Origin of the sequence: Campylobacter volucris, assembly GCF_008011665.1 — a bacterium.
GTDB classification, from domain to species: domain Bacteria; phylum Campylobacterota; class Campylobacteria; order Campylobacterales; family Campylobacteraceae; genus Campylobacter_D; species Campylobacter_D volucris_A.
Genome location: NZ_VOWJ01000013.1, coordinates 115343 through 173013, shown reverse-complemented (window position 1 = coordinate 173013; position 57671 = coordinate 115343). Strand labels below are relative to the sequence as shown.

Annotated in this window: 65 protein-coding genes and 3 pseudogenes (2 of these 68 running past the window's edge); 17 read left to right on the top strand and 51 right to left on the bottom strand. The window is 27.3% G+C overall.

Annotation, left to right across the window (positions count from 1 at the left end):
• The 3 genes in view from dnaK to FPD38_RS01670 are tightly spaced (at most 20 nt apart) and all read right to left on the bottom strand, a layout consistent with a single transcriptional unit that may run on beyond the window.
• A protein-coding gene (gene dnaK, locus FPD38_RS01680; RefSeq protein WP_147555062.1) for a molecular chaperone DnaK crosses the window boundary here: on the bottom strand, positions 1 to 1079 show its 5' portion. The gene continues 790 nt to the left of window position 1, outside the view; 1079 of the gene's 1869 nt are visible here — the first part of the coding sequence; it begins with the start codon at positions 1077 to 1079; its stop codon lies beyond the left edge, outside the window.
• A gap of 20 nt (positions 1080 to 1099) precedes the next feature.
• On the bottom strand, positions 1100 to 1609 hold the full coding sequence (gene grpE, locus FPD38_RS01675; RefSeq protein ID WP_039665656.1) for a nucleotide exchange factor GrpE: 510 nt from the start codon (positions 1607 to 1609) through the stop codon (positions 1100 to 1102).
• Complete coding sequence (locus FPD38_RS01670) at positions 1606 to 2388, bottom strand: HrcA family transcriptional regulator (protein WP_147555061.1); 783 nt, start codon at positions 2386 to 2388, stop codon at positions 1606 to 1608. The genes grpE and FPD38_RS01670 overlap by 4 nt, the downstream gene beginning before the upstream one ends.
• A 239-nt stretch (positions 2389 to 2627) precedes the next feature.
• On the opposite strand from FPD38_RS01670, the gene FPD38_RS08240 reads away from it, so the two are divergent.
• On the top strand, positions 2628 to 2759 hold the full coding sequence (locus tag FPD38_RS08240; protein ID WP_261798262.1) for a hypothetical protein: 132 nt from the start codon (positions 2628 to 2630) through the stop codon (positions 2757 to 2759).
• Here FPD38_RS08240 and FPD38_RS01665 read toward each other — a convergent pair.
• From FPD38_RS01665 to FPD38_RS01645, 5 genes are read right to left on the bottom strand one after another with little or no spacing between them, the layout of a single operon-like run.
• Entirely contained in the window at positions 2748 to 3377 is a 630-nt protein-coding gene (locus FPD38_RS01665) for a hypothetical protein (protein ID WP_147555060.1), read from the bottom strand. The genes FPD38_RS08240 and FPD38_RS01665 overlap by 12 nt on opposite strands.
• A complete protein-coding gene (locus FPD38_RS01660) occupies positions 3374 to 3610 on the bottom strand; it encodes a hypothetical protein (protein ID WP_147555059.1) in 237 nt (78 codons plus the stop codon). Before FPD38_RS01660 ends, FPD38_RS01665 begins: the two co-directional genes overlap by 4 nt.
• Positions 3594 to 4646: a DHH family phosphoesterase gene (locus FPD38_RS01655; RefSeq protein ID WP_147555058.1), complete on the bottom strand. Its 1053-nt coding sequence runs from the start codon at positions 4644 to 4646 to the stop codon at positions 3594 to 3596. The genes FPD38_RS01660 and FPD38_RS01655 overlap by 17 nt, the downstream gene beginning before the upstream one ends.
• A 9-nt stretch (positions 4647 to 4655) precedes the next feature.
• Positions 4656 to 6815 carry a flagellar biosynthesis protein FlhA gene (flhA, locus tag FPD38_RS01650; protein WP_147555057.1) on the bottom strand — a complete coding sequence of 720 codons (2160 nt, stop codon included), beginning with the start codon at positions 6813 to 6815 and terminating at the stop codon, positions 4656 to 4658.
• Positions 6808 to 7212, bottom strand: coding sequence for an Rrf2 family transcriptional regulator (locus FPD38_RS01645; RefSeq protein ID WP_147555056.1), 405 nt, complete (start codon positions 7210 to 7212; stop codon positions 6808 to 6810). Before FPD38_RS01645 ends, flhA begins: the two co-directional genes overlap by 8 nt.
• A 212-nt stretch (positions 7213 to 7424) precedes the next feature.
• Here FPD38_RS01645 and rpsO point away from each other — a divergent pair, with 212 nt between their 5' ends.
• Entirely contained in the window at positions 7425 to 7697 is a 273-nt protein-coding gene (rpsO, locus tag FPD38_RS01640) for a 30S ribosomal protein S15 (protein ID WP_147555055.1), read from the top strand.
• 195 nt (positions 7698 to 7892) lie between these two features.
• Here the strand turns inward: rpsO and FPD38_RS01635 are convergent, their stop codons facing one another.
• From FPD38_RS01635 to FPD38_RS01620, 4 genes are read right to left on the bottom strand one after another with little or no spacing between them, the layout of a single operon-like run.
• Entirely contained in the window at positions 7893 to 8786 is an 894-nt protein-coding gene (locus tag FPD38_RS01635; RefSeq protein WP_147555054.1) for an RsmB/NOP family class I SAM-dependent RNA methyltransferase, read from the bottom strand.
• The gene (ruvX, locus tag FPD38_RS01630) at positions 8773 to 9159 is read right to left on the bottom strand and encodes a Holliday junction resolvase RuvX (protein ID WP_147555053.1); all 387 of its coding nucleotides are present in this window, start codon (positions 9157 to 9159) and stop codon (positions 8773 to 8775) included. Before ruvX ends, FPD38_RS01635 begins: the two co-directional genes overlap by 14 nt.
• On the bottom strand, positions 9156 to 9923 hold the full coding sequence (locus FPD38_RS01625) for a DNA-processing protein DprA (protein ID WP_147555052.1): 768 nt from the start codon (positions 9921 to 9923) through the stop codon (positions 9156 to 9158). The genes ruvX and FPD38_RS01625 overlap by 4 nt, the downstream gene beginning before the upstream one ends.
• Positions 9907 to 11013, bottom strand: coding sequence for a divergent polysaccharide deacetylase family protein (locus FPD38_RS01620; RefSeq protein ID WP_147555051.1), 1107 nt, complete (start codon positions 11011 to 11013; stop codon positions 9907 to 9909). Before FPD38_RS01620 ends, FPD38_RS01625 begins: the two co-directional genes overlap by 17 nt.
• Before the next feature lie 699 nt (positions 11014 to 11712).
• Here FPD38_RS01620 and FPD38_RS01615 point away from each other — a divergent pair.
• From FPD38_RS01615 to rpsR, 5 genes are all read left to right on the top strand, one after another.
• Positions 11713 to 13653 (top strand): RNB domain-containing ribonuclease, encoded by a 1941-nt coding sequence (locus tag FPD38_RS01615; protein WP_147555050.1) that lies wholly within the window; start codon positions 11713 to 11715, stop codon positions 13651 to 13653.
• Entirely contained in the window at positions 13646 to 14611 is a 966-nt protein-coding gene (gene holA, locus FPD38_RS01610) for a DNA polymerase III subunit delta (protein ID WP_147555049.1), read from the top strand. Before FPD38_RS01615 ends, holA begins: the two co-directional genes overlap by 8 nt.
• Positions 14612 to 14703: 92 nt before the next feature.
• Positions 14704 to 15078, top strand: coding sequence for a 30S ribosomal protein S6 (gene rpsF, locus FPD38_RS01605; protein WP_147555048.1), 375 nt, complete (start codon positions 14704 to 14706; stop codon positions 15076 to 15078).
• 3 nt (positions 15079 to 15081) lie between these two features.
• Positions 15082 to 15603: a single-stranded DNA-binding protein gene (locus FPD38_RS01600; protein WP_039665670.1), complete on the top strand. Its 522-nt coding sequence runs from the start codon at positions 15082 to 15084 to the stop codon at positions 15601 to 15603.
• 10 nt (positions 15604 to 15613) lie between these two features.
• The gene (gene rpsR, locus FPD38_RS01595; protein ID WP_039665671.1) at positions 15614 to 15874 is read left to right on the top strand and encodes a 30S ribosomal protein S18; all 261 of its coding nucleotides are present in this window, start codon (positions 15614 to 15616) and stop codon (positions 15872 to 15874) included.
• 630 nt (positions 15875 to 16504) lie between these two features.
• Here rpsR and FPD38_RS01590 read toward each other — a convergent pair.
• From FPD38_RS01590 to fliW, 6 genes are read right to left on the bottom strand one after another with little or no spacing between them, the layout of a single operon-like run.
• Positions 16505 to 16948, bottom strand: a complete 444-nt coding sequence (locus FPD38_RS01590) for a hypothetical protein (protein WP_147555047.1) — start codon at positions 16946 to 16948, stop codon at positions 16505 to 16507.
• Positions 16945 to 17511 (bottom strand): hypothetical protein, encoded by a 567-nt coding sequence (locus FPD38_RS01585; protein WP_147555046.1) that lies wholly within the window; start codon positions 17509 to 17511, stop codon positions 16945 to 16947. The genes FPD38_RS01590 and FPD38_RS01585 overlap by 4 nt, the downstream gene beginning before the upstream one ends.
• 13 nt (positions 17512 to 17524) lie before the next feature.
• Entirely contained in the window at positions 17525 to 17665 is a 141-nt protein-coding gene (locus tag FPD38_RS08415) for a type II secretion system protein (protein WP_147555045.1), read from the bottom strand.
• Positions 17649 to 17942 carry a prepilin-type N-terminal cleavage/methylation domain-containing protein gene (locus tag FPD38_RS01575; protein ID WP_147555044.1) on the bottom strand — a complete coding sequence of 98 codons (294 nt, stop codon included), beginning with the start codon at positions 17940 to 17942 and terminating at the stop codon, positions 17649 to 17651. Before FPD38_RS01575 ends, FPD38_RS08415 begins: the two co-directional genes overlap by 17 nt.
• A complete protein-coding gene (locus tag FPD38_RS01570) occupies positions 17939 to 18676 on the bottom strand; it encodes a pyrroline-5-carboxylate reductase (RefSeq protein ID WP_147555043.1) in 738 nt (245 codons plus the stop codon). The genes FPD38_RS01575 and FPD38_RS01570 overlap by 4 nt, the downstream gene beginning before the upstream one ends.
• Positions 18673 to 19068, bottom strand: a complete 396-nt coding sequence (gene fliW, locus FPD38_RS01565; RefSeq protein WP_147555042.1) for a flagellar assembly protein FliW — start codon at positions 19066 to 19068, stop codon at positions 18673 to 18675. The genes FPD38_RS01570 and fliW overlap by 4 nt, the downstream gene beginning before the upstream one ends.
• 174 nt (positions 19069 to 19242) lie before the next feature.
• Here fliW and FPD38_RS01560 point away from each other — a divergent pair, with 174 nt between their 5' ends.
• Both FPD38_RS01560 and lon read left to right on the top strand, forming a co-directional pair.
• Positions 19243 to 19899 carry an outer membrane protein assembly factor BamD gene (locus FPD38_RS01560; RefSeq protein WP_147555041.1) on the top strand — a complete coding sequence of 219 codons (657 nt, stop codon included), beginning with the start codon at positions 19243 to 19245 and terminating at the stop codon, positions 19897 to 19899.
• Complete coding sequence (gene lon, locus FPD38_RS01555) at positions 19899 to 22277, top strand: endopeptidase La (RefSeq protein ID WP_147555040.1); 2379 nt, start codon at positions 19899 to 19901, stop codon at positions 22275 to 22277. The genes FPD38_RS01560 and lon overlap by 1 nt, the downstream gene beginning before the upstream one ends.
• Positions 22278 to 22291: 14 nt before the next feature.
• Here lon and FPD38_RS08410 read toward each other — a convergent pair.
• From FPD38_RS08410 to FPD38_RS01510, 8 genes and pseudogenes are all read right to left on the bottom strand, one after another.
• Positions 22292 to 22969 (bottom strand): annotated as a pseudogene (locus FPD38_RS08410) (methyl-accepting chemotaxis protein); the annotation flags it as partial.
• Positions 22970 to 23684: 715 nt separating this feature from the next.
• Positions 23685 to 24176 (bottom strand): PAS domain-containing protein, encoded by a 492-nt coding sequence (locus tag FPD38_RS01545; RefSeq protein WP_147555039.1) that lies wholly within the window; start codon positions 24174 to 24176, stop codon positions 23685 to 23687.
• A gap of 92 nt (positions 24177 to 24268) precedes the next feature.
• Positions 24269 to 24766: a PAS domain-containing protein gene (locus tag FPD38_RS01540; protein WP_147555038.1), complete on the bottom strand. Its 498-nt coding sequence runs from the start codon at positions 24764 to 24766 to the stop codon at positions 24269 to 24271.
• 215 nt (positions 24767 to 24981) lie between these two features.
• Positions 24982 to 25380 carry a CoA-binding protein gene (locus FPD38_RS01535; RefSeq protein WP_147555037.1) on the bottom strand — a complete coding sequence of 133 codons (399 nt, stop codon included), beginning with the start codon at positions 25378 to 25380 and terminating at the stop codon, positions 24982 to 24984.
• Positions 25381 to 25834: 454 nt separating this feature from the next.
• Complete coding sequence (gene trmA / locus FPD38_RS01525; protein ID WP_147555035.1) at positions 25835 to 26887, bottom strand: tRNA (uridine(54)-C5)-methyltransferase TrmA; 1053 nt, start codon at positions 26885 to 26887, stop codon at positions 25835 to 25837.
• Positions 26887 to 28599, bottom strand: coding sequence for a Na+/H+ antiporter NhaC family protein (locus FPD38_RS01520; protein ID WP_147555034.1), 1713 nt, complete (start codon positions 28597 to 28599; stop codon positions 26887 to 26889). Before FPD38_RS01520 ends, trmA begins: the two co-directional genes overlap by 1 nt.
• Positions 28600 to 28615: 16 nt before the next feature.
• Positions 28616 to 29362 carry an SDR family NAD(P)-dependent oxidoreductase gene (locus tag FPD38_RS01515; RefSeq protein ID WP_147555033.1) on the bottom strand — a complete coding sequence of 249 codons (747 nt, stop codon included), beginning with the start codon at positions 29360 to 29362 and terminating at the stop codon, positions 28616 to 28618.
• On the bottom strand, positions 29359 to 30606 hold the full coding sequence (locus tag FPD38_RS01510) for an ankyrin repeat domain-containing protein (protein ID WP_147555032.1): 1248 nt from the start codon (positions 30604 to 30606) through the stop codon (positions 29359 to 29361). Before FPD38_RS01510 ends, FPD38_RS01515 begins: the two co-directional genes overlap by 4 nt.
• Before the next feature lie 89 nt (positions 30607 to 30695).
• Between FPD38_RS01510 and FPD38_RS01505 the strand changes: the two genes are divergently transcribed.
• Positions 30696 to 31151 carry a methylated-DNA--[protein]-cysteine S-methyltransferase gene (locus FPD38_RS01505; protein ID WP_147555031.1) on the top strand — a complete coding sequence of 152 codons (456 nt, stop codon included), beginning with the start codon at positions 30696 to 30698 and terminating at the stop codon, positions 31149 to 31151.
• On the opposite strand, the gene truA is transcribed toward FPD38_RS01505, so the two are convergent.
• From truA to glmU, 7 genes are read right to left on the bottom strand one after another with little or no spacing between them, the layout of a single operon-like run.
• Entirely contained in the window at positions 31141 to 31863 is a 723-nt protein-coding gene (gene truA / locus FPD38_RS01500; protein ID WP_147555030.1) for a tRNA pseudouridine(38-40) synthase TruA, read from the bottom strand. The genes FPD38_RS01505 and truA overlap by 11 nt on opposite strands.
• Positions 31863 to 32888: an LptF/LptG family permease gene (locus tag FPD38_RS01495; protein WP_147555029.1), complete on the bottom strand. Its 1026-nt coding sequence runs from the start codon at positions 32886 to 32888 to the stop codon at positions 31863 to 31865. The genes truA and FPD38_RS01495 overlap by 1 nt, the downstream gene beginning before the upstream one ends.
• The gene (locus FPD38_RS01490) at positions 32885 to 33631 is read right to left on the bottom strand and encodes a prepilin peptidase (RefSeq protein ID WP_147555028.1); all 747 of its coding nucleotides are present in this window, start codon (positions 33629 to 33631) and stop codon (positions 32885 to 32887) included. Before FPD38_RS01490 ends, FPD38_RS01495 begins: the two co-directional genes overlap by 4 nt.
• Positions 33628 to 34296, bottom strand: coding sequence for a polyprenyl diphosphate synthase (uppS, locus tag FPD38_RS01485; RefSeq protein ID WP_147555027.1), 669 nt, complete (start codon positions 34294 to 34296; stop codon positions 33628 to 33630). Before uppS ends, FPD38_RS01490 begins: the two co-directional genes overlap by 4 nt.
• A gap of 2 nt (positions 34297 to 34298) precedes the next feature.
• A complete protein-coding gene (locus FPD38_RS01480) occupies positions 34299 to 34919 on the bottom strand; it encodes a hypothetical protein (protein WP_187153073.1) in 621 nt (206 codons plus the stop codon).
• Complete coding sequence (coaBC, locus tag FPD38_RS01475) at positions 34916 to 36079, bottom strand: bifunctional phosphopantothenoylcysteine decarboxylase/phosphopantothenate--cysteine ligase CoaBC (RefSeq protein ID WP_147555025.1); 1164 nt, start codon at positions 36077 to 36079, stop codon at positions 34916 to 34918. The genes FPD38_RS01480 and coaBC overlap by 4 nt, the downstream gene beginning before the upstream one ends.
• Entirely contained in the window at positions 36076 to 37368 is a 1293-nt protein-coding gene (gene glmU, locus FPD38_RS01470) for a bifunctional UDP-N-acetylglucosamine diphosphorylase/glucosamine-1-phosphate N-acetyltransferase GlmU (protein WP_147555024.1), read from the bottom strand. Before glmU ends, coaBC begins: the two co-directional genes overlap by 4 nt.
• Before the next feature lie 175 nt (positions 37369 to 37543).
• On the opposite strand from glmU, the pseudogene fliP reads away from it, so the two are divergent.
• The 6 genes and pseudogenes from fliP (at position 37544) to FPD38_RS01445 (ending at position 43958) form a co-directional block, all read left to right on the top strand.
• Positions 37544 to 38277: pseudogene (fliP, locus tag FPD38_RS01465) on the top strand (flagellar type III secretion system pore protein FliP).
• Entirely contained in the window at positions 38278 to 39186 is a 909-nt protein-coding gene (locus FPD38_RS01460; RefSeq protein WP_147555023.1) for an AEC family transporter, read from the top strand.
• Between the two features lie 4 nt (positions 39187 to 39190).
• Positions 39191 to 40936, top strand: a complete 1746-nt coding sequence (locus FPD38_RS01455; protein WP_147555022.1) for a bifunctional chorismate-binding protein/class IV aminotransferase — start codon at positions 39191 to 39193, stop codon at positions 40934 to 40936.
• A complete protein-coding gene (locus FPD38_RS01450; RefSeq protein ID WP_147555021.1) occupies positions 40933 to 41499 on the top strand; it encodes an anthranilate synthase component II in 567 nt (188 codons plus the stop codon). The genes FPD38_RS01455 and FPD38_RS01450 overlap by 4 nt, the downstream gene beginning before the upstream one ends.
• Before the next feature lie 125 nt (positions 41500 to 41624).
• Complete coding sequence (locus tag FPD38_RS08115; RefSeq protein ID WP_187153072.1) at positions 41625 to 41762, top strand: hypothetical protein; 138 nt, start codon at positions 41625 to 41627, stop codon at positions 41760 to 41762.
• Positions 41763 to 42146: 384 nt separating this feature from the next.
• Positions 42147 to 43958: an autotransporter domain-containing protein gene (locus tag FPD38_RS01445; protein WP_147555020.1), complete on the top strand. Its 1812-nt coding sequence runs from the start codon at positions 42147 to 42149 to the stop codon at positions 43956 to 43958.
• A 35-nt stretch (positions 43959 to 43993) separates the two neighbouring features.
• Here the strand turns inward: FPD38_RS01445 and FPD38_RS01440 are convergent, their stop codons facing one another.
• From FPD38_RS01440 to FPD38_RS01355, 18 genes and pseudogenes are all read right to left on the bottom strand, one after another.
• A complete protein-coding gene (locus tag FPD38_RS01440; RefSeq protein ID WP_187153080.1) occupies positions 43994 to 44320 on the bottom strand; it encodes an arsenate reductase family protein in 327 nt (108 codons plus the stop codon).
• A gap of 26 nt (positions 44321 to 44346) precedes the next feature.
• Complete coding sequence (locus FPD38_RS01435; protein WP_147555018.1) at positions 44347 to 45687, bottom strand: class II 3-deoxy-7-phosphoheptulonate synthase; 1341 nt, start codon at positions 45685 to 45687, stop codon at positions 44347 to 44349.
• A 24-nt stretch (positions 45688 to 45711) separates the two neighbouring features.
• Positions 45712 to 46065: a cupin domain-containing protein gene (locus FPD38_RS01430; protein ID WP_147555017.1), complete on the bottom strand. Its 354-nt coding sequence runs from the start codon at positions 46063 to 46065 to the stop codon at positions 45712 to 45714.
• A 2-nt stretch (positions 46066 to 46067) separates the two neighbouring features.
• Positions 46068 to 46424: a 50S ribosomal protein L19 gene (gene rplS / locus FPD38_RS01425; RefSeq protein WP_147555016.1), complete on the bottom strand. Its 357-nt coding sequence runs from the start codon at positions 46422 to 46424 to the stop codon at positions 46068 to 46070.
• Between the two features lie 11 nt (positions 46425 to 46435).
• Entirely contained in the window at positions 46436 to 47140 is a 705-nt protein-coding gene (trmD, locus tag FPD38_RS01420; protein WP_147555015.1) for a tRNA (guanosine(37)-N1)-methyltransferase TrmD, read from the bottom strand.
• On the bottom strand, positions 47137 to 47667 hold the full coding sequence (gene rimM / locus FPD38_RS01415) for a ribosome maturation factor RimM (RefSeq protein ID WP_147555014.1): 531 nt from the start codon (positions 47665 to 47667) through the stop codon (positions 47137 to 47139). Before rimM ends, trmD begins: the two co-directional genes overlap by 4 nt.
• Positions 47657 to 47902 (bottom strand): KH domain-containing protein, encoded by a 246-nt coding sequence (locus tag FPD38_RS01410; protein WP_147555013.1) that lies wholly within the window; start codon positions 47900 to 47902, stop codon positions 47657 to 47659. The genes rimM and FPD38_RS01410 overlap by 11 nt, the downstream gene beginning before the upstream one ends.
• A gap of 3 nt (positions 47903 to 47905) precedes the next feature.
• Positions 47906 to 48133 carry a 30S ribosomal protein S16 gene (rpsP, locus tag FPD38_RS01405; protein WP_012661702.1) on the bottom strand — a complete coding sequence of 76 codons (228 nt, stop codon included), beginning with the start codon at positions 48131 to 48133 and terminating at the stop codon, positions 47906 to 47908.
• Between the two features lie 68 nt (positions 48134 to 48201).
• Positions 48202 to 49539 (bottom strand): signal recognition particle protein, encoded by a 1338-nt coding sequence (gene ffh / locus FPD38_RS01400; RefSeq protein WP_147555012.1) that lies wholly within the window; start codon positions 49537 to 49539, stop codon positions 48202 to 48204.
• A 58-nt stretch (positions 49540 to 49597) separates the two neighbouring features.
• Entirely contained in the window at positions 49598 to 50350 is a 753-nt protein-coding gene (locus FPD38_RS01395) for a pseudouridine synthase family protein (protein ID WP_147555011.1), read from the bottom strand.
• On the bottom strand, positions 50340 to 51515 hold the full coding sequence (gene waaA, locus FPD38_RS01390; RefSeq protein ID WP_147555010.1) for a lipid IV(A) 3-deoxy-D-manno-octulosonic acid transferase: 1176 nt from the start codon (positions 51513 to 51515) through the stop codon (positions 50340 to 50342). The genes FPD38_RS01395 and waaA overlap by 11 nt, the downstream gene beginning before the upstream one ends.
• Positions 51512 to 52075: pseudogene (locus FPD38_RS01385) on the bottom strand (zinc ribbon domain-containing protein); the annotation flags it as partial. The pseudogene FPD38_RS01385 and the gene waaA, both read right to left, overlap by 4 nt.
• Positions 52076 to 52242: 167 nt before the next feature.
• Positions 52243 to 52968: a Nif3-like dinuclear metal center hexameric protein gene (locus FPD38_RS01380; protein WP_147555108.1), complete on the bottom strand. Its 726-nt coding sequence runs from the start codon at positions 52966 to 52968 to the stop codon at positions 52243 to 52245.
• A complete protein-coding gene (glyQ, locus tag FPD38_RS01375; RefSeq protein WP_147555107.1) occupies positions 52964 to 53824 on the bottom strand; it encodes a glycine--tRNA ligase subunit alpha in 861 nt (286 codons plus the stop codon). The genes FPD38_RS01380 and glyQ overlap by 5 nt, the downstream gene beginning before the upstream one ends.
• A gap of 2 nt (positions 53825 to 53826) precedes the next feature.
• Positions 53827 to 54327, bottom strand: coding sequence for a DUF3972 domain-containing protein (locus tag FPD38_RS01370; RefSeq protein WP_039665712.1), 501 nt, complete (start codon positions 54325 to 54327; stop codon positions 53827 to 53829).
• A gap of 9 nt (positions 54328 to 54336) precedes the next feature.
• On the bottom strand, positions 54337 to 54831 hold the full coding sequence (purE, locus tag FPD38_RS01365; RefSeq protein WP_147555008.1) for a 5-(carboxyamino)imidazole ribonucleotide mutase: 495 nt from the start codon (positions 54829 to 54831) through the stop codon (positions 54337 to 54339).
• Positions 54828 to 56084: a peptidase U32 family protein gene (locus FPD38_RS01360; protein WP_147555007.1), complete on the bottom strand. Its 1257-nt coding sequence runs from the start codon at positions 56082 to 56084 to the stop codon at positions 54828 to 54830. The genes purE and FPD38_RS01360 overlap by 4 nt, the downstream gene beginning before the upstream one ends.
• Positions 56081 to 56788: a protein phosphatase CheZ gene (locus FPD38_RS01355; protein WP_147555006.1), complete on the bottom strand. Its 708-nt coding sequence runs from the start codon at positions 56786 to 56788 to the stop codon at positions 56081 to 56083. The genes FPD38_RS01360 and FPD38_RS01355 overlap by 4 nt, the downstream gene beginning before the upstream one ends.
• Before the next feature lie 229 nt (positions 56789 to 57017).
• Between FPD38_RS01355 and glnA the strand changes: the two genes are divergently transcribed.
• Positions 57018 to 57671, top strand: partial view of a type I glutamate--ammonia ligase gene (gene glnA, locus FPD38_RS01350; protein WP_147555005.1) — the 5' portion only. It continues 777 nt past the right edge of the window; the window shows 654 of its 1431 coding nt (coding positions 1-654); the start codon lies at positions 57018 to 57020; its stop codon lies off the right edge, out of view.

Here is a 57671-nt window from a genome sequence, read left to right as displayed (position 1 = left end):
TTAACTGATTTATTTAAATCTTTACCAAAAGCTTTTTTAACTTCTTCTTGAACCAAAGGAACACGAGTTGATCCACCCACCATTACAATTTCTTTGATTTCATTTTTATCAAGTCCAGCATCTTTTACAACTTCATTGATTTTGCTAATAGTTTCAGATACTAAACCTTCAATCATACTTTCAAATTTAGCTCTTGTTAAAGTTTTTGTCAAATGTTTTGGACCACTTGCATCAGCTGTAATAAATGGTAAATTTACATTGGTTTCGTTTGCTGAACTGAGTTCTTTTTTAGCATTTTCAGCTGCTTCTTTTAATCTTTGCAAAGCCATTACATCATTTTTAAGATCTATTCCTGTTTCATCTTTAAATTCACTTGCTAAAAAGTCTATTAATTTATTATCAAAATCATCACCACCCAAAAATGCATTACCACCAGTCGCTAAAACTTCTACTACATTATCTCCTGTTTCAAGCACTGTAACATCAAATGTTCCACCACCTAGATCATAAACTACTATTTTTTCGCTCTCTTTTTTATCAAGTCCATAAGCTAAAGCTGCTGCTGTTGGTTCGTTTATAATTCTTAAAACATTCAGTCCTGCTATGGTTCCTGCTTCTTTAGTTGCTTTTCTTTGTGCATCATTAAAATATGCTGGAACTGTTATAACCGCATCTTCAACTTTTTCACCTAAAAAAGCTTCAGCATCTTCTTTTAATTTCATCAAAACTTTTGCTGAAATTTCTTGTGGAGTATAAATTTTACCAGCTATTTCTATAGCACAAGCTCCATTTCTTTCTGTTATATGATAAGGAAGACGATTTTTAGCTTCTTTAGCTGCTTCTTCATTTATCATTAAACCCATAATTCTTTTTATAGAATAAATAGTTTTTTCAGGATTAGTTACTGCCTGACGCTTAGCACTATCTCCAACTAAAATTTCACCTTTATCAGTAAAAGCTACTACTGAAGGAGTTGTGTTTTTACCTTCTTTATTAGGGATAACCTTGCTCTCCCCTCTTTCATACACACTTACACAAGAATTAGTTGTTCCTAAATCTATACCTATAACTTTACTCATTTTATTCTCCTTTATTAAATTTATTTTGCAACGCTAACTTTGGCTGATCTTATGATTCTATCATTCATCATATAACCCTTTTGTAAAAGAGCTACTATATGACCGCTTTCATGATCAGCACTTTCTACGTGAAACATAGCTTCATGTAAATTTGGATCAAATTCACCACTAGCTTCCACTGGTTTAACCATATGTTTTTCTAGCTTCTTCAAAAGTAGATCAAGTGTATTTTGCACACCTTCTTTAATTTTTAAGCTAATTTCATCATTAGCTTCTACATTTACAGCCGCCTCTAATGCATCTACTACATCAAGCAAATCTTTTGCAAAACTTTCATTTGCATAAATAGTTGCTGAAATTTTTTCTTTTTCCATTCTTTTTTTGATATTTTCAAATTCAGCATTTGCTCTTAAATAAGTATCTTTTAATTCATCATATTGCGCTTGAAGTTTTTGAAGTTCATCGTTTTGTTCTTCTAAAACTTGCGTATTCTCATCAAGCATTTCTTCATTTTGCTTTTCTTCGCTCATGCAGCCTCCTTTATAATGTTTAACATTGTTTTAAAATCAGAATATATGCTTCCTGCAAAAATTGCACTAGATTCTTGCCCTAAAAACATACTCTTAAGCTTTAATCCCATAAATCCTTCTTCAAACAAAGGATTAAATTTTAATTTTTTATCAAAATAAAAACCTATTTGTGGAGATAAAAGCTTAGCAAATTCATCATTTTGATAAATTTGATAAGCTTTACTCTCGTTATATCTATAATAAATCATTGCCTGTTTTAACATAGAAATTTTTTCTAACAACTCTTGAAAATTTACCTTAAAAGCTAAATTTTCTATATCTTTTAACTCAAGTCCAATTAATCTTTGGATGAATAAAAAAGAATCTTGGCTAAATTTTAAAACCAATTCATTTTTTGTAAAATCTAATATAATGAATTTATTATTTACAACTTCAACATCATTTAAAACTAAATCATCTCCTCCATAAATCAAAGTGTAAATTTCAAATTTATCAAGCAAAAATTCCAATAAAGCAAGATCATTGATGATAATCTCATTTTCATAAAGTTGCTCACTCCAATAAGCTTTCATAGCTCTATTAGTAGGAATTCTTCCACTACTTATATGAAGTTGAGTTAAAACCCCCTCATCACTTAATTTTTTAAAATAAACTCTTATAGTAGAAGCTGGAATGCAAACTTTATTATTTAACTCGTTAGAACCAACAGGAACATTACCATCTAAATAAGTTTCTATAATGGTTCTTAAAATTAAATCTTTTTTGTCACAAGACTTCACTATAAACCTTTTTTAATAAATTAGCACTCAATATTTTTAAGTGATGAAAATATTATACAACTTTAGTAATATAATGTCAAGTTATTTTTAAATAAATTTATTTAAAATATTTTAGTCTATATAGCTAAAGTTTATTTAGTTTGTATAAGTAAATTTAATAAAATATATTTTCAGCTGTTTTAAAAGTTAAAACATTATAATTTTACTAGCAATATTACAAAATAAGGTTTACTTCAATTATGAAAAATTTAACACTTAGAGAAAAACAAGACTTAAATTCATATGTATTCTCAAACATAGAAAAAAGAAAAATGGCTTTAAATAGAATTTTAAAGTTATATTTTATTAAGCTTTTTAGATTAGTTTTTTAATCTGTATTTTTTCATTTCTTTTTGCGTAAAAGATAATTCTTTAAATTCTGGGGATGAAATAAGCTCCATACATTGTTTATCTAAATTTTCTATACCTACTACATACAAACTTGCTTGAGAAAATTCATCAAGAAACAAATCAAACATAACACAATCTTGATCATTGATCTTATAAAAAATCTTACCACCTGTATTTTTATCTAAATTTAAAGCATGAATTTTTTCACTTTTACTTAAAAGTTTTAAATCATTAGCAAAAGAATGGTTTAAAGTATAATAAATCATAAAATCTCGCATAATATTTTTAATTTCACTAAGCTCTTTTCTCATGGAAGTCAGATCTTTTAAATACAAACTCATAAAATTTGTATTAAGGTATTCATTTAATGTTGTTTCATTGACATCTTTACAAGAATCATATTTTTTTAAAACATATGCTTTTTTATCACTTAAAACTATATCAACACAAGATTTTTTATCTTTTTTTAATTCTAAAATAGTAGCTTCTTTGGAGTAAAGATTAATTGAGTTTTGTTTATTATAAGCAAAATCATTTAAAGTCTCATAAATATCTGCATAGGAAAAACTTATAACAAAAAATAAAAATAAAATTCTCATACAAACAATTCACCATAGTGTTGTTTAAGATACTCTACAACTTCTAAAATTTCATCCACTCCTTCACTTTGACTTTTAGCACACACATCATCAATACAATCAATATAACATCCTATTGCTTGATCAAGTTTTTCTTTTTTCACTCCAGCATATAAAAGCATAGCTTCAAGCACTATACTCAATTCATATTGTAAATTTTCTATTTCTTCTTTTAAGTTATGATTTGCTTTCATTGTTTTCCTTTAATTCTTTATTTTTAATTAAATCCATAAATTGAGCTTTGATAAATTCATAATTTGAACTATCTTTATAAGAAGTAAACATCCCACCACTAGCATTTTTATGGCCTCCACCATTGACTAAATTTTTAGCCATTAAGCTAACATCTATTTTATTATTTGCTCTAAAACTTAAAGTTTTTCTTGAACTAATATCTACAAAAAAATCAAATTCAGGATTTTGAGTCAAAAAATCATTCCCAATAACTGAAGTATTACCTATGTTTGAAGTAAGCAAACCTTTTTGACCTTTATATGTAACACTAAATTTTTCTTTATCAAATTTTAATTTTTCTACTACAAATTTAGAAATTAAATTACTTAAAGTATCATCATTTTGCATCTTAAAAAAAGATTTTTTCAAGCTATGCAAATCATTGTCTAAATCAATATGAGCATTGTCTTTTTTTATATACAATCTTGATTTATCAAAAAGATAAAAAATATATTTGATATTTTCATTAGCAAACATTACCCTATTGATTTCTTTAGCACCAGCTACCATGCCCAATAAAACCTTACCTAGCTCAAAATTTTTATCATGACTTAGCCAAATATCTACAGCATTGACAACATCTACAAATTCACTCAAAGATTTATCTTTATTACAGCATTTTGAAAAAAAATCATAAACAATTTTTGTTGCACATCTTTGATCATCTAAAAAATACCAAGGATATTTCAATGCACATTCTAATCCACTTTGATGGTGATCTAAAAGCAAAAGTTTGATTTTTTTACCTTCGATAGCTTTTTGAAATTCTTCACATTGATTCAAGGTTAAATTTAAATCAGTGATTAAAATAACATATTCTTCATTAGGATTGATCTTCAAATCTTCTTCAATATTTTTAAAAATAACATTAAAGTTTTCATTGATTTCTTTCCCATAATTAGAATTATAAAAAAAGCAATTTTTAAAATAAAAATTTACTACATATTGACAAGCATAACCATCTAAATCAGTATGAGAAAGATGATAAATTTTCATATTTTATCCTTATAAATCATCAACTTTTATAATACCTTCTGTCTCAAATTTAGTATTTTCTGCAATCTCAGCAAAACTAAGCACAGTTATATTTATACCAAAATTTGAACAAATATCTGCGATAAATTTTCTAAGTTGTGGTTCTACACAAAGCAAGAAAGGTTTAATTCTAGTATTTGCAACGCTTGCAAGTTCAGCTTTTAAAGCTTCAACCAAGGCTCCAGTTTGAGCTACATTGATCATCAAATGATAAGTTCCATCTTTAAATTGAACATGTTCCATTAGTTTTGCTGCAGCAGCTGCATCAAATATATAAAAGCTTATGTTGCCTTTTTCATCCACATATAAATTTGTAATCACTCTTGCCAAAGATGCTCTTACATGCTCTATAATCATATCCAAACTCTTGCTAACTTCAGCAATATCGCTAATTGATTCAAGTATAGTAAGCATATCTTTAATCGGAATATGCTCTTTAAGCAAGGCTTTTAATACCTTTTGTATCAAGCCAATACTTGCAACCCTTAAACAATCATCTACAACAATAGGATAATCATTTTTGATTTTATCAAGTAAATTTTGAACTTCTTGTTTGGTTAAAAGCTCTGATGCATTAGCTTTGATAAGCTCACTCATATGAGTTGAAATCACACTTGCTGGATCAATTACTATATAACCATTTAGCGTTGCTTCATCTTTTAAGGAAGCATCTATCCAAAGCGCATCAGAATTAAAAGCTGGTTCTTTGGTAGCTATACCTTCTACTGGCTCAGTAATAAAACCACTATCCATAGCTAAATATTTATCAGGATAAATTTCAGCACTAGCTATACCAACACCTTTTAATTTAAAAGTGTATTCGTTTGGTTTTAATTGTAAATTATCTCTAATTCTAATTTTTGGCATTAAAAACCCCAAACTTTGAGCTATATTGCGTCTTGTTGATCTTATACGTTCTGTTAATTCACTTTCTGCTAATTTAATCAAACCATAACCCAACTCTAATTCCAAAATTTCTAATTTTAAAATATCTGTTATTTTATTTTCTTCTTCTTTTAGTATTTCTTCCTCGCTTCGTTTTTGTGGCTTAACTTGCTCATCTTCTTGAATTTCTTGATTTTTTTTGCTTAAAGATGGATCAAGTTGAATTTTACCTTCTTGAACCTGCTTAATCACAAAACCAAGTCCTAAAAACACTAAAGCCATAAAACCTAATGAAAAATGTGGCAAACCAGGAACCAAAGCAAAGATAAATAAAATAAAACCAACAATTAATAATGTTTTATACTCACCTAAAAGTTGATTGATAGAACCTTCGGCAAAATTATCCTCATCTTTGCTTGCACGCGTAATGATAATCGCAGTTGCTGTGGAAGTGATAAGTCCTGGAATTTGAGATACAAGTCCATCACCTATAGTTAAAATAGTATAAGTAGATGCACATTGACTAAGCTCCATATCATGCTGAAAATAACCTATCATAAACCCGCCAATAAGATTTACAATAGTTATAATAATACCCGCAACCGCATCTCCTTTGATAAATTTAGAAGAACCATCCATAGCTCCATAAAAATTGGCTTCTGCTATGATCTCTTGTCGTCTTTCTCTAGCGGTTTTTTCATCAATCAAGCCCGCGTTTAAGTCCGCATCAATAGCCATTTGTTTTCCTGGCATCGCATCAAGAGTAAATCTTGCTTGAACTTCAGAAACACGAGTACTACCTTTAGTCACAACCATAAAGTTTATCAAAACTAAAATACAAAAAACAACCACACCAATAACATAGTTTCCACCTACAACAAATTCACCAAAACTTGCAATAATATCACTAACCACAGCAGGTCCTTGGTGTCCTTCACTTAAAATCATACGCGTAGTAGCTATATTTAGCGAGAGTCTAAAAAGCGTGATAATTAAAAGTATAGTCGGAAAAGTTGTTAAATCAGTAGGTTTTGGAATATACAAAGAAATTAATATAATTAAAACAGAGATTGCTATACTTAATGCAAGAAAAAAATCTAAAACAATACTTGGTAAAGGAACAATAATTATCGCTAAAATCGCAATAATTACAGCAACAATCGTTAAACTTTTTGCTTTTAAAACCGGTGCAATAAGTGGCGCAATCCAAGGTAAAACTAAATTTACTATATTTTTTTTAGCCATTATTTTTTATAATATCTTCCAAAGTAATAGAAATCAAAAAATCATCAATTTTATTTTGCAGAGTAACTAAAACTGGCATTAAATTGCAACTATCACCTTTTTGCGACGGACAAATTCCATTACTACATTCAAAAACATTAATAGATTTCTTTTCAACACTATTAACAATCTCTTTTAAGGTGTATTCTTGTGGATTTTTAACTAAAACAAATCCACCTTTTGCGCCCTTAAATGATTTTAAAAGATTATCTTTGGCTAAAGCCTGCAAAATTTTTGCCAAAAAACTTTTTGGAATATCTAAAACATTTGACATAGTATCAACATCTTGAGGTTCTTGAGACTTTGCTATATAGATCAAAGACAATAATGCATATTCGCTAGCTTTTGTAAATAACACACTAATCCTTAAATTTTTAAATCTTTATTCTTTAAAATATCTTACAAATTATTTGCAATGAGTAAAATTCATAAAAATTTATATTATATCAAAAAATAATACTCAATATTGTTAATTTTTAAAATTGTAAGGTTTTATTCTATTTCAGATTTATTTTTGGTTTTTTATGTATAATTTGCGTTTTAATTTTAATACCGCTCAGGAGGTCTATCATGGCTTTAGATTCGGCTAAAAAAGCAGAAATTGTTGCAAAATTTGCTAGAAAAAGTGGAGATACTGGTTCTCCAGAAGTTCAAATAGCACTTTTAAGTGCTAGAATTTCAGATTTAACTGAACATTTAAAAATCTACAAAAAAGATTTTTCATCTCGCTTAGGATTGTTAAAACTTGTTGGTCAAAGAAAAAGATTACTTTCTTATCTTAAAAGAAAAGATTACTCAGCTTATACCAAATTAATTAGCGAGTTAAATTTAAGAGATAAATAAGCATTTTGCTTGTTTATCTGCATTTTTATATAATTTTTCTTCATTATAAATACTTTTTTTATCTTTTTAAGTTTTAATTTTTTATTATATTAATTCACAAGAGTTTCACAATGTGAATTTGCTTTCAAAATACCTAAAAATAGCAGTTTAAGTTTTCTAGTAAAAAATATTTTTCACGCTAAAATTTATTGATTTTTAAAGTTTTTTTATTTTGGCGATAAAAAAACCATCTGCAAAATCATCTGGTAAAACCCTTTTAGCAAAAGATAAATCAAAATTTTCACTTTGTGCTTGAATATACTTAACATTTGTAAGCTCAAAATCCATCATTTGTAATTGAAAATTCGGATTATTTAAAGCATTTTCAAGCACTTCTTCATTTTCTTCTTTTAAAAAGGTACAAGTGCTATAAACAAGTTCTCCACCATGTTTTAAGGCCTCTAAAGCAGAATGTAGTAATCTTTTTTGCATATTTGAAATTTGCTTGATTTCTTTGATATTCTTTTGCACTTTAAGACCTAATTTAGCAAAAGTAGAACAAGGTGCGTCTAATAAGATTTTATCAAATTTTAAAGGACATAGCTTTCCTATAATTTTGGCATCTTTCAAAAAACATTTTGAATTATACACATGGTATTTTTTTATATTTTCTTTTAAGATAAAAAATCTCGTTTTTGAAAATTCACAACAAGCTAAATATCCAGTATTTTGCATAAAATTTGCTAAATTAATACTTTTACCACCAGGTGCTGCGCACATATCTAGAACACTATCTTGAGTTTTTACATCTAAAGTTTTAGTGCATAAATACGAAGAATAATTTTGTATATAAAATTTTCCTTCATTAAAAGCATCTATAGAGCTTAACTTGCTTTTGTATTCATATGAAATTTTATAGCAAAATTTATCTATTTTATCAAAAGGTATTTTTTCTTCATTTAATATTTGCTCTAAATTTTCTTCACTAACAATCAAAGAATTTCTAAAAATATTAATATTTTTAGGCTTATCAAAGCTTTGTAAAATTATATTTTTTTGCTCACTAGAATAAATTTGCTCCAAGGTCAAATTTAAATCAAACAATGCCATAATAATTCTTCAAAATCAAATACGCAGCCAAAGAGTCAAGCTTGCCATCTTTTTTCTTTAAATTTACCACTTGAAGCTCTTGTGCTTGTTTAGAACTAAAACTCTCATCTACAAAAACAATTTCTTTTTCAAAATTTATTAAAGACACAAAATACTCAATGCGTCTTTTCATCTCATCTTCACTAGATCCACCCTTGGGAATACCAACTATTAAAATATCTATCTTGTAATCTTGCAAAATTTTACCAACATCTTTTGCTGCTTGATTTCTATTTTTTCTTATAATAGCATCTAGTGGCATTGCTATTTTATAATCAATACAAAGTGCAAGCCCTATTCTTTTTAAACCAATGTCTAAAGCTAATGTTTTCATGACTTAACTCTCACACTCAAGCCACAAATTTCAACCAAACCATCAAGTTCATACTCATAAATTCTATCGCCGAATTTTTGCAAAATTTTATCTAAATTATTCTCTTTTTTAACAAATTCTAACAACTCATCATTATTACTTTTTTCTTCTAAAACTCCAAACATAGAAGCAAATTCAGAAAAATCATAAAGTAATTTAGCTTGATTTTTTGCTAGAAGTAAATTTGTACCTTCACTTTCTTGCCTTCTTTGAGGTAAAACATATATAGGTTTTTTCATACTTAAAGCAAGTCTTGCACTCTGCATAGAACCACTATATAAATCAGCTTGAGCTATAATCACAACTTCACTTAAAGCAATGATTAGTCGATTTCTAAGCAAAAAATCATAAGGCTTGGGTTTATAAAAAGCTTCATGTTCGCTTAAAGCTAAAGCATGTTCATAAATTTGCTCGATATATTTTTTATTGCTTTTTGGATAAATTTCATCAAGACCATTAGCAAAAATAGCTATAGTATTTGGAAATGCGACATTAGCAGCTGTGATATCTACCCCCAAAGCTCCACCACTTACTATACAAATTTGCGCATTTTTGCAACAATTTACAAGCTCATAAATACAATTTTTAGTATAAACACTCATTTTTCTTGAGCCAATAATTGCTATTTTTCTATTTTTTAAAAGTTCTAAATTTCCTTTATAATACACATTAGCTGGAGGATCTTTTAAAGAATTAAATTCTTTAATATTATTTATAGATTTCATTTAAATACACAAGTTCAACTGAATTTAACAATTCTTTACTTTGCACCAAAGCTTCAAAGGTGTTCTTTCTTGGATGAGCTATAGCTATAGCAAAACCTTTAGCTTTAGCCTCGTTAACCACTTGCATGATTTGCTTTTTGATATACTCAATATTATCTTCATTATCTAAAAATACATCTCTTGCTATATAAGGCTGATGATATTGTTTTGCAAGTTTTGGTGCTTTAGAATTACCAATGGTTCTTGAATCTACAAAAATAAAATCATTTTTCAAAAAAGCATCAAAAAGATTTTTCATAGCAATTTCATCAGCGGTAAATAAACTACCAGTATGATTATTGATAAATTTTAAATTTGGAAAATGCTTTTTTATATATGCTATGCGTTTAAATATGACTTCTTTGCTATCTTTTGGCTCTAGGGTATTTAACTCAGCTTTATCGTATTTTATGGCAGCTAAAGGAAGATGTACCATAAAAAATTCAAAATCTTTAGCAAGTTCAGCTGTATAAGGATGTCGTTTATCTGGAGGAAAAAACGATGGAATAAGTTTTAAGTTAGTTTTTTTAAGCATATCAACATGAGTATGACTAGCCATATCATCTATAATAATAGCCAAAGATGGCTTGTTTGGTTTAGTTTGATGTAATTGTTTTTTTACTTGCTGCGAAGTTAAATTTTGCTCATTATTTATTTGCTTAGTAAGATTTTCATCTATTTTGCTTATTTGCTTAATATTTTCCAATTGTATATTATTGGAAGAATTTTGCTCTGTGCTTAAATTTATGTCATCGTTTTTTATTTTATTTTCTTGAGTGTTATTATTAAGATTTAAAATTTCACTTATATTTTTATCTAAAAATTCTAATTTTTCATCTTTTAATGCAAAATTGCTTTCATTATTTTCTAATGTTTCAAAAATTTCTATCTTTTTCTGTGTAGTAACCATAGGCTTGGTTATTTGAGTTTTATTTTTTATTTCAATATCTTTTTTTTGTAAAAATAAACTTCCTAAAAAAAACAGTATAATCCCAAGCACTAATATACAAAGTGCTAAAAACACTTTGTATTTTGTATGTATATTTTTCAATTAATTTTTATCCTTATCAACTAAATTTTTTAGCACTAACTCAAGGCGTCATAGCAAAAAGCTCACGACCTGTTTTTTAATTTTTCTAAAATAAAGTCCTTAATAAAAGCTCTAATTTTTGTATATATTTTAAATACTTTTCAAAATATCTCATATCAACAATACTTCATTGATATATCAAATCTACAATCAATTTCATCTAATGTAAGCATTTAAAATAAACCATTTTAGGCTCATATCTAGCTTCAACCAAAGTTTCAAATCTAGCTTGGAAGATAGCGAGTTCTTTGCACAACACAGCTTATTCACTAAATAAATCTGCTTCTTTCTGCTTTAAATGTTATTTCCTGTGATACCTATTTTCTACTATCTACACTAAATTCATGCCTTACAGCGCGTTCTAATATTTTTAGCAATCATAATCACATCAGCTTTTTTAACATTTTTACAACAAAACCAATATTTTAAACTTTACTCCATTTTTTTCTTTGAAATCTATAATAATATCAACCCTGATATCTCTTAAATTCATGGCATAAGCATGACTATATCGCAATCTTTATCATAGCAAATAGATACAGCTATTATATATCCCTAAAAAAATAAAATTTAAGCAAAGATTATAACTAAAAAATACAAATTTAATTCTTTTGTGATAAAATTTCACCACACATTTTATAACAATCTAAAAAGAATATCATGAAAGAATTATTTAATCAACTTAGTTATGGTTTAAACCCAAATGAAATCACTAATAAAACTAAACAAATTATAAGAGAATTATCAACTTGTGAAATTATTAAATTTTATAAAAACAAATATTATTTAAAAGATGGTTTTACTTTTGGAAAAATAGATATTTCCTCCAATGGCACTGGATTTTTGCAATGTTTTGATACAAATTTTAAAAAAGATTTAATCATAGAAAATAAAAATTTAAAAGGTGCCAATTATGCAGATATCGTTGTAGCAAAACTACTGCCTATTAAGAAAAAACGAGCAAGTGTTAAAGTGGTTTTAATACTAAAAAGAGCTCACGAAACATCTTTAGTGATTACTCAAAAATATGGACAAGCTATATTAGGAGTAAATATACAAACAGGTTTAACTTGCGCTTTAAAAGCTTCACAAAAGTCATTAAAAACTTTACCACTTGGGACTATTTTAAAAATAGAAAATCACAATAACAACATCACAGAAGTTGTAGGTCACATAGATGATGAATTTGTTGATGAAAAAATTTCTCTTGCTTTATACAATAAAAATTCCATTTTTGACACCTTATGTGAAAATGAAGCTAGGGCTTATGGTGATTTTGTAGATGCAAGTATGTATCCACAAAGAAAAGATTTAAGAAATTTAAATTTTTGCACCATAGATCCTATAGACGCAAAAGATTTTGATGATGCAATATTTTATGATAAAAATGAACATGCTATTTATATTGCCATTGCTGATGTAAGCTCTTATGTGCATGCTTATAGTGCCATTGATAAAGAAGCTAGAAATCGTGGATTTTCTATATATTTTCCCCATATTGCCATACCTATGCTCCCAAGAGCTCTAAGTGAAAACATATGCTCATTAAAACCAAATGAAGATCGTTTAGCTTTTTGCTTTAAAATTTCACTAGATAGTAATAATGAAGTAATCAAAGAAGAATTATTTGAAGCTATTATTAATTCTAAACGCCGTTTTAATTATGATGAAGTTGATCAATACCTAAACACGCTTGAAAATTTAAATCAAATCAATTGGTTATACGATCTTTTTAAAATCACTCAAAATTTACGCAAAAAGCGTTTAAAAAATGCTTGTGAATTTAAAACGCAAGAATTAAGAATGCAATTAGATGAGCATAATAAATTAAAAAATACTTATCTTGAAAACGATACTCCATCGCACAATCTCATAGAAGATTGTATGCTTTTAGCCAACAAAGCAGCAGCAAAGCTTATAGAAATAGGAATTTTTAGAAACCATTTAAATCCTGATTACAAAAAAATCAACCAATTATTGGCTGATTTATCTAGTTTAGGTATTGATGTAAGTCCAAAAAACAACATTATAGAATTATTTAAAAATATACAAGATTTAGCAGATGAGCTAAATATGCGCTCTGAAATAGATAAACTTTTAATAAAGGCTCAAAAAAAGGCTCTATATGCTAGTGAAAACACTGGACATTTTGGCTTAGGATTTGACAAATATACTCATTTTACAAGTCCTATTAGAAGATATTCTGATTTGCTTTTACATAGACTTTTAAAAGCTAAAATCAATAATAATAAAAAAATGTTTAATTATTTACTTTTAAATATAGAAAGTACTTGCGAAGAATTAAGCATTTTAGAAAGAAAAGCAGATAAAGTGTCTTGGGATTTTATGGATAGAAAATTTGCAAGATGGGCAAATGAAAATATAGGTAAAAAATTTAAAGCCGTTGTTGTGGAAAATCAAAGCTCACTACAAGTAAAATTAAACGATGAAATTAAAGGGGCATTGGTGACTATCATAGGCTCAAAAGCAAATTTATTAGAAAATGTAGAAATTCAAATCACACAAGTTGATATTATTAGTGCTAAAATTTTTGGAAAAATAACGCAATTTTTAAAACTGGAAAGAATATTAAATGTATAAAAATCAACTCCAAACTCTTTTAAATTCAAAAACTTTTCCTAATTTTTTTCTACTTTATGGAGTAGATAATTTTCAAATAGAGCTTTTTTCTAATTTCATCAAGCAAAAATATGAGTTTGATGAAAATTTAAAATTTTATTTTGATGAATATGATTTTAAACAAGCTTATGATTATTTATCAAGCTCATCTTTATTTAGTGAAAAAAAACTGCTTGAAATTAAAAGTTTTAAAAAACTTTCTTCAAAAGAAATAAAGCAATTAACAGATCTTTGCAAAAATTCTAATGAAAATTATTTTTTACTTCAAATTTATGATGAAAGTGCAAAATTAACTGATTTAGAAAAAACATTTGGTGAAAATTTTTGTAGATTTTTTAAAGCAAATTCAGCCAAAGAAGGTATAGAACTTCTTGGATTAAAAGCAAAAGAATTAAAGATTAATATCACTCAAAATGCACTTTTTACACTCTTTTATAATTTTAATGAAAATCTTTATTTGGCAGCAAGCGAACTTAACAAATTTGTAGGTTTAAATATCGATGAAAAAATTATACAAGAACATTGTTATAGTCTAAGTATTATTAGCTTTGAAAGTTTTTTTGAAAAAATACTTGATAAAAAAGATTTTAGAGAAGATCTTAATAAAATACTTGATAATTACAATGAAATTGTCCTGATTAATGCTTTAAATGTGAGTTTTTTAAGACTTTTTAAAATAGCTTTACACGCCAAAGCATATGCAAATATAGATTTAAAAGAAATTTTAGGCTATGCTCCACCTATGCATATAGCAAAAAATTTACAAAACCAAGCCTTGTCTATAAAAATTTCACAATATAAAAAAATCTTTTTATCTTTATGTGAATGCGAATATGAACTTAAAAAAAATTCAAAAATAGAAAAAAAAGAATACTTACTTTCTAATTTGCTATACATTAACACTATATTAAAAAGTTAAATTAAGCAAATTTAAGGTATAATAGAAATTGCATTTTTTGCAAAATCCTTGCCTAAATTTTTTAGGCTTTATATCCACAAGGAGAAAAATTAATGAAACATTATGAAGTTTTATTCATATTAAAACCGACACTTACAGAAGAAGAAGTAAGTGCTAAGTTGGAATTCGTAAAAGAAATCCTTACAAAAAATGGCGCACAAATTGAAAGCGTAGTTCCAATGGGAACAAGAAAACTCGCGTATAAAATTAAAAAATACGAAAGAGGGACTTATTTTGTGATTTATTTTAAAGCTCCTACAAATTTAATTGCTGAACTTGAAAGGGTATTAAGAATCACTGAAGAAGTTATAAGATTTTTAATTGTAAAATATGAAAACAAAAAAGAAATTGCTGCTTGGGAAAAACTAAGCAAAGGTATTAAACAAACTAAAAAAGAAATTAAAACTAGCGAAAACACAGAAGGCTAAAAAATGTTCAACAAAGTCGTTTTAGTAGGTAATCTTACACGAGATATAGAAATGCGTTATGCTCCATCAGGTAGTGCTATAGGATCTTCAGCTATTGCAGTTACTAGAAGATTTAGCACAAATACAGGAGAAAAAAGAGAAGAAACTTGCTTTATCGACATTAGTTTTTTTGGAAGAACAGCAGAAATTGCCAATCAGTATTTAAGCAAAGGTAGTAAAATTTTAATTGAAGGTCGTTTGAGATTTGAGCAATGGAGCGATCAAAATGGACAAAATAGATCAAAACATAGCATCCAAGTCGAAAATTTAGAGATGCTAGGCTCTACCATCCAAAATAATCAACAAAATAATTTTGACAATCAAAGCTACAACCAAAATTTCAACCAACAACAAAGCTTTGATCCATACGCACAAGTTCAAACCAAAACTCCATCAAATCCATATCAAAATAATACTCCAAAAGAAACTCCTATGAGAGAAATTGATATAGATAAATATGATGATGATACAGAATTACCATTTTAAAGGAAAAAACATGGCAGAAAAAAGAAAATATTCACGCAAATATTGCAAATACACTGAAGCAAAAATTGATTTTATCGATTATAAAGATACAGCTTTATTAAAACATGCTTTATCAGAAAGATTTAAAATCATGCCTCGTCGTTTAACTGGCACAAGCAAAAAACATCAAGAAATGGTTGAAGTTGCTATTAAAAGAGCAAGACATGTGGCTCTTATCCCTTATATAGTAGATAGAAAAGAAGTTGTAACTAATCCTTTTGAAGGATTATAATTTTCACCCCCCCCAAGCTTAATCTTGGGGATAAATTTAAAACTAGATGGATATTTTCAAGTATAGAATCTGATTTTATATTGTCTTACTTATATCAGTCGCTATTATAGTAATACCCAAACTTTATAGAAATCTCCCACAATTTATAACTACGACAAAAGATTTAGATATCCAAAAAAAGAAAAAAACTTTTTAGAGATAACATTTATACTGCATTTTGTACAACGCTAATTTTTCTTACTCTCATATCCTTTTATTATGAAATTTAAATGGATATTAATGATTTGCGGGTTACTGCAAGACTTATTTTAATCACAACGAGTATAAATCATATAGCACATAATTTCAACACTATCAAGATTTAAACCATCAAGAGCTTTTAAAAAAATACTCCTCCTATATCTTTTCTATATAATGGTAAAATTGGGTAAAACTTACTACCATAGTAGTTATCTCTAAAGATCAAAGTTTAGGCATTGATATTGTTTCTATTTTGATAACTTTTACTTTCATTTTTATACTTTTTTATTTTTTAGCAACAATTAAAAAAGTTGTTATGTAGAATCGTTCTTTATATATTTTCAAGAATAGCATTGATTTTCATAATGATTATAGGTGCAAAAATGATAACTATTGTAGCTCAAACCTATATTCATCAAATTTAGGATAGATAAAAAAACTTTTTTGCAAAAATACTTCTTCATTCACTCCTTGATTTGTGTTTAGTAATACGCTTGCATTAACAGCTATAATTAAATTAGGATTTTCATAATCTGTTACAATTTTTCCATTATCACATTTGGCTAAAGGATATACATAATCAATTTTAACCACAGCCTGATTGTATTTAAATTTAATTTCATCAAGACATTCTTTGTCTTGAGTTCTTGCTTCATATAAAAAATATTTTGACAATTCCACAGCATCAAAAAGAATGATTTTTCCTTGGATGTAAAAAATCAAATCTTTCATTATTCTTGGAGGGTATGAGGCAATTTTTATAGCAAAAAGCACCATAAAAGATACAAATATAATTAAAAAAATAGTATAAACCATAGCAAAAGATTTTTTCACTTAAACATCCATTTGCTCAAACACTCATTATTTTTACAAAGTGTAATTTTAATAAAATTTTGATCTTTATCTATGCTAAATTGATCAATCTCATCAGCAAATAAGAATCTATCTTGTCTATTTTCAAAATCTTTAATTTCAAAAAATATCTTTTTATTTTCATAAATGATTTTTATAAAAGCATATACAACATGATAAAATCCACTAAAACCTTCACTATAAAAATTTACATTTTCTTTATCTTGAACATATGCTTTATAAATTTTATTATTATTTAAAGCATACATATATATAAAATCATAAGGATAAATTTTTTGCTTTTTCGCTGAATGCAAATCTTTATAATTACTTAAAACTCCATCTAAAACACCATTTTCAATAAAATAAAATCTACTATTTGGGCTTACAAAATTTTCTCCATCAAACACAATACCACTAAAATTTAATATTTTTAAATTTACATCATAAAAAATATCGTCATTTGCGCTCATATAACACTCAAAATAATTTGTACCATATTTAAATTTAATACAAGTTTGATAAATTTTTTCTATACCTAACAAAGCCTGATTTAAATCAAAAAAAAGTGCTATTTTTATTTTTTATTTCAAAAACTCGTTTATAAATTTGCAAAGAAGGACTAGTTAAAATAGATATGATAATTCCAAATATTACCAAACTTAAAACAAACTCTAACAAACTAAAAGCTTGCTTCATCGTAAAATTCTTTTTTATAAGAAAGATATTTTGGTCTTAAAGATTTAAGATTGAAAGTATCATCAAAATATTCTACAAATATATGATTATTTATTTGGATAATTCTTGTATTGGTTAAGTTTTTTTGCAAAAGATTTTTTTCTACTTCATACAATTTTTGATTTAATTTTAAACTATCAAAAGCCTTAAAATAAAAAATAAAATAATAAAAGCTAAAAATTATACCAAGCAAAACTACACAAAAAACAAGCTCTAGGAGACTAAAAGCTTGCTTCATTTTTGAGAACTAGCTAAAAAAGCTTCAAAAAACGCAGCTCTTAAAGCTCTTTTTTCCAAAGCTTCGATTCCTTTTATGGTTACTCCTGCTGGAGAGCAAATTTTTTCTTTAATCAAGCCTGGATGTTCTTGATTAAACAAGGCGCTAAAGCTTTCAAAAGTAGCCTTGGTTAGATTATAACTTAAATTATTTTTTAATCCGCCTCTTACCCCAGCGTTAGCCAAAGCTTCTGCTACCAAAGCTAAAAAAGCAGGAGCACAACCACTTAAAACCATAGCAATATCAAATTCTTTTTCATTTTGAAGTAAAAAAGATTTACCAAAAGTATCAAGCACTTGCAAAATCTCATCTTTAAATAAAGATTTTTCCATCAAATACGGAGTAGTGGAAGCTTTAAACTTAGCAGCAATATTAGGCATTATTTTTATATAATCTCGTGCTTTTATGACATGAAGTTGTTCAAAAGTAGTATTTGCCAAAACAGAAATAACCCATCTTGCCTCACCTTTTAAGATTCTTGCAACATCGTTTAATGCAAAAGGTTTAAAAGCCAAAATTACATTTTTACCTTCTAAATTAAATTCTTTATAGGAAATTGTTTTAATATTTGATTTGGATATTATATTTTTACTTTCATCTCTAGCGACAATTGTAATTTCATATTTATCTCCTAACCCCAATGCTATAGCATCTGCCATAGCTCCATTTCCTAAAATATAAATTTCAGATATCATTTGCTTTGTTTAATAAAGGCTGAAATTTTTTCAGATTGAAAATAATTAGGATATTTAGTTGTATCTAAAATCACTTGCACTAAAGAATTATTATCATAATTCATCACAACAGGAGCTAGAAAATTTACCGTTGATTCTTCTAAAGGCTTATTGATAGCAACAATTACAAAAACCCCAAAACTTGATTTTTCATTTAAAGCTAACAATTCTTGATAATAATCAGGAACTTCAAAATCATAATCTGGGCGTATCATATAAGGATCGATCATTACAAAAGAAAAATCTTTTCCATCAAGACTTTTTAGTCTATAAAATACCTCGTCTATCTTATAAAAATTCATATTTTTCGTTTCTTCAAAACCTAAAATAGGACATTTAACCTCTAAATTCATTTTGCCTCCTAAAATCTATTGACTAAGAAATTACAAAAAATTAAGCAAAATTAGTTCCAAATTTAAAATGCTTAAAAATTTATACTTTTTGATTATAATTTTAGTTTTTAAAAATTAACAATTTCATAAACATAAAAACATTATAATAACACTTTTATTTTTAAAGGTTTGATAATGAAAAAAAAATTAATATCTTGCATTGTTATTTGCGGATTATTTCTGGGAGCTTGTAGTGCAAAAAAAGCTGAAGATTTATATAATTTAAGTGCTATTGAGTGGTATCAACAAATTATTAAAGATTTACAAGAAAAAAATCTCGAAGCAGCAGATCAGCATTATACTTCAATGGCTGCTGAACATGTGGCAGATCCACTATTAGAACAAACTTTGTTAATTTTAGCACAAGCTCACATTAGTGAAGAAGAATATGAACTAGCAAATTTTTATCTTGATGAATATTTAAACAAATTTGGCGACTCTCAAAATATTGCTTATATAAGATATTTAAAAATTAAAGCCAAATTTGATTCTTTTGCTGTGCCTAATCGCAACCAAGCACTAATGCTTCAGACTATACAAGAAATTCAAGAATACAATCAAAATTATCCAAATGTCCAATATAACGATTTAATTAATACCATGCTTACTAAATTTGATCTTGCAGTATTTTATCTTAATACTAATATTGAAAAACTTTATAAAAAACTTGGTAGGGAGGAAAGTTATGAAATTTATAAAGAAAAATTGGAAAATTCTGATTTCAAAAATTCAGACATGATAAAACCTGAACTACCATGGTATAGAAAAATATTTGAAGAAGGTATATTATAATGAAATTAGATAATAATCAAAACTATCCTACTCAACTCCCAGTAATCATCGAAGATGAATTATTTTTATATCCTTTTATGATTACTCCTATTTTTTTAAGTGATACACAAAATATTAAAGCACTTGATTTAGCTATACAAAATGAAACAATGATATTTGTAGCTCCCTCTAAGATAGAAGGCGGAAGAAGTTTTAATGATATTTATGATTGCGGAGTAATCGGAAATATCATGAGAAAAGTCCCTCTTCCAGATGGAAGAATTAAAATTTTATTTCAAGGTTATGCTAAAGCGAAAATCATCAAACAAATTTCAAATGAACCATTGTGTGCTTTAGTTGATTTAATCCACCAAGAGCCATTATGCTATACCAAAAAAGACGCTATAATGGAAGTTTTAAGAGAAAAAACCAAGGCTCTATCCACGGTAAGTCATTATTTTCCACCTGATCTTTTAAGAACTATAGAAGAAGATAATGAGCCAAGTAGAATTTGTGATCTTATATTAAATTCTATAAAAATTAAAAAACACCAAGCTTATGAATTTTTTATTGAAACTAATTTAGAAGCTAAACTTTTAAATTTAATTGATTATCTTGCAAAAGAAATAGAAGCAAATAAAATTCAAAAAGAAATTAAAAACAAAGTGCATTCTAAAATAGATAAAGTCAATAAAGAATATTTCTTAAAAGAACAACTTAAACAAATTCAAAGAGAACTAGGAAGCGATATACAAAAAGAAAGTGAAGTAGAAGAATACAATAAAAAATTAGAAAAAAAGAAAGCTTTTATGTATGAAGATGCATACAAAGAAATAAAAAAACAAATTCAAAAATACGAAAGAATTCATCAAGATAATTCTGAAGCTTCTATGGTGCAAACTTATATAGAAACTGTTTTGGATATACCTTTTGAATCATCATCTAAGAAAAAACTAAATTTATCAGATGTTATCAAGCAGCTAAATGCAGATCATTATGCTTTAGAAAAACCAAAAGAACGCATAGAAGAATATTTTGCTGTAAAAGAGCTATTAGAAAAACGCAAAATCAAAGATAAAGATGGAGCTAAAGTGATTTTATGTCTTGTAGGTCCTCCTGGTGTAGGAAAGACATCTTTGGCAAATTCTGTTGCTAAAGCTTTAAAAAGAGAATTAGTACGCATTGCACTAGGTGGTCTTGAAGATGTAAATGAACTAAGAGGCCATAGAAGAACTTATATAGGAGCAATGCCTGGACGCATCATACAAGGACTTATAGAAGCAAAACAAAGCAATCCCGTTGTTGTGCTAGATGAAATTGATAAATTAAGCCGCAATCACAGAGGTGATCCAAGTGCAGTTTTGCTTGAAATTTTAGATCCTGAACAAAATACTAAATTTAGAGATTATTATTTAAATTTTAATATAGATTTAAGCAAGATCATTTTTATAGCAACCGCTAATGATGCAAGCTTAATCCCTGCTGCTTTAAAAGATAGAATGGAATTTATAGAACTTAGTTCTTACACTCCTCAAGAAAAATCCCAAATCGCAAAAGATTATTTAATACCTGATGAAATTAAAAAACATGGGCTTAAAAAAGAAGAAATTACTTTTGATAAAAAAGCTATAGAATTAATCATTAGCGATTATACAAGAGAATCAGGAGTAAGAAATTTAAGAAGAAAAATCGCAGAAATTTGTAGAAAATGCATAAAAAAACTTCTTTTAAATAAAGAATTTAAAACCATCAAAATCTCAACTAAAAATCTAAAAGACTTTTTAGATAAGAAAGTCTTTGAAATAGAAAAGCATGAAAAAGAAAATAAAATTGGTCAAGTAAATGGCCTTGCATGGACTGCTGTTGGTGGAGATGTTTTAAAAATAGAAGCTATTAAAATAAAAGGCAAAGGAGAACTTACTCTTACTGGTAGTTTGGGTGATGTGATGAAAGAATCTGCAAAAATCTCTCAAAGTCTTATTAAAAATTTAATAGATCAAAATATTATTAAAGTTCCAAAAAATTTAATTTATAAAGAAGATGAAAGTGCTTATAATCTTTATAATCTTCATATTCATGTTCCAGATGGAGCCACCCCAAAAGATGGACCAAGTGCAGGCATTACCATAACTACTGCAATAGCTTCAATCTTTAGTAATAAAAAAGTAAGATCTGATGTTGCTATGACTGGAGAAATAGATCTAATGGGTAATGTTTTACCAATAGGCGGCTTAAAAGAAAAATTAATTGCAGCATATAAAGCAGAAATTTCAACAGCTATTATTCCACATAAAAACTACGAAAGAGATTTAAAAGATATACCTCAAGAAGTCATTGATAATATGAAAATCATAGGGGTTAAAAATCTAGCAGAAGTTTTAAAAATAGTTCTTGTTTAAAAAACTAGAAGCTTTTATGCTTCTAGTTTATCCATTATAGCTTTACTTTCTTTTTCTAATTCTCTTATATCATTAACAATAGCATCGTATGCTGATTTATCTATAACTTCGCTTTGAGAAAGTTCAACTGCTTTGTTTGCTCTTCTTTGTAAATACTCACTCTTAATATCTAACTCATGTGGGGTAATTAATGGACAGAATATGCTTTGCGCATCTTCATCTTTGCATAGTGTAGAAATAGGATCAAGATTATGCAATTTATCTTGAGAACCATTAAGAGTTAAATAAACATCAGATTTATATAAAATATGATCAATTTTCATAGCAGAAAGGGTTAAATCAGAGGCAAAATTGGTAAATTCTTTACCTAAATGAGAACTTTTATCTTCTAATTCTCTAAACGCTTCACTAAAATCTGCAATTTTACTATCTGAAGAATTAGCAATAACATAAACTTTTTCACTATTTTCTTGGATAGAACCTATTTCTTGATTCATCACTTGTATGGCCAAAGTAATCTCTCCGGTGGCTTTTTGCGTTTTTTCAGCTAATTGTCTAACCTCATCTGCAACAACAGCAAATCCACGACCATGTTCTCCTGCACGAGCTGCTTCAATCGCTGCATTTAAAGCCAAAAGATTGGTTTGATCTGCAATATCTCTAATCACCTCAACAATTGAATTGATATTTTGCGCATTAGAAGCAAAAGTATTTACGGCATTTTTACTCTCATCAGCCACTTGCATCATCGATGAAATCGATTCTTGTAAACCACCAATTTCTATACCATTTTTTTGAGCAGTATTAGAAATAATTCTTATATCGCTAAAGACTTCTCTCATAAGTTTTATAATCTTATTTAAAGAAGCAGATAAATCATTTAAATTCTTGTTTTGATTGCTTAAACTTAAATCCATTAATTCTCTAGAAAGTGCATTTTTAAAAACAGATTTACCTGTTTTTTCTATATCATCTAAAGATTCATTAATGAAATTTATATTATGAACAAAAATTCCTTTTAAACCCTCAGGAATTGCTCGTCTATAATATTCACCTTTTTGAGAACACGCTATAGAAGTATTAATCTCCCTTAAATAAGCCTCTATACCATCAATAGTATTGTTTAAATTATCTGCAATTTGTTTTAACTTTTTATTGCGACATTTTAAATATATAATTCTTTCATCAAAATTTCCATTTTTCAATTCTTTGCTTAGATGTAAAATTTTATCATTAAATTCTTCATCGCTTTTATTTATATAAACACAAACTAAAAATATTAAAAATATTAAACCAAAAATACTAGCAGATATATACTCTACAAATAACACACCCACTAAGCATCCTATAATGCTTACTAAAAGCCCAATATATAAAACATTTTTTGTCAAAATAGTCTCCTATAATTTATTTTTGAATTTCCATCATAAGTTGATTATAAGTCATACCGTAAGATTTTACGATTTTTTGAAGCTCTTCAACACCTGACCTAATTCCATCATTTTTTTCAATTTCTAAAAGCTTTTTATAAATTTTTTCTATAATATCAATCGCCTCTTTTTTAGGTTTTCTCCTTACAGAATAGTAATTTATTACATTATCGTTTATGTCATGCGAAGCTGTTACATTAGCAAAAACCCAATAATAATCATTATATTTAGTTTTGTTTTTCACAAAAGCAAAAATTTCTTTACCTTCTTGAATATAATCCCACAAAAATTTAAACACTGTTCTTGGCATATCAGGGTGACGCATAAGACTATGAGGCTTATATAAAACTTCTTCGATAGAATAATCTGAATATTTTAAAAAATCATCGTTAGCATAAATAATTTCACCTCTTAAATTTGTCTTTGATGTTATTAAAACATCTGAAGTTAAAACTTTTTCTTTAGACATAGACAATCTCCTTCTTATCTATTTTTCAAGATTCTATTTTAAGATAAGTAAGTATTATATATTAAGATAAAACAATATTTTTTAAATAAATTTTAATACTTTTTTTGCAAAGTAAGGATTAATTGATTGTAATTCATTTTATACGAAGTGACAATTTTCATTAACTCTTCAACACCAGCTTTAATCCCATCACTTTCTTCTATTTCTAAAAGTCTTTGATATATTTTTTCCATCACAACAATCGCTTCTTTTTTAGGTTTTCTCCTTACAGAATAATAATTAATAATATTTCCATTTTCATCATATGAAGCAGTTACATTAGTAAAAACCCAATAATAATCATTATATTTAGTTTTGTTTTTCACAAAAGCAAAAATTTCTTTACCTTCTTGAATATAATCCCACAAACATTTAAAAACAGTTTTTGGCATATCAGGATGACGAACTATACTATGAGGTTTATATAAAATTTCTTTCATACTATAACCTGCATATTTTAAAAAATCATCATTAGCATAAATAATATCACCTTTTAAATCAGTTTTTGAAGTTATCAATGTATTTGCTTCTAGTATTATTTCTTTTGACATAATTTGCCTTTTTATATTAATATTTATTAATATTATACAAATTTTTATAAAATTTACTTAAAATAAAAAAGTATTTTTCTAACTAATTCTTCAATTTATTTTATTTTTATATCTAAATCACATATTACTATTTACATAAATTAATAAGTATTTACTTTTTATTATGATATCTATTTGCAATAAGTTTTGAGATTAAAATTATATAAATTTATCACTTATTTTTTACTCAACTCTAACTCTATCTTAATGCATTTATTTTGAACACAAACTATATGAAATTCTTCACATTTTTTATAAATTTCATTATTTATAATACCAAGTTGCATCCAAAAATTTTTAACATTTTTTTCCAATAAACTTTCAAAAATTTCATTTGCATAACTAGCTTTTCTAAACATCACAACCGTATCTATACTAAAAGGAATTTCTTTTATACACCTATAAACTTTTTCTTCTAGAATAAATTCTTCTTTTGGATAAATTGGATATATTTTAAATCCTTTATCTTGTAAATATCTAGCTACAAAATTAGAAGCTTTATTTTCGTCAGGACTCAAACCTATAATAGCAATATTTTTCATAGAATTTAAAATTCTTTCTATATTATTTTTCATCTAATATCCTTAACATAAATCAATAATTTTGTTCATTAAATATTATAAAATATAATAATTCTATTATAAAAAAGGTTGGAATATGCTTGATGCTTATCCTTATATATTAATATTACATTTATTTTGTGCTATTTTTTTTATAGGATTTTTATTTACTGATATCTTTTTACTAAAACATATTAAAAAAAGTACTAATCTTAACATTGACAATGCGATTAAAATAATGCCACCTATTGTTTTAGTTTTATTCCTAAGTGGTTTATTTTTAGCTCATTTTCATTTTAATTCTATAAATTGGATATTTCTTATTAAAACATTTTTTGTTATGTGTATTTTTATTTTGATACTATTTTCACTTTTTTATAAATTAATATTAAAAAAACCAAACCCTTTGCACACTTATATTCATCCTATAGTATTTGTTTTTACTATTATTATTGTAATATGTGCAAAATTAATGTTTTATATTACTATTTGATTTTAAATAAACACCACATTCAAGATGATTTGTATTTGCAAATTGATCAAAAAATGCAAATTTAAGTATTTTATGGGTATTACATAGTTTTTCAAGATTTTCTTTTAAAGTGATAGGGTTGCATGAAATATAAATAATATTTTCAAAATTTTTAATGAGCTCTATAACACTTTCATCAAGCCCACTTCTTGGAGGATCAACCAAAACATGTGTTATTTTAAATTCATCAAGATTAATATGTTTTAAACGATTAAATTGTCGTTGTTTTTTTAAGGCTTGACTTAATTCTTCGCTAGAAAGTCTAGTGAAATTTATATTTGAAATATCATTTAAAGTGCAATTTTTTAAAGCAAATTCTATATTTTTTTTAGAAATTTCAGTAGCTAAAATTTTATTAAATTTATCTGCTAAAGCTATGGTGAAATTTCCATAACCACAATAAAGCTCTAATAAATCTTTCTTTGCATCTTTATCTATACAAGAAAGAGTCCATTCTATCATCTTTTCATTGATATAAGTATTTGGTTGAATAAAACAATCATTATTAAATTCATAAAAAATTTCTTTATTTTTTATACAAAGAACTTGCTTTAAATTTTCCCCATTAAAAATATGTTTTTTACCCCTACTTCTTGCTACGAGTTTTACTTTTAAAAAAGAAGCCAAATGAGACAATTCATCATAAATTAAATCTATATTTTTATGATAAAGCAAAGTTATACTCAAATCTAATCTCGTAGCTAAAAATTCAACTCCAAACAATTTATGTTTTAAATTTTTATTTAAAGACTCAAGCAAAATAGGCATAAAATGTTGGATTTTTTCATCAGCTATATCAAATTTTTTTATAGGAGTTTTTTTACCATTTTTATACATAGCATAATCAATTTCATCATTTTTACCATGATAAATAGAAAATTCAGCTCTGGTTCTATAAGCAACAAGTGGGGAATCAAAGCATTCAATTTTCTCATCAAAAAAAGAAGAAAACAATACTTTATTTAAAGCAATTTTTTCTTCAAAATTCATTAAGCATCAACCTTTTTGCCGACAACAAAAAGTAAAACTATCATAGCTAAAATTCCAAAAGCCAAACCAAGCCACACATTAAGTCCTAAAGCAACTGGCAAATAGCCACAAAGTATGCTAATAACACACACACTTAAAGCATAAGGCATTTGAGTACTAACATGTGCTAAAAGATCACATTTACTACCCATCGAAGAAAGTATGGTTGTATCAGAAATTGGCGAACAATGATCTCCAAAAATAGCACCTGTTAGAACCCCTGAAATATTAATAATCATATATTGATGAAGCTCAACACCGCTTAATTCATTATGCACACCAACTGCCATAGCCAAAGGAATAGCTAAAGGCATTAAAATACCCATGGTTCCATAACTAGTACCAGTAGAAAAAGAAATTACTGAAGCAAATATAAAAATAGCTGTTGGCAACAAATAAATAGGAGTTTTATCTGAAAATAAATCAATCAAATATTTAGAAGTTCCTAAATCCTTAATCACAGAAGCCAAAGACCAAGCACAAAGTAAGATAATTACCGTCATAATCATAGTTCTCCAGCCATGAGTCCAAGTGGCAATTGCCTCTTTAAGAGTAAAAATTTTTCTATACATACCTAAAATAATTGCAACTATAGTTGCTAATAATGCTGCTTGAAACAATACTATAGACGCATCAGCTGCTCCAAAAGTTTCCCTAAAAGCAAATAAACTGAAAGGCGAAGCATCAATTTGAGCTTTTAAATTTGCATCTTCAATAGCATTATATCCACTAAAATAAAAACCTATAAACGAAAAAGCAATCAAAACAATTAAAGGTATAATAGCATTTGATGCTTGTAATTTTATATGCTCTTTTGGCTCTAACACTTTATCTTCTATATTATCAATTTGCTCATGTCCATGAGAAAATTTACCCGCTCTTGCGCGAAGCTCAGCTTTTAACATAGGTCCAAATTCTCTACCCGTATAAATAGTCAAAACCACAAATATCAGCATAAAAAGATTATAAAATCTATATGGCAATGTTTGTACAAAAATTTCAAAAGCATTAATTTCTTCTTTTAAAATTCCCAAATGTGCAAAAGTTGCATCATCAATCAAATCATATCCGCTGCGAATTAAAGAAATTTCAAGTCCTATCCAGGTGGAAATAATAGCAAGTCCAGTAATTGGCGCCGCAGTAGCATCCATAATAAAAGCAAGTTTTTCACGACTTACTTTAAATTTATCTGTCACAGGTCGCATAATAGGACCTACAATTAAAGAATTTGCATAATCATCAAAAAAAATAAATATTCCCATACACCAAGTTGCAAATTGAGAACTTTTTGCTTGTTTAGCCTTTGTAGAAAGCCAAAGTGCTACTGCTTTAGTCCCACCTGTTTTAGTGATCAGCGCGACAACTCCACCTATAGTTAAAACTTGCAATAAAATTCCAGCATTACCAGAGCTTGCCATAACACTTACCACTTTATCAACAAATCCTGTAAAAGAAGCAATAAAGGCATGATAAATTGTATTTTCTACAAGAGCTAGCATAAAAGTTCCACTTAATGCACCGACAAATAAAGAAAGTACCACATCTTTAGTTATAAAAGCCAAAATAATAGCTATAACAGGAGGCAAAAGAGTCCAAACTCCAAAAATTTCAGCATTACTTTGTGTATTAGCAAGCAATAAAAGTGGAGTCAATAATAAATAAAAAAATTTCATAGTTTTCCTTAAAAAATTATATTTTTTCTATAAAAGTCCCAGCCCATGTTTGAGTTATAGGCATAAGTTCAATTTCATTGATATTTATATAATCAGGCAATGTAATAATAAAAGAAATAATCCTAGCAATATCACTAGCTTTAATATACTTAGTATCTTGATACACTTCATTTGCTTTTTGCCAATCACCCTTGAAGCGAACCTGACTAAATTCTGTTTTGCAAAGACCTGGAGCGATATTGGTTACTTTTATATTTGAACCCCTTAAATCAGTTCTTAAAGCCTTAGAAAATTGCGATACAAAGGCTTTAGTACCACAATATACATTTCCTCCATAATAAGCAACATTTCCTGCAATAGATCCAATATTGATCACATGTGCATTCTTAGATTTTCTTAATAACGGCAAAACTGCCCTTGCAATATATAAAAATCCTTTAATGTTAGTATCTACCATAGTTTCAATATCTTCAATACTTAATTCATCAAATTTTTCAAGCCCCAATGCAAGTCCTGCATTATTTACTAATAATGATATATTTTGATAAGATTGGGGTAAATTTTTTATAGCATTAAAAACTGCTTGTTTATCTCTTACATCTAAAGCAATTGTGAAAATTTTATCTTGATATTTAGCTTTTAATTCTTCTAATCTTTCTTTGCGTCTAGCTATAGCTATAACCTTATAATCAAGCTCTACCAAAGCTTTTAAAGTCTCTAGCCCAAAACCAGAACTTACGCCTGTAACTAAAGCTATTTTCATGGTTCAATATCACCATAAAGCATTAAATTTTCATTTTCTTTAAGTCCTAATTCTCTTAAATATTTAGCATTTTCTTCTTTTTTAGCAATAATAGCAAAATCCAAAGCATTAAAACCTAAATCATCTACTTCATCAATTTTAACCTTATGCTCAACAAGAAGCTTAAGCATTTTTACATCAGCATAATTAGCTGCATGCATAAAAATATTTTTTGAAGTATGTTCTAGCGCACATAAAGTGATGTAATAAGGAGTGTTAGAGCCTATGCTAGCTACTGAGAGTTTTTCATTATCATTAATGTATTTTTGATTGATATTAGCACCATTTTCTATTAAAAGTTTTGCAACTTTATGATTATTGTATTCAACAGCATAAAATAATGCTGTTTTTCCAAAAGAATTTTTATAATCAACCAAAGCACCATTTTCTAAAAGAAATTTAACATTATCATAATCACCCAAAGCATAAAATAAAGCAGATTCATATCCTTCATTTAATTTAGCTCCAAGTTTTATAAATTCAGCTATTATATTGACATCTCTATTATTTAATAAAGCTGATTTAAAGCCATTGTTTAATTCTAAATCACTAATTTTATTTGCATATATATATTCTTTAATTTGAGTTAAAGAATTTTTAAAATTAGCTACAAATTTTTGAAAATTCGAAGTATCTTTAAATATTTTAGTTTCACCAACTGCCCAATTTAAAAATTCATTCAAAGCACTATTTGTATAATAAATTGCATTTGCTTTATCCATTTTAAAATTATTATAAAAATACATAGTCAGTGGATTAATAGCATTGTTATATTCTTTCCAAAAATCTTTATAAAGTTTAAAATTTCCAATACTTTGATAAGCCCAAAATTCAAAATAAGCTTTTAATTTTTCAATTTTTTCTTCCAAAATAATTGCATCTTGAAGATTTTCTTTATAACTTAAAGGATCCAAAGCTACTTTTAAAAGTAAAAAATCAAATTTTCTTAAATCACTAAAATACTCTCCACCCATACAAGCACTATTACTACCCCTAATTTCATTTGCAAGTGTATAAAGCTTTTGCGTAATAGGATTATTTTTAAAAGAAAATTTACAATTTAAATCAATCTGGGAATAATCTTGCATATTTTGTGGATGAAAATTCTTAAAAAAGTTTTTTTCATGTTCTTTTATATACTCACAATTATATTCTAATGCTAAAAGTTGAAAAGATAATGCAAAAATTAAAACTAAAATTCTCAAATACTTTCCTTAATTTTTAAAATATAGTGCTATTTTAACTAAATTTTTGCTTTAATAACAATTAATTATTTTAAAATAAAGGTTAAAATATGCATCAAAGTATCTATTCTTGTGATATTGGATATATTACATTAACAAGTGATTCTAAAAAACTTATAAATCTTGATTTCACAAATCAAAAAATAAATTTTAAAAATCAAAATTGTCCCATTTTAAATTTAGCCCAAAAAGAACTTGATTTATATTTTGCTAAAAAACTTTTTGTTTTTAAAACTCCTTTGCTTATACAAGGAAGCGAATTTGAAAGAAAAGTCTATAAAGCTTTATTAAGCATTCCTTATGGTCAAACAAAAACTTATCAAGAAATAGCAATCATGATAAAAAATCCAAAATCTTATAGAGCCGTGGGTAATGCAAATGCTAAAAACAAACTAGCCATTTTTATACCTTGCCATAGAGTCATTGCTAAAAACCACATAGGTGGATACACAGGAGGAGTTTTTATTAAACAAGCTTTATTAAATTTAGAAAGTTTTAATAAATAATTCTACTCAAATACAAGCCACTTGCAGGAGCTAAAAAACGATTGTAAATTTTTTCTGTATAAATTTGCTCTAAAAGCTGATCTTTGCTTATTTTACCTTCTAATACTTTTAAAATACTTGCCATCATCATTCTAATTTGCGATCTTAAAAATCCATTAGCTTCAAAATAAAATATAGTAAAATCTTTATAAGTATAGACTTTGCTTGTGTAAATTTTTCTTATAGTGGTTTTATTATCCGAGCCTTCTTTTTGAAAAAATTTAAAATCATGCTCCCCTTGAAACAACTTGGCTAATTCCAAAGCTAATTTAAGATCTATTTTTGGATAAAAATGCACATAAGAAGCAAGCAAAGGATTATATTTTCCATGAAAAAGTATATAACGATAAGCTCGTTTTTTGACATCAAAACGCACTTGAAAATCTTCATGCATTTTTTGTATTTGTTTTATATAAATAAAGGGTTTTGCAAAATGATTGATTTTATTTTTTAGATAAGTCAAATCTTGAAAATGATCTTTGATTTTAACACTAGCTATAGCTTTGCTAGCATGCACTCCTTTGTCAGTTCTTGAAGCAAATAAAACTTTTTCATAAATGCCAAGATGACTAAGCGCACAAGAAAGCTCATCTTGCACGCTTTTTCCATGAGGCTGGCTTGCTGAACCTTGAAATTTAGAGCCATCATAAGAAAAAGTTAATTTTATAAGCATTAATATTTATTTGCAATTTTTTTACTGAAATAAAACATTGAAAGCAATAAAAAGCTTACAAAAATCACCCCTACTGCTACCAAAGGAGGTTTATAAAAACTAATTAACAAACTAAAATATGAAAAAATCACTACAAAAATTCCAAAATAAGCAAAACCTTTTTCATAACGATAAGTTACTATCCCAAAAGAAAGTGCAAACAATGTACTACTAAGAGGAAATAAAGCTATAAGAGTATATATAACAAATTCTTTTGCTTTGTCTTTGTTGGTATTTAAATCAGACCAATAATCATAAAAATTTTTAGTATTTAAATCTTTAGTATAAACTTTGCTTGTAATAAGTAAATTTTTAAAACTTGAAATATGCCAATTATCATCTTTAATCTCATAAGCTTTACCCTCTTTCAAACTAAAAGAAATAATCCCTTCATTACTTTCTAGCTTTCCTTCTTTGGCTAATATAGCTTGTTCTTTATCTTGAGCACTTTTTTTAGGATGATACATGATGATATTTTTATAAACCCCATTGTCATCTTTTTCATCTATAAATACAAGCCATTCTCCATATCTTTGTCCAAACTCACCTGTTTTAATGCTGACTTTTGTACTAATTTTTTTATAATCTACAAAATTATCAAAAAGTTCAAAAGATATAGGTATAAAAATCCAAACTACAAGCAACATAAAAGCACTAAGTAAAGCAGCAATTTTCATAAAAAATTTTGCAATAACCTTAGGAGAAATTCCCAAAGCAAACAAAACAATGCTTTCATTTTCTCTTGATAATCTATAAAAACTTAAAGTTAAAGCTATAAAAAAAGAAATCGGCAAAGTAAAAGCTAAAGTCTTTGGCAACAAATAAATATATAATTGAAAAAGCTCTAAAAGAGTGATTTCTATATAAGAAGTAATTTTTGCAAGTTGGATAAAAAATACAATAGAAACTATAGTAAATAAGGTAAAAAATAAAGACAGCATTGTATTTAAAAATTGATTCAATAAATACTTATAAACTAATTTCATATCACTCTTTCTACGCCAAAATGCACTAAAATAGCTATAAACAAAAAAGGAATCATAGGCATTTGATAGTCTTTTTTTGCTATTTTTACAAACAAGATTAAACTTAAAACAGATGCTATAAATAATATCCAAAAAGCTTTTTCATAACCAAAAATTCCAAAAATCAAAGCTATAATTATAACATCACCCTCGCCTAAACTTTCTAAAATTTCATCTCTTTCTTTAAAATTTTTTATAAAATTAATAAAACTTTTTAGTAAAAAGAAAAATCCTGCACCAAAACAAATTTTAAAAACAAAATGTTCTTCCAAATTTAAAATAGATACATCTTTATAACTATAAAAATCAAACAAAAATGCAAAAACAAATAAAACCCAAAGCCAAATTTCACTCACAGCTTTTAAATAATAATCCATCCAAGAAAGCATTAAAAACACACTTAATATCAAAGCAAAAAGTAAAGCTTGTAAATGATCAAAAAAATAAAAGCAAAATGCAAATAAAATCGCGCAACATAGCTCATTAAAAGGATAAACAAAAGAAATTTTTTCTTTACAAAAAGCACATTTACCTTTTAAAAAAACAAAAGATAAAACGGGGATTAGGTGATAAATTTTTAAAGTTTTACCACATTTATTACAATGAGATCTAGGTTTTATGATGCTTTGTTTTGCAATACTTCTAAAAATTACCACATTTATAAACGAACCTATACAAAGCCCTAATAATATAAAAAATATCATTTACCAAAGGTTCTTTTGCACTTTTTAAATTCTTTTATGATGGATTTAAATTCCTTTTTAGTTAAAGCAGGAAATAAAGTTTGGCTAAAATAAATTTCAGCATAACTTGATTGCCAGATTAAAAAATTTGAAATTCTTTGTGCGCACCCTACTCTTAAAAATAAATCCACATCTTCGCTTAAATCTAAATTTGCTTGGATGTTTTCCTCATTAATCTCAAGTTTTTTTTCAATAACTTTTTTTACAGCTCTTACTATTTCATCTTTTCCACCATAAGAAATAGCTAAATTTAAATTTAAAGCATTGTGGTGTTTGGTTTGATTTTGAACTTTATTAATCTTATCTAGCGTTTTTTTATCTAAATAATCAAAATTTCCTATCGCCTTAAAACGCACATGATTGGCTAAAAATTTTGGCAATGCATCATCTAAATATCTATCTAATAAACAAAATAAATACTCAATCTCCTCTTTAGGTCTTTGCCAATTTTCAGTACTAAAAGCATAAAGTGTAAGATGATTGATTTTTTCTTCTATGCAAACTTCTATAATCTTTTCTATGGTTTTAGCGCCTTGTTCATAACCGACTTTTTCTAAAAGTCCATTTTTTTTAGCCCATCTCCTATTACCATCCATCACCACAGCTAAATGCTTTAATTCATTCATATTTAGCCTTTAATATCCATCAATCTTTTAAACACAAACAAAGGTGATAAAGTAGAAACGACTTCAAATTTAAAATACTCATGTAAAAATTGCGCTACTTTTGCAAAAGGAGTTTGTATGCGTATAACCTTACCATCATTAATATAAATTTTTAAAGCACCAAAAATCTCAAAATACAAATAAACTTCTACATTTTTTCCACTTTTTTTTGCCTCAAACAAAGCCCTTTCTGAGCTATACACAAAAGGTATATGATAAATTCCCTCAAAAAAAGCAAAAAACATTTCTTTGTAAATTTCATACTCATATGCATTTTTACTTTCTATGATTTTATTGACAATGTAGTTTTTATACCAAGAATTTTCATCTCCATGTTCTAATAATTTTTCTATGATTAAATTTCCTTCTTCAAAAAGCTTTATATTAGGTTTTTTTAAAAGATTTTTAAAAGAAATTACACCTTTATCCTCATAAACTTCTGCTAAATACTCCTCTCCTACTTCAAGCTCTATCATGCTTTTTGTTTCAAGTTTTTTTGTATTTAATAATAAAACATAACGATTGTATGATTTTTTTTCTAAAATTTGCATTCTTATAGGTAAAGTTGAATTAATAATATTCACCACAAATCCTTCATATAAGAAACCAAAACAAAAGCTAGTTTTTCTTTACTCATTTTTTCACTTTGATAAATTTTATCTTTGGTAATAAAACTAATACAATTTTCATCATCTCCAAAAGTCATATTTTCATTTAAAACATTCAAACATACCATATCTAGTCTTTTTTCTACTAAAGATTTTTTGGCATTATTTAAAGCATTTTGCTCATCAAATTCCATTTTAAAACCTATTTTTTTGCCATTAAAATCTAAATTTTTTAATATATCTTCATTAAGATAAAGTTTTAAATCAAATCCATCCAAATAATCACTCTTTTTGATTTTCCCAGAATACATTTTTGGCACAAAATCGCTCACCGCTGCACTCATGATTAAAGCATCAAAATGCTTATATTTTTGTAATTTTTCTTTCAACTGGGATGAAGAATTAAATGTTTCTATCTCATAAGCAACATCAAATTCAATAGAGCTTAAAAAAACCACCCTAGCTCCTAAAAAATACAAAGCATCAGCAATAGCCTTTGCCATTTTACCACTTGAAAAATTACTTATACATCTAACATCGTCTATTTTTTCTTTAGTTCCACCACCGCTTATAACAATTTGTTTATTTATAAAAAAATCATCTTTAAATAAAGCTCTTTTTAAAGCATAAAATATAGTATCAACTTCAGCTAAAGCGCCCAAACCATAGTCTTTGCAAGCTAAATTTTTTATCACAGGATCAATAATGATATAATCATTTTCTTTAAGAATTTGCAAAGATTTTTGAGTGCTAAAATGCAAATACATATTTGTATTAGCCGCAGGAGCTATTAAAAAAGGTTTGTGTTTTTGCACTGCTATTAAGGTTTGGATAAATAAATTATCTGCTATACCATTAGCAAGTTTGTTGATGGAATTTATACTAGCAGGGGCAAAAATTATAGCATCACAATCTTTGCTAAAAGCTATATGATTATTCTGATTTTGCCAACTTTCATTTTCTTCATATAAAATTTCATCTACTAAAGCTTCAAAGCTAAATTTAGTGCAAAATTTCAAAGCTCCATTAGAAAGCAATACTTTAACCCCATAACCTTCTTTTTTACATAAAGAAATTAACTCATAAGCCTTATAAAATGCTATACTACCACTTACTGCTAGCAAGATAGTTTTCATTTTTTACCTAATTTGTGATAGAAAAAGTCTTCTTTAATTTCAGCCTTAGCTCTATTTATATACAAAGAACCTTTTTTTACATCTTTATAAACCGTGCTTCCAGCAGCTATAATCACATCATCTTCAATATTTACAGGTGCAATAAATTGCGTATCAGAGCCGACAAAAACATTTTTACCTATTTTAGTTTTGTGTTTTTTTGCTCCATCATAATTGCAAGTAATACTTCCACAACCTATATTACTTCCCTCATCTATCTCACAATCACCCAAATAACTTAAATGCCCAGCTTTTACACCATTTAACAAAGCATTTTTACACTCTACAAAATTTCCTATATGGGTATTTTTTAAACGACACTTTGGACGCAAATGTGCTAAAGGTCCTACATCGCTATTTTCTACTATACTATCTTCAATCACACTTGAGCTTTTAATGATAGAATTAATAATTTTTGATTTTCCTTCTATACGAACATTTTCATATACTTCACATTCACCTATAAATTCAACTTCATCTGAAATAAAAGTCGTAGTAGGCATATGAAAAATCACTCCTTGCTTCATCCATTCTTTTTTAATTTCTTCTTGCATGATATCTTGAGCTAAAGATAATTCGATTTTATCATTTACACCCATAAAATTTTGCTCATCAACAAACACAGCATTAACCACACATCCTTTTTCTTTAGCTAAAAATACTGCATCGGTTAAATAATACTCTTTAGCTTTATTGTTATTTTTTATTAAAGGTAAAACTTCTTTTAAAATTTGAGTCTTAATCGCATAAACTCCACTATTGCAAATCTTTATAGCAAGTTCTTCTTTGCTTGCATCTTTGGTTTCTACAATTTTTTCAATTTTTTCTTCTTTTAAAACTATTCTTCCATAGCTTTTTGGATCTTTTGCTTCAAAAACAGCCACGCTAAAATCATTTTCATTAAAAGCTATTTTTTCTAAATCACTAGATTTAACCAAAGGCATATCACCACATAAAATCAACACCTTATCGTATTTGCTTTCATAACCTCTTAAAGCTCCTGCTGTTCCTGGATAATTTTGCAAATCTTGCTCTAAAAAGCGTGTATGTGGAAAATGCTCGCGAACTATCTGCTCCACTTTTTCTTTTTGATGAGAAAGCACTATGCAAACATCATCACTAATTTTATAAGCTTGTTTTAAAATATGTAAAATCATAGGTTTAGAAGAAATTTTTTGCAAAACTTTTGGATTTGATGACTTCATACGAGTTCCAAGCCCTGCTGCTAGTATAAGTATGGAAGTTTTCATGGTTTTACCTTTTTTTGTAAAAATTATTGCTCAATTTTAACAAGCTAAAGTAAAAATTACCAAAATAGCTTATGTTTAAAACAATCTTTTTAATAAATTTAAAAAATATTTTTCAATTCTTTTAAGAGTAAAATTGCTAGAATAATACTTTAAATTTTTATTCTAAGGAAAAAATTTGAGGTTTTTGCTGGTTTTATTTTTATCAAGCTTAGCTCTTTTTAGTGCAGAAGTTACCATACCTACGGTGAATTTAAGCCTTAGTGCGCCAATAACCCTCAGCAACTTGTAACTACTTTAAATATTGTCATAGTTTTAACTATACTAGCACTTGCTCCAACTATTATTTTTGTAATGACTTCATTTTTAAGACTTGTAGTAGTGTTTTCTTTTTTAAGAATTGCTCTTGGCACCCAAACTATGCCACCAAATACCATTTTAGTTACCTTGGCTTTGATTTTAACCTTTTTTATTATGGAGCCCGTTGCAACCAAAGCATATAATGAAGGCGTAAAGCCTTATATAGCTGAAAAAATTGGCTACGAGGAAGCTTTTGAAAAAAGCGTTAAACCTTTTAAAGATTTTATGCTAAAAAACACTAGAGAAAAAGATCTAGCACTTTTTTACAGAATTAGAAATTTAGAAAACCCAAAAACCATAGATGATGTTCCTTTAACTGTTTTAGTACCTGCTTTTATGATTAGTGAGCTTAAGACAGCTTTTGAAATAGGCTTTTTGCTTTTCTTGCCATTTTTAGTTATTGATATGGTAGTAAGCTCGGTTTTAATGGCTATGGGTATGATGATGCTTCCACCTGTAATGATTTCCATGCCTTTTAAATTGCTTATTTTTGTATTGGTAGATGGGTGGAATTTACTCATTCAAAATCTAGTCAAAAGTTTTTTAACTTAGATGATATATACTTCTTTATTTGGTATATTTTGCCTACTTTTTACTGGCTATTTTGCAAAAAAAATCAAAATTTTAAAACAAAAACAATCAAGAACATTTCTTGATTTTGTCATTGTTTTTGCTCTACCTTGCTTAATTTTTGAGCGTATTTATCATTTAAATTTTGATTTTTCTTTGATTATTATGATTTTATTAGGATTATTTAGCACTCTTTTTTCAGCCTTTTGCTGCACACTTTTAGCAATGTATTTTAATTTTAGTAAAAATACATTAGTGAGTATTTTTTTACTTGCTAGTTTTGGAAATACTTTATTTGTAGGAATTCCTATCTTAACAGGAATCTACCCACAAAGTGATTTTTTAGGAGAAATTATACTTTATGATGCGCTAGCTACTGTTTTACCTGTAGCTTTACTAGCACCATTCATAATCTCTTTTGCAAACAATCAAAAGATAAATTTTTTTGTAATTATAAAAAAAATTTTTGCTTTTCCTCCATTTATCGCTTTATTTTTAGGACTAGTTTGCAAATTTTTTACCTTACCAGAATTTATCTTTGAACCACTACATATACTTGGAGCAAGTGCTACACCTGTGGCTCTTTTTGCTATAGGATTAAATTTAGGATTTTTAAGCATTGCAAGTTCTTATAAAAGCACGATAATAGTAATTTTTTCTAAAATGATTGTAGCTCCTTTAATCTTTTTAATATTTTTAAAAATTTTTAATTTCAATTTTAATCCAAATCTAAATATAGCCATATTAGAATCAGCAATGCCTACACTAACACCAATTGCAGCGATGATTATGAAAGCAAAATTAGATGCAAATTTAGCCGTAAGTTCTGTAGCTTTTGGTATAGTCTTTGCCTTTATTTCTTTACCTATTTGGGTATATGTTTTAGTGTAAAAAAATGAATTTTGGAATTTTTGGTGATTATATTTATCATAATTTAGCTTTTAGTCTAAAAGCTTACAATAAAAAACAAAGTAAAAAAATTTTTAAAATCATTGAGAAAAATAAAAATAAATTTTATTTTTTAGGGTATATAAAATATGAATTTTATAAATATTTAGAAGATCAAAATTACACAAGCACCGAACCTTTTGTATATTTTTTAGCTTTTGAAGAAAAAACCTTATTTACCCATGAAAAACAAAATTTAGATTTTTGTGCTATTTTTACTCAAAATTTTAATCAACAAAAATATTTTAAAAATTTCAATGAGGTTAAAACTGCCATAGCAAAAGGACAAAGCTACCAAGTCAATCTAACCCAAGAATTACACTTTAAATCAAATCTTAATTTATATGAAATTTTTCTTAGTCTTTATCCTAAACAAAATACTGAATTTAAAGCATATATAAAAAATGAATTTTTAGAACTTGCTTCATTTTCTCCAGAGCTTTTTTTTGAAATAAAAAATACTACCATTTGCACCAAACCTATGAAAGGAACTATAAAACGATCTTTGGATTTAAAAGAAGATGAAAATTTAAAAAAATTCTTACAAAATGATGAAAAAACCATTAGTGAAAATGTAATGATAGTTGATTTATTACGCAATGATTTATCAAAAATTATCAAAAAAAATACTCAAAAAACAAAACTTTTTACAACAAAAACCTATCCTACTTTACATCAACTTATATCAAAAATTAGTGGAAAATTAAAAAACAATATGGATTTTTTCACTATCTTTAAAGCTCTTTTTCCATGTGGTTCTATAACAGGAGCTCCTAAACTAGAAACCATAGAACTTATAAAAAATTTAGAGCAAAGAGAGCGAGGAATTTATTGTGGTGCTATAGGATTGATACGTAAAAAAAGAGCTAAATTTAGCGTTGCAATTAGAACCATAGAAAAAAACAATAACGAGAATTTTTATAGATATGGCGTTGGTAGCGGACTTGTATGGGATTCTAGACAAGAAGATGAATTTGAAGAATTGCACTTAAAAAGTAAAATTTTACAATCAGATTTTTATTTATTTGAAACGATGTTTTACCAAGATGGTAAAATTTTATTTTTTAAAGAACACTTGCAAAGACTCTTAAATTCAGCCATATTTTTTCACTTTGATACTCAAAAAATCATGCAAGATTTTAAATTCACAGCAAAAAAAGATAAAAAAATTCGCTTTAAATCTTTACAAGAATTTAATGACTTTATTTTTAAGAATAATTATTTTTTCACTAAAAGCACTTTTAAACATCAAGGAGAAAAAATCATAAAATTAAAACTTTTTAAAAATGGTTTATATGAGTTAGAATTTAGCGATATAAAAGAAAATATCAATGATAAATTAATCCTTAGCAATGAACTCTTAAAAGTCAATTTTTTAATTCACCACAAAAGCTCTTTACGCAGTCTTTATGAAAAAAACTCATATTTATGGAAAAAAGATTTATGCTACGATGTGGCTTTTTTTGATAAAGAAAATATTTTATATGAGGGCTCAAGAAGTAATATCATAGTAAAAATTGATGATAAATATTTTACCCCTTATACTCAAAACTGCTTAAATGGAATTTATAGACAAAAACTTTTAAAATACAAACTCATTCAAGAAAAAAATATCAGCAAAAACGAACTTTTAAATTCCAAAGAAATTTATGCTATCAATTCTGTAAGAGGCTTGAAAAAGGTGGTTTTGTGAAAGTTTTAATTATAGATAATTATGATTCATTTACCTATACTATAGCCTTTTATCTTAAAGAACTTGGTGTTAAATATAAAATCATTAAAAATGATAAATTCAAACACCCAAAAAAACTTAAAAAATATAATTTTACCCATCTAATCATTTCTCCAGGACCTAATTCTCCTAAAGAATCAAAACTTAGTCTAAAAGCTATTAAATACTTTAAAAAAGATAAAAAAATTCTTGGAATTTGCTTAGGACATCAATGCATAGCACATGTTTTTGGTGGTAAAATTTCTAAACTTTCAAACCCAACTCATGGCAAAATAAAAACTATCGATTTTGTACTAAATCCTCTTTTTCAAAACATAAAAACAAATTTTCAAGTCTGTTTATATCACTCTTTATATGTTAGCGATATAGGTAAAAAATGCAAAATTCTAGCCAAAAGTAAAGATGGTATCATAATGGCCTTAAAGCATAAAAAACACGACATTTACGGAGTACAATTTCACCCAGAAGCCATTTTAAGTCAAAATGGCAAGAAGCTTTTGCGAAATTTTATCTTGCTTGATTAATTCTATCTTTAATAAACTATTCTCATATTATAAAAATTTATTTTTTATAAAAAAATTATTAATTTTTAAGATTAAATTTATGGGGGGGGTATAATGCTTTTTTCATTTTAAATTTAAGGAGATAATTGATAGAACTTTTTTACTACACAAGTAAAGTTTTAGTAGGATTTAGCATTAGTGCTTTATTAAGCAGTGCTGCTTTAGCTCAAGAAATAAATCATGGAAATTTTTCTAGTTATTTCAACTATAAAGATGGAATTTAGAGTTTAGATTCTAAAGAAAATATAGAATTAAAAATAACTCCTTCAGATATTCAATCATATTATGGTGGAGAAAATCACGATAAACCTATAAAAGAATTTAATATCAAAACAAGTGGTATTTTAACTATTGGAGATGAAGATAAATGGATAGATGTAGGTGCCACTGAAACCAATGAAGCAAAATACGATTATACAGTGTTAATTTAGAAGCAAAAAAATCATTTTAAATTCTGATAGAGCCACCTTAGTTGCAAATAAAGATTTCAATATAAAAGGTGATGTATTTTAAAAGGAAGTTCGCCTATAACAAATGACAATATATATGAAGAAATTGATAGACCTAGTTTAGATGTATAGAATGGATATGGCGAAAAAGATGGCTATATGAACATACAAGGAAATTTAAATGTAAATAATTCTTTTATTGGTATATATGATGCAAATAAAAAAGATGGCTTAATCTCTGTAGATGGAGATGTAAATATAAAAGATTCAGCTATAGGCATAAGCACAAATAGTGTTTCAAATTTAGGTATAAACAACTATGTAGCTATAAAAACAACAGGCAGTTTTAACCAAGATATAGATAAAAACATAGTAACAGCACTATACACTAAAGATATAACAAGCATGCTTAAAACAAGCAATTTACTACCAAAAAATGTATTTTTTGAAGATACTGATTTGGCTCAATTTACAGACTATAAACTTAGTGTTTCTAATGATGGCAAAAGTCTTTTAATTAGCGGTGGTGCCAATGAAAATGTAAGAGATTTATCAAAAATATTACAATCTGAAATTGATATTAGAAAAGAAGCTTTAGATACTTTTGAGAATATAAAAAACAACATAAAGTACGATGAAGAATATAACAAAAACTCTTACCAAAAACCAGAATATATGGGCGATGATGCTATGCTTGAAGCCATAGCGCAAGCAGAAAAAGAACTGCAAGAACAAATTAAAAAATTAGAACAACAAATCCAAGAAATAGAGGCTAATGGCGGCAAAGTAGAAGCTGATGATTTAGTTGAAAATATGAAAGATATTAGCTTAGAAAATAAAAATCTAGCCGTAAATATGTTAAATAGTATTTTAAATTCTAAACTTAGCAATGATGCTGTTGCAGCGCTCACTCTAGATACCACAGGAAAAAACCTAAACACACTTACTACAAATACAAAAGCAAGTGCAAAAGCTATAGTAAATAATGCTCAAAATTCTTCTGTTAATTCATCTATAGGTGTAGCAAATGACCTAGCCATTGGAACAAGAATAGCAAAACTTTCAAATCCTTATCAAGATAAAGCTTTAGTAGAAAAATTTGCTACAACCCATATAGCAGCACTAGCAAGCGATGTTTATAATTATTATGGAAATTCTTCATTTAATAATAGCTTTTGGGGTAATATTTTTGGTGGTGCAAATATCATAGATGGAGATAGTGGTGCTTTATATGGATTTACACTAGGTGCTGATAGAAAAATCAATGATAATACTTTGCTTGGTTTTTACTTTACTTATGCTGACTCAACTATCAAAGATGGAGTTATGGAACAAAAATCAGATAACTATCAATTTGGTATTTATTCTTTAATTAATCCAAACGATCAATGGGAAATCAACCTAAGAGCTTACGGGCAAATTTCTCCAACAGATCAAAGTGTAGTGATGCTAAGTGATTCTAGTAAAGCAGATTACAATAGTAAATTCTTTGGCTTAAGTGCTAATGCCGGTAGAATTTTTAATCCAAATTCATCATCATTATTCATCAAGCCTTTTGCTGGTATAAATTACTACTACGCATACACTCCAAGCTATAAAGAAAATGGTATGTTTGCAAAAGATGTTCAAAGTATGACAAATAATTCCATATCTTTAGAACTTGGTGCTGAATTTAGAAAATATATGAATGAAAAATCATATTTATTTATCACTCCAAAAATAGAACAATACATAATGAACAATGGAGATGATTATGTAGCTGGATTTGTTGGATCAAATTCAAATTTTATCATCAAAGGTAATGATAAGAAAAAAACTTATGGACAAATCATCATAGGCGGAAATGTAGATATTAGTGAGCAATTTAGCTTAAATGCTGGTATTGGAGCTAAACAAATATTAGCTGGTAAAACAGATAATAAAAACGAAACTTATGTAAGCGGTCAAGTAGGTTTTAAATATAAATTTTAAAAAACTCCTAAATGCTAGAGTAAAAACTCTAGCATTTAAAAACTTTCATACTCTTTAGCTATGAAAATTTCATCATCTTTTACAATCAGAGGACGCTTTATAATTGTTGGAGATTGTAAAATCATATTTTTAATTTCATCTTGACTTAACTCCTGAAGCTTTTCTTTGTTAATGCCTAATTTCCTAGCAGTCATTCCAGTTGTATTTATAAATTCTAAAACATCTCTTTTGCCAAGCCAAAAATCTAAAGTTTTTTCATCTAATTTTTTTATATCTAAAAATTCAAATTCAATTTGTTTTGATTTTAAAAACTCAATAGCATTTTTTACACTATTACAATTTTTTATACCATAAAATTTCAACATTTTGTTCCTTTAAAAATTTCACATCAATTTAATCTTGCTTTTTTAAGTAATTCTGCTATCAAAAATGCCAATTCTAATGCTTGATCAGCATTTAATCTTGGATCACATTGTGTCTCATAGCGTTTAAAAAGCTCTTTTTGAGTTATATTTAAACTACCACCCACACACTCGGTGACATTTTGCCCAGTCATTTCCAAATGCACTCCACCAGGATACACATTCTCACTCATAGCAATCTCAAAAAATAAGCGTAACTCTTTTATGATTTTATCAAATTCTCTTGTTTTAAAATTGCCTGATTTTATTGTATTTGCATGCATTGGATCAATGCTATATAATATATTTAATCCTTCTTTTTTTAATTCTTTAAATAATTTAGGCAAAGATTTTTCTATCTTATCATGTCCCATACGAATAATAAAATTCAACTTACCTAAATCGTTATTTGGATTTAACATAAAACTAAGCTTTTTAATCTCATCAAGATCAAATTCAGAGCTTATTTTAACACCGATAGGATTTTGCACCCCGCTTAAAAAATGCACATGAGCTTCATTAGGATTTCTCGTTCTTTCTCCTATCCATAGCATATGTGCAGAACAATCATAAACTTTTCCACTTAAACTATCAACCCTTGTTAAAGCTTCTTCATATGGTAAAAGTAAGGCTTCATGTGATGTATAAAAAGAAGTTTGAGATAAATTTGGAGAATCAATAATCCCACAAGCTTGCATAAAAGCCAATGCTTGGGTAATTTTTTCGCTAAGTTCTTCATATTTTTTATCTAATTCAGCTTTTTTTAAAAAACCTAAATTCCATTTATGCACTACCCTTAAATCAGCTAAACCACCTTTTGAAAAAGCTCTTAATAAATTTAAAGTCGTTGCACTTTGATAATAAGCCTCAAGCATTCTTTGCGGATCAGGTTCTCTTGAATTTTCATCAAATTCAAATCCATTGATAATATCACCTCTATAGCTTGGAAGTTTCAACCCATTTTGCTCTTCAAAATCACTACTTCTAGGTTTAGCAAATTGCCCTGCAACACGCCCTACTTTTACAATAGGACAAGATCCTGCAAAGGTTAAAACTATAGCCATTTGTAGCATAACCTTAAACATATCTCGAATATTATCAGCACCAAAATTTATAAAACTCTCAGCACAATCACCACCTTGAAGCAAAAAGGCTTTTTTTTTAGCTACCTTTGCTAAATCTTTTTTTAACATATCAACCTCACCTGCGAAAACCAAAGGTGGAAGCTTTTCTAATTTTTTTATTACTTGTTCTAATCGATTTTTATCTTTATAAATAGGCTGCTGTTTAATTTGAAGGTTTTTCCAAGAATTTTTTGTCCATTTCATAAATTATAAAAAAATCTAAATACGCTAAGATTTTAAAACGCTCTCGACACGCTCTAAAGTATCATGCTTGTATAGGGTTAAACGAACAATGGAATTTTCTAAAGCTAAAAGATTATGCATTTCATTAGCTTTCAAGCTAATACTATCTAATTCCTTAAGTATAACTTGCTCTCTTGCAACTTTAAAATCAATCAATCCTTTTAAAACTTGCACTGTAATAGCAAAAGGAGCTTTATGATCTTTCATAAAACTACCTTTTGAAATATTTATGCAAATTTCTTTGGTATATTCATTTTCTATTTTTTTAGAAATATTTACACCTTCTTTAAATTCTTCATTCCAAGATACAACTTGATAGAGAGCACTTCTAAAATTCAAAACTACTTCTTTAATTCTTTTATACGGGCAGCTTTGCCTCTTCTATCTCTTAGATAAAATAATCTCGCGCGACGAACACGACCTCTTCTTAAAACAGTAATACTTTCTAAACTTTCACTATAAATAGGGAAAATTCTTTCTACTCCAACATTGTTAGCACCAATTTTTCTAACAATGAAAGTTTCATCTACACCATTACCTCTACGAGCTATACAAATACCTTCAAAATTTTGAATTCTAGTTTTATCGCCTTCTTTGATACGAATAGCAAGTTTTAAAGTATCTCCAGCACGAAATTCTGGAACATTTTTACCTTCAATTTGTTTTTGTTCAAACTGCTCAATATATTTATTTTTCATAATGATATTCCTTAAAATTTGCGTTCATGCTTTTGATACAAATCAGGACGAAAAAACTTCGTTTTGCAAGACGCCATAGTAGTTTTTAAAGTTGCGATTTTAGCGTGATTTCCCTTTAAAAACTCTGAAGGCACATAAAATTTTTTATTATTTTGCTCATATATAAATGGTTTTGAGAAAGAAGGGGCTTCTAAAAGATTATTTTCAAAACTTTCTTCATTTAAACTTTCAAAATTACCTAACACATCTTGAATATTTCTACTAATAGCATCACACATCGCCAAAGATGCAAGCTCTCCACCGGTGAGAATAAAATCTCCTATGGAAAAAACCTCGTTTGCAAAATTTTCTACAACCCTTTCATCAATACCCTCATATCTACTACAAACAAAACAAATATGTTCTTTTTTTGCGAGTCTTTTAGCATCGATTTGTTTAAAAGGCTTTCCACAAGGCAAAACAAAGATAAAATGAACTTTGTTATCTTTTTGTTTGATACTTTCTAAACAATCAAACATTGGTTGATTTTGCATTAAAAGACCAGCTCCACCGCCTATTTTTTTATCATCTACTTTTAAATGTTTGTTTTTAGTAAAATCTCTAGGATTAATATAATTAAATTTGAGGATTTGTTTATCTTTTGCCCTTGATAATATAGAACTTTCAAAATAAAAACTGATTAATTGCGGAAAAAGACTTACGAAAGAAAAATTCATGAATTTTCTAGCAATTCTAAAGCATGTTTAGTAAAAATTTTTTTATTTTCAATATCGATTTTTTGAACGTATTTATCCACATAAGGAATATAAAATTTTTTTGCTAAAGATTGTTTGATTAGCTCATCTTCACTTTTAACTAAAAATAAAAATCCTATGCCATTTTCTAAAATATCTTCAACAATGCCTATTTTTTTATCATCTTCAATAATCTCACATCCAATAATATCAAAATAAAAATATTCATCTTTTTCTAAAATGCAATTTTGTTTTGTAAATTCTTTGGTTTGATAAAGTATAGTATTTGTCAAAGTTTTAGCCAAATCTAAATTTTCATAATTTTCAAATAAAACTAAAGATTTATTTTGATCAAAATCTTTAATAGTGTAAATTTTTTGATTGATATCAAAAAATTTAGCACCTTGTTTAAACTGCTTAAAAAAATCACTTAAATTGTGTAATTTTAAATAACCTTTTAAGCCAACGCTTTTGCCAAGTTTAGCAACTTGAACCAAATCATTCTTCAATAGCTTTTACCGTTATACGATAAGATGTAGCATCCTTGGCTTTATAAGCCATAATCACTGTTTTTATAGCATTAATTAATTTTCCATTTTTCCCTATAAGCTTACCAGTATCTACAGGATCTACATAAATAACAATTTCAGCAAAACCATTTTCTAAATTTTGTCGTATAATATTTATTTTTTCAGGAAAATCAACAATTAATTTTGCATATTCTCTTAAAAAATTTTCAATCATATATTATTTACTTGTAATAGCAGCTACTCTATCGCTTAATTTAGCACCAACGCTTTTCCAATAAGCTAAACGCTCAGCATCAAATTTTACCACTTCAGGCTCAACCATAGGATTATAATAACCTATACTTTCAATCCAGCTACCATCTCTTCTTTTTCTACTATCAGTTACAACTATACGATAAAATGGTCTTTTTTTACGGCCCATTTTTGTAAGTCTAATCACTGTCATTTAATACTCCTAAAAATTAAATTTTTGTTATAGATATTTTAGCTCATATATCCATAAAAAAAATTTAATTATTGAGGTCGTTTAGCTTGAGTCAACATATTCATAAAGTTTTCCATTCCTTTTTTATTGGAAAATTTCTTGGCTAGCTTTGATGCATTACTAAATTGTTTTAAAAAACGATTAACTTGCATTTGAGATAAACCTGCACCTTCTGCTATACGACGTTTTCTAGCATTATTTAATAAATCAGGATTTTCTCTTTCCTTTGGAGTCATAGAAGAAATCATAGCTTTAATATGTATAATTTCTTTAGAATTATCTAAATCAATATCTTTAATACTACTAGCCATAGAAGATAGTCCTGGGATCATACCAATAATTGATTTCATACTTCCAAGTTTTTTCACGCTTTCCATTTGATTTAAAAAATCATTGAAATTAAATTCACCTTTTTTGATTTTCTTATTCAAAATTTTAGCTTCTTTTTCATCTATAATTGTAGCTGTTTTTTCGGCCAAAGTTGCCAAATCACCTTCGCCCATAATACGATTAACAATTCTATCAGGAATGAAAATTTCCAAATCTGCAATTTTTTCACCAACACCTATAAATCTTAAAGGCACATTGATTTGTCTTGCAATACCTAAAGCAATACCACCTTTAGTATCAGCATCAAATTTACTTAAAATAACTCCAGTAAGATTTAGCATTTCATTAAAGGTTATAGCTGTCTTTACTCCATCTTGACCACTCATTGCATCAGCAACATAAAAAATTTCATCAGGAATTAAAATATTTTTTATTTCTTTTAATTCGTCCATTAATGCTATATCAATTGCCAAACGACCAGCAGTATCAACAAGCAAAACATCATACATAGAATTTTTTGCTTTTTCTAAAGCTTGTTTTGCCACATTTATAGGATTATTTTCATTTTCAATAAAAAATAGATCAATTTCATTAGCTTGAGTTAATTGTCTAAGCTGTTCAACTGCTGCTAGTCTTTGCAAATCACACGCAGCAACTAAAACTTTTTTATGTCTTAATTTTAAATAATTAGCAAGTTTTACAGTGCTAGTAGTTTTACCACCACCTTGTAAACCACACATTAACACAACAGTCGGAGGTTTAACTGCAAAGACAAAGCCTTGATTTTTACCTTTAACGCTAAGTATATCTTCTAAATTCTTTTTTATAGAATCTAAGAATTGTTTTTGGCCTATACCATTTGTTTTAAGATCGTTTTCTACTAAATTTAATAGTTCTTTTGTTACTTTATGATGAATATCTGCTTTTAAAAGGGCTTTTTTTAAAGTATCTAGTGCGTTTTTTAAGGCTTTTTCATCATCTATAAAACGGAGTTTATTTACTGCAGATTTAAATGATTCGCTAACTATCTCAAACACTTCTTTCCCTTTTTTTAAATTAAGATTTAATTATATTTTCTTTTAGCTTTAAACGCCTTTAAAAATTTAAATTTTTTATTTCAAATCCATACGCATTAAAGCTTTCATCCAGCAATGCTTTAAAAGTATAATCAAAAATTTTTGTTTCATAGCTATGTAAAAACATTCTTGATGAAATGTTTTTAGCATATTTTTCATCACCAATAACACCATGTTTTATATGATTTAAATGCACTCTAATTTGATGAGTTCTACCAGTTTTTATAATGGCTTTAATCAGTGTTTTTTTAGCATTAACCATCAAAGGTTCAACATAAGTTATCGCCTCTAAACCAAATTTATCAATTTTACTAAAAGCTCCATTACTACCTTTATGAGTAGAAATTTTTTCACAAATTTCTATTTCTTCAGCTATCACTCCATCTACAATGGCTAAATAACTTTTATAAACATTTTGCTTTTTATATTCATTAATACATTTTAATCTAAAATCTTCATTTTTACTTAGAAGCAATACTCCGCTTGTTTCCTTATCGAGTCTATTAATTAATTTTGCATTAAAAGTATTTTCTAAATTTTCACTAATTTGTCCAAATGGTTTATTTAAGGCAATGATATTATCATCTTCAAATAATATTTTTGCTTTTTTTATTTTATGAACGACAAATTTTGTTTTTACATTCATCAAAGCCCTAGCAATAACCACTTTTTTACCCATTGCAAAAACACAACCATTATCTATAAGCTCTTTTGCTTGATTATTAGAAATTTTTTCTTGTATAGCTAATAATTTATACGCTTTATCTTGCATTTACACCTTCTTTTATGCTTTGAACAATCTCTATTAAATCACCTTGATGTTTAATTTTTGCACAAGTTAATTTTTGAGTTAAAATGTTTCTAATTTCATCTAAATTTTGACAAATATAAATATTTTCAACTTCATTATACAAAGCTTCTTGATTAAAAAAATATTTTCCTGAAATAATAATATTTTCATATTTAGCAGCCTCGATTGGATTATGTCCTCCAATATTTTTTTCAAAAGAACCACATAAAAAAACAATATCGCTAATACTATAAAAATTTTCAAGCTCACCTAAACAATCAAGCAACAAACATTTTTCGCAAAAAACACTTTGCAAATCATTTGATTTTAAATCAAGTTGTGAAAATTTTTGCATACCATAACCATTAATTTTACAAAAATCTAATAAAATTTTCTCTACCATCTCAAAACGCTCAGGATGTCTTGGTGCAAGAACTAGCTTATCGTTTTGTTCCAGTTTGATTTTAGAAAGAAGTGCTTTTTCTTCGTTTTCATGAGTGCTTGCAAGAACTATCAATCTAGATTTTAATTTTTCAAATTTTTTATCTTTTTTGTCTTTGTTGATAATTTTAATATTTTTATATGCTATAACATTTTTTGCACCAAGATCTTGAAGCCTTTCTTTATCTTTTAAGCTTTGAGCAAATACTTCATCGATATATTTAAAAAGTACTTTATAAAAAAAGTTAAATTTTTTATACTTAAAATAAGATCTATCGCTGATTCTAGCATTGATTAAAATAACTTTTGCATTAAAAAATTTAGCCATAAACACTAACATCAACCAAAGTTCAGCTTCAAATATCACTAACACCTTACAAGGTTTCATCCAAAAAGGAATAAAAATTTCAAATGGTAAAAAATTAACTTTATATGTATATTTTAAAGCTTCACTAAAACCTGTGTTTGTGATAGTAGAAATTCTAAAATTATTAAAATGATTAAACAAAAAACGCATACTTTTTATCTCGCCAAAAGAACACCCATGAAAATGAACATCTGCGTATTCTTGTTTTAAATTTTTGTAAAGAAAAAAACGAGATTTTAAAGAGATTTTATATTTGTCTTTATAAAAACTTAAAATTAGTAAAAAAGGTGCTGTAATAACATAAAGTATTACAGCAAGAGCATAATAAAAAAAAATCAATTTTGATTTTCTTCTTTTTCTTTATATAAAATTCTACCACAATGTGGGCAAGTAACTATTTCATCACCTTTTAAAACCGCAAGATAAGTTTTATCATAAATTCTCATAAAACATCCATAACAAGCATGTTTTTTTACAGGAACTACAGCACTATTGTGTGCCCATTTTCTAATTTTTTCGTAAAAAGTTAAAACTTTTTGATTAATTTCTCCAACAAGTTTTACTTTTTTATCATAAATTTCTAATCTTTCTTTTTCTATATCTGCAAGAACTGCCTTAGTATCAACTTCAATTTTTTCCACTTCTTCTTCTAGTTGAGTTTTCTTTGCTCGTAATTCTTGTTTAAATTTTTCTTTGTTTTCTAAAATTTTATCTAATCTTTCAATTTCTTCATTAGCCGCATCTAATTGCTCTTTAGCTATATCTTCTTCGATTTTTAAAGCGTTCGCTTCTTTTTCTGTTTTAACAGCAGCACTTTTTTTAGAAATTTCTTTAATTTTCTCACCAAATTCTGCAATATGGTTATTGTTTTGACTTTTTTGATTTTCTATATCTTTAATATCTTTATCAAATGTGCAAATTTCTTCTTCTGTTTTATCAAGCATTAAACGCTTTTCTTTTAATTTTTTAGTAGCTTCATCTACTTTAAGCGTAAAACCATCTAATTCTTTATCGATTTGCGATAAAACTATAAGTTGATCTAAATGTTTATTCATTTATTTTATCCTTAAAAATATTGAAATGGATTTTTTGAAACTGACATTATAACTTCTAAAGGAAATTTTTGCAAATGTCTTGCTAAAATCTCTCCAAAATATTTTTCACTATCATAATGACCTATATCAATTAAATTTAGATTATTATGATAGCTTTCTAAAGCTTGATGGTATTTAAAATCCCCACTCAAAAAACAATCTGCTTTTACATTTGCAATCAAATCTCCACCACTTCCAGTGCAAATAGCAACTTTTTTTAATTGATTATTTTTTGTTTGAACCACTCTTAAATGTTCTATATTTAATTTTTCTTTTACATAAAGTACAAAATCTTCAAAAGTAAAATCTACTTTGCAATAAATTAAAAAATCCTCTTTGCTATATACACTTAAGCCTAAAATTTGCTCAGTAAAATATTCATTTAGATGGCTTAAATCAAAATTAGTATGCATGGCAATTAAAGCTATATTTTTTTGTATCATTTTGGTAATTAAATTTTGAGGATACAAATTACCACTAATATGCTTAATACCTTTAAAAATCAAAGGATGATGAACAATAAATAAAGAATTTTCACAAGCTTTATCAAGTAAATACTCATCTATATCCAAACTAAGATAAATTTTAGTTACTTCATCATTTAAATTTCCAATTAATAATCCACTATTATCCCAAGAACTTTGAGTATCAAAAGGACTTATAAAATTAAGATAATCATAAATTTCTTTTATTTTAATCTTCATTTAAATTTTCTTTATAAATTAAAGCACAATTTTTAGATAATTCTCTAATTTTTAACATAAAATCTTGTCTTTGGGTTACCGATATAGCACCTCTTGCATCAAGTAAATTAAAAGTATGCGCAGCTAACATACAATAATCATATGCAGGCAAAGCAAGTTTTGCTTCAAGCGCATTTTTACATTCTTTATAAGCATTTTCAAACTGAGAATTTAAAATTTGCACATCGCTGATTTCAAAATTGTATTTACTAAATTCATATTCTGTTTGTTTATGCACATCATGATAGGTAATTTTTTCACCCTTAAATTCATTCCAAACTATATCATATACATTATCTACATTTTGCAAATACATTGCGATTCTTTCAAGACCATAGGTGATTTCAGCACTCACTAAATCAACAGCTATCCCGCCAACTTGCTGAAAATAAGTAAATTGAGTTACTTCCATGCCATCAAGCCAAACTTCCCATCCTAAGCCCCAAGCTCCTAAACTAGGACTTTCCCAATTATCTTCTACAAAGCGAATATCATGAGACTTTAAATTAAAACCTAAATTTTCCAAACTTTTTAAATACAATTCTTGGATATTGTCAGGACTTGGCTTCATTAAAACTTGAAATTGATAATAAGCACCCAATCTATTAGGATTTTCACCATATCTACCATCAGTTGGCCTTCTGCTTGGAGCCACATAAGCAGCTGCCCAAGGTTTTTTTCCTAAACTTCTTAAAAAGGTAGCTGGATGAAAAGTACCTGCTCCTGCTGGAAAATCATAAGGTTGCATAATTGCACAACCTTGTTTTTGCCAATACTCCTGCAAGGTTAAAATCATTTTTGAAAAAGTCATCATTAGTTTATTTCCTCTGGTTTTTCTTGGGTATTTGCATAAAGATCTACTGTTTTATTCCACATCATTTTATATTTTCGTTTTAAAAATTCTATTTCATCTCTAGCATGTTTTAGCTCTAAATTTAAAGTTTCAATAGTTTTTCTATCTGCATCGTATAATTCTTGCATTGAATAAAGAGCATCTTTTAAAAATTTATTTTCACTTTTTAAAGCTTCTAAGGTTTCATCTTTGGCATCTAAAACTTTTTCATGTAAATTTAAAATAGTTCCAATGGTTTTTTCTACAAAACTTTCTCCAGCTAAAGTCATAGAATTTACCATAGCAGGTTGGTGATTAGAAGCTGTTGGAACAACACTAAAGGTTCCTTGATTTGCTTCGATATAAATTTTTCCATCTTCATCTTTAAAATTTAAAGCTCCTTTTGCCATCATTCCTTTGACTACATCTTCAGACAAATGAACTAATTGACAAAATTCTTTTAATTCTAAATAAGTTTGCATTTAATTTCCTTAAAGAAAAATTTCTATTTGACTAGAATCTTTGCTTAATTTTTCTTGCTGTTTTATTCTATCTTCTAATAATTTGCTAGCTAAATCTTCATCATTAATTGCTAAAATTTGGATAGCTAAATATGCAGCATTAATCGCTCCAGCTTTGCCAATGGCTAGCGTAGCAACGGGAATTCCACTTGGCATTTGAACAGTTGAAAACAAAGAATCCATACCTACCAAATTACTCCCTGATATTGGCACACCAATAACAGGTTTAGTTGTATGTGCAGCAACCGCTCCTGCTAAATGCGCAGCCATACCAGCTACAGCGATAAATACTTTAGCACCTTTAATTTCTGCTTCTTTAATATACCCTTGAGTTCTTTGAGGGCTTCTATGAGCTGAAGTGATTAAAACTTCATATTTTACACCAAAATCATCAAATACTCTCAAAGCTTCTTTTATAACATCATAATCATTTTTGCTTCCCATCAATACCGACACAAATTTCACTCGATATTCTTTCTTAAAAAGCTAAATTCTGGAAGTTTAAATGGTAGATAAATTTCATTTTCATTGCCACTATGAATTTCTTGAAATTCTTTATTGTTTTTTGCTAATAATTGTTTAAAAACTATAAAATTTTTTCCATCTTTTTGATAAGTTAAGCCTATTTTACTCTCTCCTAATTCAATTTTACTATTTATAGGAGTTAAAATTTCATATTCTTTATTTAATTGTATTTTACCTTTGCACTTAAAAAATTCGCCATCTTCGCTAATAGCATGAACTTGGTGAGTTCCCTCTTCTATACTAGTGTCGTGATTAATAGAATCAGTTTTTTCGTAAGCTCTTGAAACCAAATATCCATCTGTAAAACCTCTATTTTTTAAGGTTTGAATTTCTTTTTCATATTTATTTGCTTCAAAAGTATCATTAAGTACATCTTCTACGGCCATTTTATAAGTTCTAGTTGTCAAAGCAACATAATACTCACTTTTTGTACGACCTTCTATCTTAAATGCATTGATACAATTTTCTTGCATAATTTTTTGTATATAAGAACTTAAATTTAAATCTTTAGAATTAAAAATATGTGTTCCATTTTCATCTTCTTCAAGTCTAAATAAGGTGTTAGTTTGTGGATTTTTAGCGTAAAGTTCGTAATTAAATCTACAATCATTTGCACACGAACCACGATTACTCATACGACCACTTTGCACTGATGAGATTAAACACCTTCCAGAATATGCAAAACACATAGAACCATGAACAAAACTTTCTAATTCGATATCACAATTATTTTTTAAATCCTTAGCATCTTTTAAACCAAGCTCTCTTGCTATCACAACACGCTTTGCACCCATATCTTTATAGACTTTTGCATCAAGATAGTTTAAGATATTTGCTTGAGTGGAAACATGAAGATTAATCTCAGGAGCTAACTCTCTAACTAATTGCATCGCTCCAACTGAAGCAACAATAAAAGCATCAGGTTTCATCTCTTTTAGTTTTAAAATATGTCTTTTTAAACCTTCAATTTGAGAACTAAAATGAAAACCATTGATAGTCACATAAATTTTTTTACCCCTAAAATGAGTATAATCAATAGCTTCTTTAAAACTATCATAGGTAAAATCTCGAGCAGTTCTTGCTCTTAATGAAAAATTATTCACACCAGCATAAATTGCATCAGCACCATAAGCTAATGCAATTTTTAATTTAGTAAAATTTCCTGCCGGAGAAACAATCTCGGGAATAATCATTTTTTTCCCAAACTAGCAATCAAAGCCTCTATATCGTCATTACTTACGACATCTGCAGTTGTGTCACCTTCAATATGCACTGCAGATCCAACGCGTTTTTCATCATCAATCTTACCTTCAAATAAGCTGCTCATGTATCTACTTAAAGCCCTCATTACATTTATAACGCGCTCAATTTTTTGACGATGTATATCTTGATACTGCATAGCATCCATGGCCATCATAACCTCATCTTGACCAGTTTGCAAGCAACCTGTAATCTCATCAATAATATTTTTAGCGTTATTATTTGTATCAATAGCTTCTTTAAAACTTGCTACATTTGGAAATTTAGCATTTAGTTTTTCAAAAATATCAATATTTTTATTCAAAGCATCACTAATAACACAAAGTTCATTTTCAGAATTTGCAAAAAAATCATTAATAGCCTCAAGCTTTTCCATCATTTCAGTAGCTTTAATCTCACTATCTCTAGTAACATCGTCAAGTTGATGCACAACCTTATGTTCTTTGCTTGGTGGTGGTGGTGGCCAAGCCATGTCTGCTCTTGCTTTATAATCACCACTTATCATATCATTAACCATTTTTTTGTTTTTTTCTTCATCTTCGTAATCTGTTTCTGGCTTTTCTTCATTTGTTTCCACAGAATCAAGATCTAAATCATCAGAACCATTCATTAAAGCATCTAATTCTTCTTGAGTCATCTTACACCTTTTGTTGTGATAAAAAATAATTCAAGATTATATTATAAAAATTATAATTACGCGATTAATTTTTGAAAATTATTTTAAATTTTAACAATAAAAATATATTTTTACATTTGCTAATAAAAATTATATTAATTTAAACTTAATTTAAAAAAAATATAATACAATTTGAAAATTTTAGATTTACAATCTATGATTTCATTTATTCTAGAAAGGATTAAATAAGATGGGGAAATTTGTGAAAAATGTGGAGGAATTTTTTGGATATTGCAAAGAACATGAAGTTTTGTTTGTTGATTTTAGATTTACAGATATGATAGGAACTTGGCATCATATCACATATAATATCAAAGCAATAGATAAAGATACTTTTAAAAATGGAATTCCTTTTGATGCTAGCTCTTTACATGGATGGCAACCTATAGATAAGTCTGATATGATTTTAAAACCTGATGTAAAAAGTGCATTTTTAGATCCTTTTACCGCTGATCCCACTATCATTGTAATTTGCGATGTTTATGATATTTATAAAGGGCAAATGTATGAAAAATGTCCTAGAAGTATTGCTAAAAAAGCGATGGAATATTTAACAAATAGTAATATTGCAGATAGTGCTTATTTTGGTCCTGAAAATGAATTTTTTATCTTTGATAATGTAAAAATTATAGATTCTCCAAATTGCTCAAAATATGAAGTAGATACCGAAGAAGGAGAATGGAACGACAATAAAGATTTTAATGATAGCTATAATACCGGTCATAGACCTAGAAACAAAGGTGGATATTTCCCTGTGTCTCCAATTGATTCTAGTGTAGATATACGCTCTGAAATGGTTCAGGTTTTAGAAAGAGTTGGATTAAAAGTTTTTGTTCATCATCAT

Bases quoted from the DNA above. Each gene is read 5' to 3' on its own strand.
- grpE (WP_039665656.1), bottom strand. From the start codon at position 1,609: ATGAGCGAAGAAAAGCAAAATGAAGAAATGCTTGATGAGAATACGCAA.
- FPD38_RS08240 (WP_261798262.1), top strand. From the start codon at position 2,628: ATGAAAAATTTAACACTTAGAGAAAAACAAGACTTAAATTCATATGTA.
- FPD38_RS01665 (WP_147555060.1), bottom strand. From the start codon at position 3,377: ATGAGAATTTTATTTTTATTTTTTGTTATAAGTTTTTCCTATGCAGAT.
- FPD38_RS01660 (WP_147555059.1), bottom strand. From the start codon at position 3,610: ATGAAAGCAAATCATAACTTAAAAGAAGAAATAGAAAATTTACAATAT.
- FPD38_RS01655 (WP_147555058.1), bottom strand. From the start codon at position 4,646: ATGAAAATTTATCATCTTTCTCATACTGATTTAGATGGTTATGCTTGT.
- flhA (WP_147555057.1), bottom strand. From the start codon at position 6,815: ATGGCTAAAAAAAATATAGTAAATTTAGTTTTACCTTGGATTGCGCCA.
- rpsO (WP_147555055.1), top strand. From the start codon at position 7,425: ATGGCTTTAGATTCGGCTAAAAAAGCAGAAATTGTTGCAAAATTTGCT.
- FPD38_RS01635 (WP_147555054.1), bottom strand. From the start codon at position 8,786: ATGGCATTGTTTGATTTAAATTTGACCTTGGAGCAAATTTATTCTAGT.
- ruvX (WP_147555053.1), bottom strand. From the start codon at position 9,159: ATGAAAACATTAGCTTTAGACATTGGTTTAAAAAGAATAGGGCTTGCA.
- FPD38_RS01625 (WP_147555052.1), bottom strand. From the start codon at position 9,923: ATGAAATCTATAAATAATATTAAAGAATTTAATTCTTTAAAAGATCCT.
- FPD38_RS01615 (WP_147555050.1), top strand. From the start codon at position 11,713: ATGAAAGAATTATTTAATCAACTTAGTTATGGTTTAAACCCAAATGAA.
- holA (WP_147555049.1), top strand. From the start codon at position 13,646: ATGTATAAAAATCAACTCCAAACTCTTTTAAATTCAAAAACTTTTCCT.
- rpsF (WP_147555048.1), top strand. From the start codon at position 14,704: ATGAAACATTATGAAGTTTTATTCATATTAAAACCGACACTTACAGAA.
- FPD38_RS01600 (WP_039665670.1), top strand. From the start codon at position 15,082: ATGTTCAACAAAGTCGTTTTAGTAGGTAATCTTACACGAGATATAGAA.
- rpsR (WP_039665671.1), top strand. From the start codon at position 15,614: ATGGCAGAAAAAAGAAAATATTCACGCAAATATTGCAAATACACTGAA.
- FPD38_RS08415 (WP_147555045.1), bottom strand. From the start codon at position 17,665: ATGAAGCAAGCTTTTAGTTTGTTAGAGTTTGTTTTAAGTTTGGTAATA.
- FPD38_RS01575 (WP_147555044.1), bottom strand. From the start codon at position 17,942: ATGAAGCAAGCTTTTAGTCTCCTAGAGCTTGTTTTTTGTGTAGTTTTG.
- FPD38_RS01570 (WP_147555043.1), bottom strand. From the start codon at position 18,676: ATGATATCTGAAATTTATATTTTAGGAAATGGAGCTATGGCAGATGCT.
- fliW (WP_147555042.1), bottom strand. From the start codon at position 19,068: ATGAATTTAGAGGTTAAATGTCCTATTTTAGGTTTTGAAGAAACGAAA.
- FPD38_RS01560 (WP_147555041.1), top strand. From the start codon at position 19,243: ATGAAAAAAAAATTAATATCTTGCATTGTTATTTGCGGATTATTTCTG.
- lon (WP_147555040.1), top strand. From the start codon at position 19,899: ATGAAATTAGATAATAATCAAAACTATCCTACTCAACTCCCAGTAATC.
- FPD38_RS01545 (WP_147555039.1), bottom strand. From the start codon at position 24,176: ATGTCTAAAGAAAAAGTTTTAACTTCAGATGTTTTAATAACATCAAAG.
- FPD38_RS01540 (WP_147555038.1), bottom strand. From the start codon at position 24,766: ATGTCAAAAGAAATAATACTAGAAGCAAATACATTGATAACTTCAAAA.
- FPD38_RS01535 (WP_147555037.1), bottom strand. From the start codon at position 25,380: ATGAAAAATAATATAGAAAGAATTTTAAATTCTATGAAAAATATTGCT.
- trmA (WP_147555035.1), bottom strand. From the start codon at position 26,887: ATGAATTTTGAAGAAAAAATTGCTTTAAATAAAGTATTGTTTTCTTCT.
- FPD38_RS01520 (WP_147555034.1), bottom strand. From the start codon at position 28,599: ATGAAATTTTTTTATTTATTATTGACTCCACTTTTATTGCTTGCTAAT.
- FPD38_RS01515 (WP_147555033.1), bottom strand. From the start codon at position 29,362: ATGAAAATAGCTTTAGTTACAGGCGTAAGTTCTGGTTTTGGGCTAGAG.
- FPD38_RS01505 (WP_147555031.1), top strand. From the start codon at position 30,696: ATGCATCAAAGTATCTATTCTTGTGATATTGGATATATTACATTAACA.
- truA (WP_147555030.1), bottom strand. From the start codon at position 31,863: ATGCTTATAAAATTAACTTTTTCTTATGATGGCTCTAAATTTCAAGGT.
- FPD38_RS01495 (WP_147555029.1), bottom strand. From the start codon at position 32,888: ATGAAATTAGTTTATAAGTATTTATTGAATCAATTTTTAAATACAATG.
- FPD38_RS01490 (WP_147555028.1), bottom strand. From the start codon at position 33,631: ATGATATTTTTTATATTATTAGGGCTTTGTATAGGTTCGTTTATAAAT.
- uppS (WP_147555027.1), bottom strand. From the start codon at position 34,296: ATGAATGAATTAAAGCATTTAGCTGTGGTGATGGATGGTAATAGGAGA.
- coaBC (WP_147555025.1), bottom strand. From the start codon at position 36,079: ATGAAAACTATCTTGCTAGCAGTAAGTGGTAGTATAGCATTTTATAAG.
- glmU (WP_147555024.1), bottom strand. From the start codon at position 37,368: ATGAAAACTTCCATACTTATACTAGCAGCAGGGCTTGGAACTCGTATG.
- FPD38_RS01460 (WP_147555023.1), top strand. From the start codon at position 38,278: ATGATATATACTTCTTTATTTGGTATATTTTGCCTACTTTTTACTGGC.
- FPD38_RS01455 (WP_147555022.1), top strand. From the start codon at position 39,191: ATGAATTTTGGAATTTTTGGTGATTATATTTATCATAATTTAGCTTTT.
- FPD38_RS01445 (WP_147555020.1), top strand. From the start codon at position 42,147: ATGAACATACAAGGAAATTTAAATGTAAATAATTCTTTTATTGGTATA.
- FPD38_RS01435 (WP_147555018.1), bottom strand. From the start codon at position 45,687: ATGAAATGGACAAAAAATTCTTGGAAAAACCTTCAAATTAAACAGCAG.
- rplS (WP_147555016.1), bottom strand. From the start codon at position 46,424: ATGAAAAATAAATATATTGAGCAGTTTGAACAAAAACAAATTGAAGGT.
- trmD (WP_147555015.1), bottom strand. From the start codon at position 47,140: ATGAATTTTTCTTTCGTAAGTCTTTTTCCGCAATTAATCAGTTTTTAT.
- FPD38_RS01410 (WP_147555013.1), bottom strand. From the start codon at position 47,902: ATGATTGAAAATTTTTTAAGAGAATATGCAAAATTAATTGTTGATTTT.
- rpsP (WP_012661702.1), bottom strand. From the start codon at position 48,133: ATGACAGTGATTAGACTTACAAAAATGGGCCGTAAAAAAAGACCATTT.
- FPD38_RS01395 (WP_147555011.1), bottom strand. From the start codon at position 50,350: ATGCAAGATAAAGCGTATAAATTATTAGCTATACAAGAAAAAATTTCT.
- glyQ (WP_147555107.1), bottom strand. From the start codon at position 53,824: ATGACTTTTTCAAAAATGATTTTAACCTTGCAGGAGTATTGGCAAAAA.
- FPD38_RS01370 (WP_039665712.1), bottom strand. From the start codon at position 54,327: ATGCAAACTTATTTAGAATTAAAAGAATTTTGTCAATTAGTTCATTTG.
- FPD38_RS01360 (WP_147555007.1), bottom strand. From the start codon at position 56,084: ATGATTATTCCCGAGATTGTTTCTCCGGCAGGAAATTTTACTAAATTA.
- FPD38_RS01355 (WP_147555006.1), bottom strand. From the start codon at position 56,788: ATGACTCAAGAAGAATTAGATGCTTTAATGAATGGTTCTGATGATTTA.